The organism is Streptomyces sp. NPDC101237 (genome assembly GCF_044767465.1).
In the GTDB taxonomy this organism is placed as follows: Bacteria; Actinomycetota; Actinomycetes; order Streptomycetales; family Streptomycetaceae; genus Streptomyces; species Streptomyces gramineus.
The window spans coordinates 1-54,505 of sequence record NZ_JBIWNY010000041.1 but is presented as its reverse complement, the minus strand read 5'-3'; the positions used below and the strand labels follow the sequence as shown (position 1 = coordinate 54,505).

The window sequence follows — 54,505 nt, the reverse complement described above, 5'->3', positions numbered from 1 at the left end:
AACACCGCGTGGCTGCTGTCGTCCTTGAGCTCCTTGCTGTAGGAAAGATCGTCTCGGCCTCCGTTGTCCTGGTCCCCCGCGACCGCGGCCTGAGCGCCGGGTGCCGCGAAGGCGAGGGCGGCGGTGGCGGCCGTCGTCGCGAGGATGATGCGGGCAGAACGCATTTCGATGTCCTTCCGCCGGTGCCGGGCAGCGGATACTTCATCGGCTGGAACGACCCGGCCTCGACATGAACCACCGTCAGCCAGCGCCGCGCCCCGCACCATCCAGGCCGCCCATCCGTGGCCACGACACGCCCAACTCCATCCGGCTGGGTCAACCCCGCTCGGGGGCACAGGGCCGTTCGGGGGTTTTTGGTGCCTTCCTCGGCGTGTCGCGGCGTCAGGGACCGGCCGCGCGGCTGGTGGCCGTTGCGCGGAACGCGGCGCGGGCCGGGCCCTGCGCGGGGAGACGGGGCGACGCGGAGCGCGGAGCAGGGGTGACGGAGGACGCGCGTCGGGTGGGTGCGCGACAGGGGACGAGGAGGGGGCGAGAACGGCCGGGCGGCGGAAGGCGGTGTCGGGCACGGATCCCGTGGTGCCGCCGTGCTCGTGTCGAGCGGCGGCCGGGCGTCGAGGCCAAGCCCGAGGAGTACGGCAATTCTCATACCCCACAGGTGAGTTGTCGAGCCGTCGGGAGGTCTCCTCCCCCGTCCGGCTCGGCCGGGTCGTGCGGCCCGGCGGCCGCGGCTAGCCTCGGTCCGACAGTCCGCCTGACCAGCACCGGGACGCCGTATGACCAGCCGACTTCCCCGACGTGTGCTCACCCTCCTGCTCGGCGCCCTGACCGGCGTGAGTGCCGTAGCGGCGCCCGCCCGTGCCGCGGAAGGCGGCGACCTGACGGAGTATCCGATCACCACCACCGCCGACAGCCTCCCGGCCGGGATCACCGCCGGACCCGACGGCGCCCTGTGGTTCACCCAGTCCGGTGCCGCCCGGATCGGCCGCATCGCGGCGGACGGCACCGTCACCGACCACCGCACCCCGACCCCCGGCAGCGCGCCCTTCGCCATCACCACCGGGCCCGACGGCGCGCTCTGGTTCACCGAACAGGCCGCCGGACGGGTCGGGCGGATCACCACCTCCGGCGCCGTCACCGAGTTCGCGCTGCCCCGGGCGGCCGGCGCACCCGCCGGGATCACCGCCGGGCCCGACGGCGCCCTGTGGTTCGCCGAGCCGGGAGCCGACCGGATCGGACGGATCACGACCGCGGGGTCCGTCAGCGAGTACCGGGTGCCCACGGCCGCGGCCCTCCCGTACGGCATCGCCGCGGGCGCCGACGGCGCCCTGTGGTTCACCGAACTGGGCGGTGGCCGGATCGGACGGATCGACACCGGCGGCCGGATCACCGAGTTCCCGCTGCCGAGCCGCGCCGACTTCCCCGAGGACATCGTCGCCGGGCCCGGCGGGATGTGGTTCACCGCCGCCGGGGCGGGCTCCGTGGACCGGATCGACACCGGCGGCCGGGTCACCCGGTTCGCGCTGCCGGGGACGGACGGCGACCCCGGCGGGGTCGCGGCTGGTCCGGACGGCCGGGTGTGGTTCACCGACCGGTCCGGACAGGTCGGCCGGGTGTCGGAGGACGGCACGATCAGCGTCGTACCCGTGCCCGCCGGGCCCGACAAGTCCCCCTTCCGGCTCGCCGCCGGCCCCGACGGGACGATGTGGTTCACCGAACTGCTGGGCAACGCGATCGGCCGGATCGAGCCGTCCTGAGGGGCGCTGCCCGGTCACCGGCGCTCGGGGTCCGGGGTGGCGGCCCGCATCGCTCGGCAGCGACGAGGGACGCCCCCGGAAATACGCGTGCTTTCCGGCCGGGGAGGTGGGATTCTCCTCTACGGTCCGATGAGTACCGCAGGGGGAGGTGTCACCCCAGTGAACCGTATACGCACGTCCTTGGGCTGCCCGGCCGCCGCAGGCGTCCTCACCGCCGCCCCACCGGGCCCGGTGGACATCGTCCGTCCGAGCCGTTTGGCGGTGAGGTGAAGGTGCGGACTCACCTGCTGAACACCCGTACGTACAAGGTGAAGTTCGCTCCGCGCGGCATGGGGTGGATCCGCGCCGTCGCCCAGGGCGCCTGGGGCTCCTGAGCAGCGGCGGCCCCTACCCTGGGGGCCGTGGCGCAGCACGACGAGGATCCCGGCGCGGTGACTGCCCGGCTCACCGGGCGGCCCGTCGCCGCCGTCCGGGCGCGGTCGGGCGGCCTGATGGAGGCGACGCTCGCGGACGGGCGTGCGGTGATGGTCAAGCGCGGTGACGGTCCCGGGGCGGCGGCGGCCGAGGCGGCCGGACTGCGCTGGCTGGCCGCCGCCGGCGCGGTCGCGGTGCCCGAGGTGCTGGGGCGGGACGAGCGGTGGCTGGTGACCGAGCTGGTCGCGGTCGGGCGTCCGGGCGCCGAGGCGGCGATCCGGTTCGGCCACGGCCTCGCGGCCCTGCACGCGGCCGGGGCTCCTGCCTTCGGCGCGGCGCCGCCGGACGGCCCGCGCGACGCGTGGATCGGGAGCGCCCCGATGCGCAACGAACCGGGCGGCGACTGGCCGCGCTGGTACGCCGAGCACCGCCTGCTGCCGTACCTGCGGGCGGCGGTCGACGGCGGGACGCTGCGGCCCGGCGAGGCCGCGGTGGTCGAGCGGGTCTGCGAGCGGCTGCCGGAGCTGGCGGGGCCTCCCGAGCCGCCCGCCCGGCTGCACGGGGACCTGTGGAACGGCAACGTCCTGTGGGGCGCCGACGGCCGGGTCCGGCTGATCGATCCGGCCGCGCACGGCGGGCACCGCGAGACCGACCTCGCGATGCTCCGGCTCTTCGGCTGCCCCTACCTTGACCTGGTTCTGAAGGGGTACCAGGAAGTGGCCCCCCTGGCCGCCGGCTGGGCGGAGCGCGTGGGAGTGCATCAGCTGTTCCCGCTGCTGGTGCATACCGTGCTCTTCGGACGGGGCTACGCCGAACAGACCCTGGAGACATCCCGGACCATCGCGGGCATCTGACGCCGTCAGATGCCGTACGGGCATGTGAAATCGGCCACGGACGGGAACGATTCGCCGCTGTTTTCCGGCTGGTTCCTTAACGAGCCCTTAATTAGGACCGAGATTACGCAGAGTAAGGAAACCAACCACGCGTTCGAATCGTATAAGTGCATGGAAGAACGAAACAGGGAGAGACCATGCAACCGTTCGCGCTCAACTACGCACGCCCCGCAGTGCAGTTGGACGTCACCACTCCGTACGCGTATGACTCCGGACTGCAGTTGAACGTTCTCCTCGATGGCCGGATCGCAGCCACCGATCACGCAACGCTCAGAGCCTTGGGGACCACGACCTCCACCGCGGGCTCCAAGACGCACTTCGACGACTGAACGCGGGTCCCGACGATGACCGTGCTCATCCTGACCAGTGACGAGGACGTGACGGCGGACATGGTGGTCCTCCGGCTGCACGAGGCCGGAGTGCCCGTCGTCCGCCTCGATCCTGCCGATCTGACCAGCGGTGTGGCCCTGTCGGGCGAGTATGTGCAGGGCGCCAGTCGCGGACATCTGTCCGTGAACGGGCGCCTGGTGAGCATGCAGGGCCTTCGCTCCATCTGGGTGCGCAGGCCGGGAGTGGCCGCCGCCCGGGCCGTCCAGCCGTCCGACTGGCTGACCGAGGAGTCCGAACAGGCGCTGTACGGCATGCTGCGCGGGACCGACGCGCGCTGGATGAACCATCCGGACGCCGCGCGCCGGGCCCGCCACAAGCCGTGGCAGCTGCGGCTGGCGCAGCGCAGCGGCCTCGCCGTGCCCGCGACCCTCATCACCACGTTCCCGCAGGCCGCCAGGGAGTTCGCGAAGCGCTTCCCGGACCTGGTGGTCAAGCCGGTGTCGGGCGCGCATCCGCAGGAGCCGCCGCGGGCCGTCCCGACCAGCCGGGTGGCGCCGGACGCCGACTTCTCGGCGGTGGCCTTCGGCCCGACGCTGCTGCAGCGGCGGGTGGCCAAACGCGCCGACATCCGGCTGACGGTGGTCGGCGAGCGGCTGCTCGCCGCCCGCAAGCCGGTCAGCCCGGACGCGCGCCCCGACGACGTGGACGTACGCTTCGCCCCGTCCACCTCGCCCTGGCTGGCGGCGGAGGTGCCGCCGCGAGTCGCCGAGGCCGTTCACACGTATATGAAGGACGCCGACCTGGCCTACGGTGCCTTCGACTTCGCGGAGGACGCCGACGGCATCTGGTGGTTCCTGGAGTGCAACCAGTCGGGCCAGTTCGGTTTCGTCGAGATGGACACCGGTCAGCCGATCGCCGAGACCATCGCCGGCTGGCTGGCGCACGGCACGGAGCAGTTCCGGCCGTCCGTCGAGGGCGGGCGGAGCACGACGCCCTGACGGTCCGGGCGACGTGGCGGGACCGGGTACGGAGAGAGGAACGCGAGATGCGCATCGGACTGCTGGGGACGGGCCCCTGGGCACGGGCGGCCCACGCCCCCGCGCTGGCGGGGCACGGGTCGCTGGAGTTCACCGGGGTGTGGGGCCGCCGCCCGGCGGCGGCGGTGGAGCTGGCCGAGGAGTACGGGGTCCGGGCCTACGACGACGTGGACGCGCTGTTCGCCGACGTCGACGCGGTGGCGGTGGCGCTGCCGCCGGCCGTCCAGGCGGAGCTGGCGGTGCGGGCCGCGACGGCGGGCCGGCACCTGCTGCTGGACAAGCCCCTCGCGCTCGGCGTCGCGGAGGGGCGGGCGGTGGTGGAGGCGGCCGAGCGGGCCCAGGTCGCCTCCGTGGTGTTCTTCACCACCCGCTTCCAGAGCGAGCCGGAGGAGTGGATCGGCGAACAGGCGGGCACGGGCGGCTGGTTCACGGCCCGGGCGCAGTGGCTGGGATCGGTGTTCACCGACGAGAGCCCGTTCGCGGCGTCGCCGTGGCGTCGTGAGAAGGGCGCGCTGTGGGACGTGGGCCCGCACGCCCTGTCCGTGCTGCTGCCGGTGCTGGGGGACGTACGACGGGTCGCCGCCGCGGTGCACGGCCCCGCGGACACCGTGCACCTCGTCCTCGAACACGCCACGGGGGCGTCGAGCACGGTGACCCTGAGCCTGACGGCTCCCCCGGCGGCGGCCGGGGCCGACGTGGAGCTGCGGGGCGCGTCGGGGGTGACGCTGCTGCCGAGGAGTGCGGAGGGAGCGGTCCCCGCACTGTCCCGGGCCGCCGACGCCCTGGTGACCGCCGCCCGCACGGGCCGGCGGCACCCCTGCGACGCCGCGTTCGCCCTGCGGGTCACCGAACTCCTCACGGAGGCGGAGACCCTGCTGGGCAAGGACGTCGCCTAGCCCGGCCCGTCAGCCGCCGGCCGCCGCGCTCCCGGCGGGGTGCTCGGCGCCGGCCTCGGCCGACGCGAAGAAGTTCACCCGCTCCCGTACGACCGGGTAGCCCGCCCTGGCGAAGTGCGCGGCCATCGGGACGTTGCCCTGGTCGGTGGCGGCCCCGATGGTCTGCGCGCCCGGCGCGGGCGATCACCCGGCCGTCCCGCAGGGCGACGCGCTTCCAGTCGGCGCGGTGACGGGTGCGCCGGTGGGTCTCGGCGAGGCGCAGCGGATCGGGCAGGGTGTCGAAGAGGTGGGCGGTGCTGTCGTCGAGCGTACGGATGACCGGATCGGTCACGGATTCCTCCGGGAGGCGTGCTGCGCGGAGCGCTCCCGGGCCGGCTCCGACCTGTCACGCCCGGACGTCGGGGAGGGAGCGCGCAATGACGGGGATGGACATCGCACTCGCCTCCTTCGGTCCGGTCCTGGGCCTGCGCCCCACACAGTAGGGCCCCGTCCCGGACGCGTCCACGGGATTACCGCGGCGGCCGTCGAAGATCGGCAGGCGTGCCCGAGGTGCGGACACGGGCGTAGCTTAGGGATGTGACTTCGGTGCGCGGCTGGTTGTCGCGCGACTACGGGGACGGGCGTGGCTGGTTGCAGGGTGCACCGCCACCGCTCTGGGTCCGGGTGCTGCCCGTCCTGCTGCTCCTGGTGGTCACGGTGGCGACGCTGGTCAGCCCCGACGGGCACGACTTCGGCTTCCTGCTCGGCGCCATTCCGCCGCTGGCCGTGCTGTCCTACGGCCCGCTGGCGACCGCCGTGCTCAGCTGCCTGGTCGTGATCCTGCTGAACGTGCCCGCCACCCATCTGAACCATCCCGGCGACACCGATCTGCTCACGGTCACCTTCGTCGCGCTGCTGAGCGTGTTCGTGTCCTACGTGCGCAGTCACCGGGACGCCCAGCTGGTCACCGAGCGGGCGGTGGGCGAGGCGGTGCAGCGGGCCGTGCTGCCGCCGCTGCAGGAACGGGTCGGCTCGGTGGGGTGCACGGGGCTGTACCGGGCCGCGCAGCACGGCACGCTGGTGGGCGGGGACTTCTTCGACGTGCGGGACGGGCCGTTCGGCGTGCGGGCGGTGATGGGCGACGTGCGCGGGCACGGCCTGGCGGCGGTCTCCACCGTGGTGTCGCTGCTCGGCGCGTTCCGGGAGGCGGTCCTCGACCAGCCGGATCTGGAGTCGGTGGCGGCGCTGATGGACCGCCGGCTCACCGTGGACTCGGTCGACGTACCGAACGCGGAGCTGTTCGCGACGGCCCTGCTGCTGGAGTTCTCCGCGGATCTGCGGTCGGTCCGGGTGGTGGCCTGCGGCCATCCGGCGCCGGTGCTGCTGCGCGACGGCCTGGCCCAGGAGCTGGCCGTCGCGCCGGGAGCGCCGGTGGGGCTGGCCCTGACGGGGCTGGAGCCGCCGAAGGAGATCACGGTCGAGCTGGGGCCCGGCGACCGGCTGTTCATCGCCTCGGACGGGGTGTGGGAGGCGCGTGACCGGGCCGGGCGGTTCTATCCGCTTCCGGAGCGGCTTGCGGGGTTCGCCGACGCCGGGTCGGCCGAGCTGCCCGAGCGGGTGTGGGCCGACCTGGTCCGGCGGTGCGAGGTACGGGACGACGCGACGATGCTCGTCCTGGCGCCCGACATCACCTGAGCCGCCGGGCCGCGTCCCGGCTCAGCCCACGTCCCACAGGAAGCGGTGGGTATGGATGCCGAAGTACGGGAACGAGCGGACCTCGCGCACGCCCTCGACCGGCCGGACCACGTCGTTGACGAAGTCGAGCAGGCCCTTGGGATCCGACGTGACCACCTCCGCGAACAGGTCGAATCCGCCCGCGGTGAACACCGAATACACCACCTCCGGGTGTACGGCGAGGGCGTCGGCGACGGCTCTGGGGTCGCCGTCCACGCCGATGCCCAGCAGCGCCATCGCCTGGCCGCCCATGGCCATCGGGTCGGTGACGCCGACGACCTGGACGGCCCCGGAGTCCAGCAGGCGCTGCAGCCGCTGGCGGGCCGCGGAGGCGGACAGGCCGACCCTGGGGCCAAGGTCGGCGTAGGCGATCCGGCCGTCGGCCTGGAGTTCCCGCAGAACGGCCCGGTCGATGTCGTCCATGTGCACGGGGTTCTCCCTGGTCAGCCGACGAGTTCGAGCAGGGCGGCGCCGAACACCTCGGTGTGCGTGTCCACGTCCTGCTCGGTGGTGTCGGGGCACATCAGCGCCATGTTGTGGAACGGCGTGAGGAGGATGCCCCGGTTGGCGAGGTAGAGGTGCAGGTAGTCCTCCAGTTCGGCGTCGGCCGCGGCCGCGGACTCGGTGCCGGTGCGCGGCGCCGGATCGGCGAAGCGGTACTCGGTGCGGGCTCCGAGCCGGCTCACCGACCACGGCAGGCCGTGCGTCCCGACGGCCTTCCTGACGCCGGTCTCGAAGCGCTCGGAGAGGTCCGCCATGCGGGCGAACGCCGCGTCGGTGAGCACGTGCTCCAGGGTGGCGCGGGTGGCGGCGAGGGAGAGCGCGTTCCCGGCGAGGGTGCCGCCGACGCCTCCCATGTCGACCAGGTCCAGGTCGGCGCGGGCCAGCAGGCGGTCGGCGAGGTCGGCGGAGAGGCCGTAGGCGCCGGCCGGGATGCCGCCGCCGATGGCCTTGCCGATGGTCAGCAGGTCCGGTTCCAGGTCCCAGGCGGCGGTGCAGCCGCCGGGTCCCGCGGAGAAGGTGTGCGTCTCGTCGTTGATGAGCAGCGTGCCGTACTGCCTGGTCAGGGCGCGCACCCCGGCCAGATAGCCGGGTTCGGGCAGGACGATGCCGATGTTGGTGAGCGCGGGTTCCATCAGGACGGCGGCCACGTCGCCGTGGGCGAGTTCGCGCTCCAGCTGGGCCAGGTCGTTGAACTCGGCGACCCGGCTGGTCAGGGTGACGTCGCAGGGCGCGCCGACGTTCCCCGGGCGGGGCGCGCCCCGGCCGTCGGGGCCCACCACGATGAGGGACTCGTCGACGCTGCCGTGATAGCTGTAGCTGTTCACCAGGATCTTCGGGCGTCCGGTGACGGCCCGCGCGAGCCGGATCGCCCACCGGTTGGCGTCGGTCGCGGTGAGCGAGAAGCTCCAGCGGGCGAGCCCGAAGCGGCGCGTGAGTTCCGCGCCCACCCACTCCGCGTCCTCCGTCGGCAGCATCGCGGTGGCCCCGCCCAGCTCGGCGAACCTGCGGTGCGCGGCCTCCGTCACGACGGCCGGCGAGTGCCCGGCCATGGCGCCGGTGTCGCCGAGGCAGAAGTCGATGTACGTGTGTCCGTCGATGTCGGTGACCCGGGCGCCCCGTGCGGTGGCCAGGTAGCGCGGGAAGGCGCCGGCGGTCTTGTTCATCCAGGTCATCGGGACCCGGCCGAAGAGATGGTCGGCTCCGGCATATGCCGCCCGGGAGCGGGGGTTGCGGCGCTCGGCCTCGGCGCTCTCCCGGGCCAGCAGGGCGTGCAGTCGGGTGCGGTCCATGGAGTACCTCGGTCGGGGTCGACGACGACGGAACGAGTGGAGAGTACGACCGAAAACCGCACCAGTTCAAGATCCTGCACTCGAATCGATCGTCTGGACGATCGATTCGTGCGCGGAGCCAGTCGACGGCCACCCTCCCTCGCGACCGATATGGAAACATCCATTCCGTGTTCGAACATTCGCCCCAAAACGCCAGGGTTCGCCACCCCTTCCGCCACGTAGAAATATCTACCAGCATGCATATGCCGGGTTGGCGTGCGAGCGCACCGATGGCCCGGCGTCGGACGTTCCCTGCCCGGAGGCAGGTGCGCGGCGAACCCCGGAGCGATGCATGACGAACGCGATGTGGATGCAGGGTGTGGAATGGCTGGCGGCCGCCGCCCCGGACCCCCGGACCTGCAAGTGGGAGTGGGACCACGGGGAGGGCGTCGCGCTGCTGGAGGCGGGCCGCTACTGGGACGTCCTGAGCGTCCCGGACCGGCTCGGCCTGCTCACGCTGGACCTGCTGTGGCGGCCGTCGCTGCCGGTGCCGGGACCGACCCTGGCGGACAGCTCGGCCGGCCGCGTCGGCTTCTTCCTGCCGCCCGACCCGTCCGGCGGCTGGATCGGCTCGGGCCTGCGCTACGCGACCCGGGGCTCGTGGGTCGCCGTACCGCCGCCGTACCGGCCCGCGCGGTACCTGGAGTGGCTGGTGCCCCCGGACGGCGCCGGCGCCCTGCACGTGCCGGCCACCCTGGAACTGGCCCTGCGCGAGGCCAACGGCACGCTCGCGGTGCTGTCCCCGATGAGCGACGACCAGAGACCGTAGGCGGCGGGGCCAGGGGACGGGCCACGATGGCCCCGGGCTCCTCGGGCGCGCCGTTTCGGTACGGCCCCGCCCGCGCGGCTCCCGGTCCGGGTCCCGGGGCAGGGGTGAGGATCGGTCCATGCCGCGGAAACGGCCCGAACGCGCCGGTGGTACGCGCCGTCGGACGCGCTCACCGGGTCCGGTGAACACACCCGCCCGACCGGACCCGGCGGCCGGTCCCGCGGCCGGTCCGGCGACCGCGGCCACCCCCAACTCATCCGCGGCGCACGGCATTTCCGACAGTTGACACAGAAGCGAACACCCGTCGAGCAGATTCGAAGGGATGTGACGATTCACCGTGCGGGGCCGGTCAATGACGGTGTGTACTGTGCTGCGAGCGCCACACGGGAGGGCCCGGGGCTCCCCGTGCCCACTGCTGCCCTACTCCCCCCCTGGAAACCGATTCCATGATCGAATTGCCGGACCTGGTGGTCGGCGGTCTCGCCGCCGGAACCCTCTCCGCGTTCGTCCTCGGCGGCGGCCTGCTGCGGGCCCGGCGGCAGAAGGCGGCACTGCGGGCCGAGGTGACGGAGCTGCGCGCCCGGCTGAAGGACGCCGAGGGCGCGTTCGTCTCCGAGGTCGAGCACCTGGCCACCCGCCGGATGCCCGCCGCCGCCGCGCAGCTCGCCCATCCGCACCTCAAGGTGCCGGGGCCGGCCGGGCACCGCACGCCCGGGACCCCCACGGGGATCGCGCTGGAGTACGTGCTCACCGCGCTGCGCGAGGAGCTGACCGCACAGCGCACCCGGATCGACGCGGCGGCGCAGGCCGGTCTGCGCGGCGCCACCCGGGAGATCCAGGCCGCCCTGTACCGCCTCCAGGACGCGCTGCGCGGACTCCAGCAGCGCTATGACGAACCGGAGCTGGCGCAGACCCTGTTCGCGCTGGACCACGAGAACGAGCAGTCGCTGCGCCGGGCGCAGGTGGCCGCGGTGGTGTGCGGGGCCTGGGTGGGTCTGGCCCGCGAGGAGTCCCACGTGGTGGACGCGGTGACCGGCGGCCAGGCCCGGCTCGCCGGATACCACCGGGTGCGCGTCCACAACCACCTGGAGCCGGGCACCGCGCTGGTGTCGCACGCGGTCGAGCCGGTCGCCATCATCGTGGCCGAGCTGCTCGACAACGCGCTGCGCCACTCGGCACCGGACACCGACGTCGTGGTCAACCTGGAACACGTCCACCACGGGGTGTGCGTCACCGTCGACGACGCGGGCCTCGGCATGACGCAGGACGAACGGGCCCGCGCCCAACGGCTGGTGGCGGGCGGCGACCCGATCCTGCTGACCGACCTCGGCGATCCGCCGCGCATGGGCCTGGCCGCCGTCGGCCGGCTCACCCGCCAGTTCGACCTGGCCGTCGACCTCTCCTCCCCGTCGCCGTACGGCGGGGTACGCGCGGTGCTGCGGGTCGACACCCACCTGCTCGGCAGGATCGACCCGGATCTGCGTCCGCCGTCCGTCAGCGCGCCGCGCTCGACGCGCGAGCGCGCGGCGGTGCGGGAGACGACGGGGCCGGGTCCGGCGGCACCGGCCGAGACGGCACCCGCACCTCCGCCGGCCGCTCCCGCCCCGGCCGTCCCGGAACCCGCCGCCGAGGGGGCCGGTGGCGCCGAGCACGAACGCGCTCCCGGCCACCAGGAACCCGGCGCACCGGCCGGGCTGCCACAGCGGCGGCGCCGTGCCCGTCCCGATGCGCCGGCGGTACCACTGCGGCAGCCCGCCGCGCGGCGGCCCGAGGAGGCGGCCGCCGCGCTCGCGGCCCTGCAGTACGGCACGGCGGCGGCGCGCACCCCCAAGCGGGCCCCGGCGCCCGATCCACGACGGACCGACGACGAAGGAGAGGCGGCCCGATGACCAGCCGCGACGCGGGCGAGACGGCATGGGTGCTGGATCCCGTCCTGCAGGTACCGCACGTCCTCGCCGCCGTCCTGCTCACCCGGGACGGCCTCGCCACGGGATACACCGACTCCCTGTCCCAGGCCACCGCCGAGCGGGTGGCCGCGATCACCAGCACCGTGCAGGGCGCCTGCCGGGCCGCGGCGGCCGCGTTCGCGGACCGGGACCGGGCCGAGGTGCGTCAGGTGGTCGTCGAGTCGGACCACGGATACGTGCTGATCGTGCCGACCGACCACGGAACTTGTGTGGCGGCCTACGGGGACCCGGAGGTGCGCCTCGACCTGCTGGCGCACCGGGTGCACTCGCAGGTGGCCCGGCTGGGCGAGAAGGCGATGGCGGCGGCGCCCAGAGGCTCCGACGGCGGCGCGCCGGCATGACCGGCCGCCGTGGCGGCCGTCCCCTGGTCCCCGCGTACCTGTCCACCGGCGGAACGGCCCGTCCCAGCCGTCCGCACCTGGAACGGCTCACGGTGCTCACCCGCGACGGGGCACCCCTGCCCGCCGGCCTGCCCGCGGCCGAACAGGCCCTGCTGGAACTGCTGTCGGGCGGCGCGCTGACGCTGGTGGAGGCGGCGGCGCTGCTGCGGCTGCCGGTCTCCGCCGTCCGCGTGCTGGCCGCCGACCTCGTCGACCGGGGCCTGGTCCAGACCCGGGCGCCGATCCCGCCCGCCGAACGGTTCGACCCCGACCTGCTGAAGAGAGTGGCCGATGGCCTCCGCGCCCTCAAGCACCGGTGAGCTGCCCCGCACGGGCGGCACGCATCTCCCCGACACCGCCCGCGACCTGGTCAAGATCCTGGTCACCGGCCCGTTCGGAGTGGGCAAGACGACCCTGATCGACTCGGTGTCGGAGATCCGCCCGCTGCACACCGAGGAGCGCCTCACCGAGGTCTCCGCCCCCGTCGACGAGCTGGACGGGATCCGGGACAAGGAGACGACGACCGTCGCGATCGACTTCGGGCGGATCAGCCTGGCCGGCGGCGTCGTGCTCTACCTGTTCGGGACACCGGGACAGCAGCGGTTCCGGACCCTGTGGGACGACATCTCCTACGGGGCGCTCGGCGCCCTGGTCCTGGTGGACAGCCGCCGGATCGACGCCTCCTTCGACGTCCTCGGCCTGGTGGAGGAGGCGGGACTGCCGTACGCGGTCGCCCTCAACACCTTTCCCGACGCACCCGACCACCACACGGCGGAACAACTGCGCGCCGCCCTGGATCTCGAGTCCGGCACCCCGATGGTGACCTGTGACGCCCGGGACCCGCACTCCTCCCTCGACGCGCTGCTCGCCCTCGTACAGCATCTGATCGACGACCGTCCGGCGGAGGCCCGATGACCGCGCAGCAGTCCTTCACCGCGTCCGCGCCGGTACGCCTGTGGGACGACGGTTTCGCCCGGAACCCGCACGGCCACTACGCCGCGCTGCGCGCCCAGGGCCCGGTCGGCTGGGCGGAACTCGCCCCGGACACACCCGCGTACGTCGTCACCGAGCGGCGCGCCGCCCTGGACGTGCTGCGGGATGTGGAGACCTTCTCGCACGACCCGCGGGGCTGGGAGACGACCGTCCCGCCGGACTCCCCGCTCCTCGGCATGATGCGCTGGCGGCCCAACGCGCTGTTCTCCGACGGCGACGCGCACCTGCGCTACCGCACCAGCCTCATCGACGTGTTCGACCTGATCGAGCCGCACGACCTGCGCGCGCTGGTGCACCGGGCGGTACGGCTGCTGGTGGACCGGTTCGGGCCGCGCGGCGAGGCGGACCTCGTCACCGACTTCGCCCGGCCGCTGATGGCACTGGTCTTCAACAACCTGTTCGGGCTGCCGGACAGCCAGGGCGACCGGCTGAGCGAGGGCCTGCTGAAGATGATGGAGGGCGGCGCGCAGGCGGCCGAGGGCGAGGCGGAGTACGCGGACTACGTGCTGCGGCTGGTGGCCGCCAAGGTCGCCGAGCGCGGCGAGGACCTGCCGAGCATGCTCCTGGACCATCCGGCGGCCCTGACCACGGAGGAGGTCACCTGGCAGGTGTTCCTGACCCTCGGCGCCGGGTACGAGCCGACCACGAATCTGGTCTCCAACGCGCTGTCCAGGATTCTCGGCAACTCCCTCTACTACTCCACGCTCACCAGCGGTGCCCGCCCGGTCATGGACGCGGTGGTCGAGGTGCTGCACCACGAGACCCCGCTCGCCAACTACGGCATCTACTACGCGCGCAGGCCCGTCCCGCTGCACGGGGTACGGATCAGGCCCGCGGTCCCCGTCGTCGTCTCCTTCGGCGCCCTGGGGCTGTTCGCCGAGCGCGAGGTCACCGGCGGACGACAGGGCGGGGACGCCTCGCACCTGTCGTGGGGCGCGGGTCCGCACGCCTGCCCGGTCCGGCACCACGCGCTGCTCGTGGCGACCGAGGCGATCGAGCGGCTGACCCTGTGGCTGCCCGACCTCGACCCGGTGCTGCCGCGCGACCGGCTCGGCTGGCGGCCCGGTCCCTTCCACCGCTCGCTGACGTCCCTGCCCGTCCGGTTCACCCCCCGCTCCCCCGACCGGCCCGGAGGCTCCTCGTGACCGTCACCGACCGCATCGCGCTCGACCCGTTCGGCTCGGACATCGCGGCGGAGAGCGCGCGGCTGCGCGCCCTCGGCCCGCTGGTGCCCGTCGAACTGCCCGGCGGCATACCGGCCTGGGCCCCCACCGGCCACGACGTCCTCAGGGAACTGATCCTCGATCCCCGGGTCAGCAAGGACCCCCGCAGACACTGGCGGTTGTGGCCCCAGGTCGGTGAACACCCCGCCTGGGGCTGGGTGCTCGGCTGGATCGGCGTGGTCAACATGCTCTCCGCCTACGGCCCCGACCACACCCGGCTGCGCCGGCTGGTGGCGCCGAGCTTCACGCACCGGCGCACCGAGGCGATGCTGCCGCGGGTGACGGCCATCGCCGGCGACCTGCTCGACGCGCTGGCGGCCGCGGGCGCCGACGGCTCGGTGGTGGATCTGCGGGCCGGACTCGCGCATCCGCTGCCGATGCGCATGATCTGCGAACTCTTCGGTGTGCCGGACGAGTTGCGGGACGACACCGGTGAACTGATCGCGGCCATCATGGACACCTCCGACCCGAGCCCGGAGCACGCCGCGTTCGTGCAGGAGCGGATCGGCACGGTCCTCGGGGCCCTGATCGCGCACAAGACCGCGCACCCGGGCGACGACCTGACCACGGAGCTGATCCGGGTCCGCGACGAGGACGGCGACCGGCTCGGCGACGAGGAGTTGCTGTACACGCTGCTGCTGGTGATCGGCGCGGGCTTCGAGACCACGGTCAACCTGATCGGCAACGCCGTGGTGGCGCTGCTGACCCGTCCGGCGCAGCTGGCGGCGGTACGCGCCGGGACGGTCGGCTGGGACGCGGTGATCGACGAGACGCTGCGGGTGCATCCGTCGATCGCCGCGCTGCCGCTGCGGTTCGCGGTGACCGATCTGAAGGTGGCGGACGTGACCGTGCCGGCCGGGGACGCGATCATCACGACGTACGCGGCGGCGGGCCTGGATCCGGCGCGCTACGGGGCGGACGCGGACGTGTTCGACGCGGCGCGCGGGGCCGGCGACCATCTCTCGTTCGGGGTCGGCGTGCACCGCTGCATCGGCGCGCCGCTGGCCCGCGCGGAGGCGCGCGCCGCGCTGCCGGCCCTGTTCGGCCGTTTCCCGGGGCTGCGGCTGGCGGTCGGGGCGCGGGAGCTGCGGCAGGTGCCGTCGTTCATCGCCTTCGGCTGGCAGGAGATCCCGGTCCTGCTGGGCGGGTGAGGTCCCGGTCGGGTAACGGGAACGCGGGGGCTGCGACCGGTCCCCCGTTCCGGTCGTGCCCCCGCGGGATGTGAACTTACGTGCGGACGGGGCCGTTGGGTATCGCATCGGTGCCCGATCGGTGACGCGGAGGGCTCACCCGTGCACAGGTGAGTCCGGTTGGCCCGGATTCGCCCTGAGCAGGGCGGGGGCGGTGAGGTCTCCGAGGGCGAGGTGGGCCAGGACGACCTCGTACAGGTCGGTGCCGGAGGCGAGCAGCTGCCGTTCCAGCACGGGCTCGGCGCCGCGGACGTGTTCGCGGACGGTCTGGGCGTGCACTCCCAGGTCCTGGGCGGCGCGTTCGGCGTTGCCGCCGGCGGCGATCCAGGCTCGCAGGGTACCGCGCAGATCACGGCCGTCGCGGGTCAGCCGGTCCAGCAGGTCGTGCGCCCAGGCGTGCAGGCCGGGCCCGGCCAGCAGGTCCGCGAGCCGCGGGCCGGGTACCGCAGGCGGCGCGCCGCCGAGGTCCTCGGTGCCGGCCGCCTCGGTGTTCAGGGCGAGGTGGGCGGTGGCGCGCACGGCGAGGTCGGAGAAGTCGGCGCCGAGCAGGCCCTCGACGCGGTCCATGCGGGCGCGGACGGTGTTGCGGCTGACGCCGAGCACCTTGGCCGCGCTGACCGCGGTGAACTCCAGGCCGAGGCGGGTGGTGGCGAGGAGTTCCGCGCGGGTGTGGTGGGGCAGGGCGTCCAGCGGCCGGAGCACGGCGGCGGACCAGGCGTGCAGCGCGGCGGGGTCCATCAGCTCTTCCGGGTGGGTGCGTTCGGCGTAGACGGCGGCCTGGTCGGAGCGGAAGCGGGCGACGGCGAGGGCGCTGACGGCCTGGCCGTAGGCGGTGGCGGTGCGGGCGAGGCTCTGCCGGACGCTGCCGCCGAGGAAGGTGCCGGGACGGCCGTCGACCAGCGAGCGCAGCCACTGACCGGCCGTGGGCGCGGGGCTGACGACGATGACGTGGCCGTCGACCGCGGGACAGCGCACCACCAGGGCCTGGCCGCGGGTGATGTCGAGGCAGTCCTCGGCGAGGCCGTCGCGTTCCGCGGGGTCCCCCTCGACGACGAACACGCGGGCGCTGTCGGTGTCGAGGAGGCCGGGCCACAGGCCGGCGGCGACCCGGCGGGCGGAGACGGTGTCCTCGACCATCAGCAGTTGCAGGATGGCCAGCCTGAGGTCGGCGGTGGCCCGGCGCAGCCGGCGTCCCGCGGCTCTCGACTCGCCCTCGCGCAGCAGGAGTTCGATGACACCCGCGGCGTGGGTGACGATCTCCGCGGCGCGCCGGTCGAAGGGGATGTCGCGGGCCACCGCGAGCAGCGAGGCGGCCGCGGGACGCGGGTCCGGGGCGGGCACGGAGACCAGGCGCAGGTGCCGGTCGCCGTCCTGGACGGCGGCGGCGGAGATCCGGCCGGCGACCACCTCGGCGACGAGGCCGTCGTCGAGGGGCAGCCGCTCACCGGCGAGCACGGTGCCGGCGGCGTCCTGGAGACAGACGGTGGCCCGTGCGGCGTGGGCGAGCCAGGTGACCACCTGGCGGGGGTCGCGGGCGCCGGGGCGCAGGTGGCCGAGGAGCTGCGCGGTCCACGCGTCGTCCGGGGACGTCGGAGGGTGCGGGCCCTCGCCTGCCCGGCCAGCCATCCCGCCCTGCTCCTCGTCCGTAGCGTCGACCTCGGTCTGTGGACGTTACCCGATGAACGTGGGCGGCCCGGGCCGCCGGGTACAACTTCGCCGGCGGCCCTCGGGGGAAGGGCCGCCGGCGAAGAACGCCTCACCCGGGGCCGGGGGGATGGCCCTCGGGCGGCTGAGTGTGCGGGTTCCCCGGTTCCCGCCGTCCATGCACACCGGTTCCGTGCGACCCGGACCCCGGTTCCTCCCCGGAATCCGCCCGGCGCCTTCCCGGCGGCTCCGGCGGTCCTCGGTCCTCGTGAGAGCCCGTCGGGCCGTGCGAGCCGGGTGGGCATAAGCTCGGCGAATGGCGAAGTACTTCGACGTGCACCCCGACAACCCGCAGCCGCGCAGCATCTCCCAGATCGCCGACGCGGTGCGTTCCGGATCCCTCATCGCGTATCCGACCGACTCCTGCTACGCGCTGGGCTGCCAGCTCGGCAGCCGGGACGGCATCGACCGGATCCGCTCCATCCGGCGCCTGGACGACCGGCACCACTTCACCCTGATGTGCCGTGACTTCGCCCAGCTCGGCCAGTTCGTGCGCGTCGACAACGACGTGTTCCGGGCCGTGAAGGCGTCGACCCCCGGCAGCTACACCTTCATCCTCCCGGCGACCCGCGAGGTGCCGCGCAAGCTGCTGCACCCGAAGAAGAAGACCGTCGGCGTGCGCATCCCCGACCACGTGGTCACCCAGGCGCTGCTGGCGGAGCTGGGCGAGCCGCTGCTGTCCAGCACCCTGCTGCTGCCGGACGAGAAGGAACCGCCGACCCAGGGCTGGGAGATCAAGGACCGCCTGGACCACCAGGTGGACGTGGTGGTCGACTCCGGGGAGTGCGGCACCGAGCCGACCACGGTCGTCGACTTCTCCGACGGCGAGGCGGTCATCGTCCGCCGGGGCGCGGGAGACACCTCGCGCTTCGAGTGACGGCGGGGTCCCCGCTCGGGGGTCCGCCCACCTTCGCGTGCCACGATGATCGCGACATGCCGCGCCGGGCCTCCCCCGACCCGACGCCGACTCGACAGAGAGGCACTGCGCCATGACCGCCGTACAGGGATCCGACGTGGACATCACCACCGAGGACGGCGTCGCCGACGCCTACCTGGCTCACCCCGCCGACGGCCTGCCCCACCCCGGGGTGCTCTTCTACCAGGACGCCTACGGCATCCGCCCGCACCTGAAGTCGATGGCGGACCGGCTCGCCGGCGAGGGCTACACCGTCCTGCTGCCCAACGTCTTCTACCGCAGCGGCCGTACCCCGGTCTTCGACCTCCCCGAGTTCATCGACCCGTCGGCGGACCCGACGATCTGGCAGCGGATCATGCCGGTCATGTCGTCGCTGACGCCGGAACGCAGCGACCGCGACTCGGCCGCCTACCTGGACTGGATGGCCGGGAGCCCGCTGGTGGCCGACGGTCCGGTGGCGATCACCGGGTACTGCCTGGGCGCCCGGCTGGCGGTGCGGACCGCGGCCGCGTTCCCGGACCGGATCGCGGCCGCGGGCGGCTTCCACGGCGGCCGGCTGGTCACCGAGGACGCGGACAGCCCGCACCTGCTGGCGGACCGGATCACGGCGGAGCTGTACTTCGGCTTCGCCGACCAGGACCAGTCCATGACGGAGGAGCAGATCCGCACCTTCGAGCAGGCGCTGACCGCCGCCGGGGTCCGCAACACCTGCGAGGTCTACCCGGGGGCCGACCACGGCTACACCCAGGCCGACACGCCCGCGTACTCCGCGGAGGCCGCCGAGCGGCACTGGGACGCGCTGCTCGGTCTGCTGAAGCGCGCCTTCTGATCCGGCCGCGTCCGGAGAATCGGGGCCCGCCGGACGGCGGGCCCCGATTCCGTCCCACTCATTGACATGCACCCGCCCCAGCGGCACCCTGAGAGCGCTCTCAAGCTGGTACGGACCAATATCCGTACGACCCCGACCCCACACGGAGGTGGAGAGTGCGCACAGGATTCGCACGCCGCATGCTGCCCCTGGCGGCCGCCGCGGCGCTGATCGGCGGGGCGCTCACCCTGGGCACCCCGCAACCGGCCGCCGCCGCGGTGCCGGACACCATTCCCCTGAAGATCACCAACAACTCCGGCCGTGGCGACCAGGTGTACGTCTACGACCTCGGCACCCAGCTCTCCACCGGGCGGCAGGGCTGGGCCGACGCGAACGGCACCTTCCACGCCTGGCCGGCCGGCGGCAACCCGCCGACCCCCGCGCCCGACGCCTCGATCGCGGGCCCGGCGGCCGGACAGTCGACGACGATCCGGATCCCGAAGTTCTCCGGCCGGATCTACTTCTCCTACGGCCAGAAGCTCGACTTCAGGCTGACCACCGGCGGCCTGGTGCAGCCCGCCGTGCAGAATCCGAGCGACCCCAACCGCAACATCCTCTTCAACTGGTCCGAGTACACGCTCAACGACGCGGGCCTGTGGATCAACAGCACGCAGGTCGACATGTTCTCGGCGCCGTACGCGGTCGGCGTGCAGCGCTCCGACGGCACGGTGGCCACCACCGGCCACCTCAAGTCCGGCGGCTACAACGGGGTGTTCAACGCGCTGCGCGGACAGTCGGGCGGCTGGGCGAACCTGGTGCAGACCCGGTCGGACGGCACCGTGCTCCGTGCGCTGTCCCCGCTGTACGGCGTGGAGACCGGGGGGCTGCCCGCGAGCGTCCTGAACGACTACGTCAACCGGGTCTGGACGAAGTACGCGTCCACGACCCTGACCGTGACGCCGTTCGCCGACCAGCCGAACACCAGGTACTTCGGCCGGGTCTCGGGCAACGTCATGAACTTCACCAACTCCGCGGGGGCGGTGGTGACCAGCTTCCAGAAGCCCGACTCGGGCAGTGTCTTCGGCTGCCACAACCTCCTGGACGCGCCCAACGACCAGGTGCGCGGCCCGATCTCGCGCACCCTGTGCGCGGGCTTCAACCGGTCCACGCTGCTCACGAGCGCGAACCAGCCGGACACCAACCCGGCCGACTTCTACAAGGACGCGGTGACCAACCAGTACGCGCGCGCCGTCCACGCGCAGATGGCCGACGGCAAGGCCTACGCCTTCGCCTTCGACGACGTCGGCAACCAGGAGTCGCTGGTCAACGACGGGAACCCGCAGCAGGCGTACCTCACGCTGGATCCGCTGAGCTGACACGCACGGGTGGCCCGCGGCCGGAGACCGGCCGCGGGCCACCCGTTTCCTGGTCGGGTCAGCCGGTCGTCACGGCGGTGTCGTCGACGACGAAGCTGGTCTGCAGCGAGGAGTCCTCCACGCCGGTGAACTTCAGCGTCACGGTGCTGCCCGCGAAGGAGCCGAGGCTGAAGGACTTCTGCACGTACCCGGTGGCCTTGTTGAGGTTGGAGTACGTGGCCAGCGTGGTCGAACCGGCGGTCACCGTCAGCTTGTCGTACTGAGTGCTGGTGGTGGTCTCGGCGGTGTCGATGTGCAGGTAGAACGTGAACGTGGTGTTGGTGCAGCCGCTCGGGATCGTCACCGACTGGGACAGCGAGTCGGTGTGGGTCGAGCCGTAGCCGTCCAGCCACGCCTTGTACGAACCGCCGTGGGCCGCCTGGCCGGTGTCGTTGGTGATGACTCCGCTGGTGGCGGTCCAGGTGGTGTTGCCCGACTCGAAGCCCGCGTTGCCGAGGAGCTGCGTGGCGGTGCAACTGCCGCCGCCTCCGCTGGAACTGACGGTCCAGGAGAAGCTAGCGGTGCCGGTGGCGCCCGTGGAGTCGGTCACCGTGACGGTCGTGCTGTAGGTGCCGGCCGTCGTCGGGGTCCCGGTGACGGCACCGGTGGAGCTGTTGATCGACAGGCCGGCCGGCAGCCCGCTCGCCGCGTAGCTCAGCGAGCCGCTGTTGGTGCTGCTGGCCGAGATCTGCAGGCTCACCGCGGTGCCCACGGTGGAGGACTGGCTGCCCGGGTTGGTGACCGTGACCCCGGAGGTCGGCGGGGTGACGTGGCTGCCGACGTTGATGCCCGCGAAGGCGTTGGCCACACCCGCGTACTGGGCCGAGCTCGCCCCGTACAGCGCGGTCGCGGCGTTGAGCGCGGCGGTCCTGGCGGCCGCGTAGTTGGTGCTGGACGTCATGTACGTCGTCAGCGCCTTGTACCAGATCTGCAGGGCCGCGGCCCGTCCGATGCCGGCGACGGCGACACCGTCGGAGGTCGGGCTGTTGTAGGTGACGCCGTTGATGGTCTTGCTGCCGCTGCCCTCGGACAGCAGGTAGAACATGTGGTTCGCGGGGCCCGAGGAGTAGTGCACGTCGAGGTTGCCGACGCCGGAGTACCAGCTGTCCGCGGAGGCGCCGTCCTTGCTGGGCTTGTCCATGTAGCGCAGCGGCGAGCCGTCGCCGTTGATGTTGATCTTCTCGCCGATGAGGTAGTCGCCGACGTCCGAGGAGTTGTTGGCGTAGAACTCGACGCCGGTGCCGAAGATGTCCGAGGTGGCCTCGTTCAAACCGCCCGACTCACCGGTGTAGTTGAGGCCCGCGGTGTTGGAGGTGACGCCGTGGCTCATCTCGTGGCCGGCGACGTCCAGCGAGGTGAGGGCGTGGGTGTTGCCGGAGCCGTCTCCGTAGGTCATGCAGAAGCAGCTGTCGTCCCAGAACGCGTTGACGTAGCCGCTGCTGTAGTGGACCCGCGAGTAGGCCGCGACGCCGTTGTTCTTGATGCCGCTGCGCCCGAAGGTGTTCTTGTAGAAGTCCCAGGTCTCCTGGGCGCCGTAGGCCGCGTCGGCGCCTGCGGTCTGGGTGTTGGAGCCGGCTCCGGTGCCCCAGACGTCGTCGGCGTCGGTCATCAGGGTGCCGGTGCCCGACGTGCCGTTGTTGAGGCTGTACGTCTTGTGGCCGCCGCGCGTGGTGTCGTACAGCTGGTACGTCGAACCCGACAGGGTCGTGTTCAGCGTGACCGAGCCGCTGTACTGGGTGTTGCCGGTGCCGGACTTGACCGCCTGGTAGCGGTACAGCTCCTTGCCCGTGGTGGCGTCCGTGACGACGTGCAGCCGGCTCGGGGTGCCGTCGTCCTGGAAGCCGCCGACCACGGTCTCCCAGGCGAGCCTCGGGGTGCCGTTGCCGGCCCAGATCACCTTGCGCGCGCCGTCGGCGGCGGGCTTCTCGGCGGCCAGCGACTTGGCGGTCTTGAGCGCGGCGGCCTGGGCGGCGGACTTGGCGACGGCCGCGGTGGTGGAGGCCACCTTGACGGTGCGCCGGTTGTTGAAGGTGGTGCTGACCGTGCCGGCCGCCAGGGAGGCGGGCGGGGTGTGCACGATCAGGTCGCCACCGAGGACCGGCAGGCCCGCGTAGGTGCGCTCGTAACGCGTGTGCAGGGTGCCGTCGTTGTCCTTGACGACGTCCTTGACGACCAGCTTCTCCTTGGCACCGAGGCCGATCTGCCGGGCGGTCGCGGTGGTCTGCTGCTGGGCGCTCTTGAGCAGCGCGGTGTGCTGGGCCGGGCTGAGTTCGGCCTCCAGACCACCCGTGCGGAGGGGGCTGGGGTGGGGGGCGGCGGGCTTGGCGTTCGCGGGAACCGACTGGATGCCGACGGCGAACAGCGCCACGGTGGAGACCAGGGCGGCTCCGACCGTGGCGCGTCTGTGGGGAAGACGTCTCACTCGTACTCCTCCTGCTGCGGCCGCCGGGTCGCGGCCGGTGACAGACCGGGCAGACGGGGTGTGCTGTCCGGGACGAGCTGAGCTGTGCGGGGGCCTGGATCGGTGGGACCGGGATGCGGGGGTCCGTGATCCGTGGGCACGCCGTGGAGAAAGCGCGCGCGGAGCGAGGATTCCAGTCTTGATGCAGCCATGTCATTCAAGTCGAGAGCAATCGAGGGTTTTCCCTCTACGCCGCGGGGCGGTCGGGGCGCGGCGGGACCCACGAGGACGGCGGGCGGACCAGGAACACGTCCACGGTGTCCTCGCTCTCGACGGTGAACCCGTGCCGCTCGTACAGCCGTCGAGCGGCGCTGCCGCGCGGGACGTTCAGCCGGACGCGGAGGCCGTCCCGGTCGCACCGCTCCAGCGGGACGTGCGGCACGCCCGAACCGACTCCGCCGCCCTGGACGTCCGGCGCCGGGTGGAGGTGTTCCAGCCAGTGGGCGTCGGCGGCGGGCCGCGGCGCGACGCGGCCGGCGAAGGTGCCGCCCACCTCGATCCCCCACGTGTGGGCCGCGTCGAAGCCGCCGCGCGGGCGCTGCCGGACGCGCCACGGGCCGTACCGGCCGAGCCGCTCCGGGCCCTCCCGCAGGATTGCGGCGCGCAGCCGCCCGCCGCCTCGACGTCCGCCGGCGACGCCGGCCGCATCCCCCGGTCCCCCACGACGCGCCAGGGCGGCCCGCCGCCGCACGCCCCGCGATCCGCCCGAGCCATGGACGCCGGACCGATTTATGCTGATTGTTCCGAGTGCGGACCGGTGACACGGCCTCCCGGGCCCGGTCCCGCGCCGGGGGCTCACACCCTCACGGAAGGGGCGCGTCCATGCGGGTCTTCATCGTCGGCACGGGCAACATGGCGGGCGGTATCGCCACCCGGGCGCTGGCGGGCGGGCACACGGTCCGGCTGGTCGGCACCGATCCGGCCAAGGCCGCCGCCCTCGCCGACGCCCTCGGCGCCCGCACGGACGGCGCCGACGTGGCACCCGCGGTGCCGGACGCCGTCGGATCGGCGGACATGGTGGTGCTGGCCGTGCCGTTCGACGCGGCCCGGCAGGTGGTGGCCGAGTACGGGGACCACCTCGCCGGGAAGACGGTCGTCGACATCTCCAACCCGGTCGACTTCGCCACCTTCGACTCGCTCACCGTGCCCGCGGACAGCTCGGGCGCCCAGCAGATCGCGGCGGCGGCCGCTCCCGGCACCCGGGTGGTGAAGGCGTTCAACACCACGTTCGCGGGTCCGCTGGTGTCCGGCGAGGCGGGCGGGCTGCCGCTGGACGTGTTCATCGCCGGCGACGACCCGGCGGCCCGCGACCAGGTCGCCGAGCTGGCCTCCTCCGGCGGGCTCAACCCGGTCGTCGTCGGCGGCCTGCGGCACGCCCGCGAGCTGGAGGGCATCCAGTTGCTGCACATGGCTCTGCAGAACCGCCCCGAGGGACACGGCTGGATGAGCGCGATCAAGATCGTCGCCTCCTGATCCGCGCCGAGGGGTCCACGAGACGCCCGCGAGCCCGCACGCCGCGCCCGCGCACCCCTTCCGGCGGCCGCCGCACCGCGCTCCGCCAACCCCTGGCCCCGACCACCCGGTTGATCATTGCTACGGTGCCCGCGTGTCTGACTCCTCACGCGAGACCGCGGAAGGCGCCGGCTGGGGCGAGGCCGAACGCGGCGCCTACCGCCAGTTGATGCCGAGCCGTGTCGAGAAGCTGTTCTGGTTCAACCCGAGAACCATGTGGGCCGCCCGCAACGGCGTGCTGGCGTCCTGGTTCGGCGATCCGACCGGCCGTACCCGCGGCCGCTGGGTGGCGCAACGGGCGGCCGCGGGAGCGGCACCGGACAAGGTGATCCGGCGTGCCGACGCCGACCGCTTCTCGTTCATGGTGATCGGTGACACCGGCGAGGGCGACGACCCCCAGTACGCCGTCGTGCCCGGGTTTCTGAAGGTCGGTCAGGACACCGACTTCGCGGTGATCACGAGCGACGTGATCTATCCGGTCGGCGCCGCCGACGACTACGGCACCAAGTTCTTCCGCCCCTACCAGGACTATCCGGCGCCGATCTACGCGATACCCGGCAACCACGACTGGTACGAGGACCTCGGCGCGTTCATGCGCGTCTTCTGCGGCGACGCGCCGCCGCTGCCGCCCGAGCCGAGGCCGCGTCCGCTCACCCCCGCCTGGTGGCGGGAGCTGCTGTGGCACCGGCCGAGCCGCACCGACGAGCAACGGCTCGCGGCGGCGCGGGCGTTGCGGTCGGCTCCGGAGCAGGGCGCCGAACAGCCCGGTCCCTACTGGGCGATCGACGCGGGTCCGGTGCGGATCGTCGGCATCGACACCGGGCTGCTCGGCACGCTCGACGCCGAACAGGGCGCCTGGCTGCGGGAGGTGTCGCGGGGACCGCGCCCGAAGATCCTGGTCACCGGCTCCCCGCTGTACGTCGACGGCGAGCACCACCCGTGCCCGATCGACGGCGGCGGCAGCGTCGACGACATCGTCCGCGACCCGGCGCACGGCTACGTGGCGGCGATCGGCGGGGACATCCACAACTACCAGCGCTACCCGGTCGACGTGGACGGCAGGACCCTCCAGTACGTGGTCGCGGGCGGCGGCGGTGCCTTCATGCACGCCACCCACACCATCCCCCGGGTCTCCGTGGCCGGTGTGACCGAGGACGACTTCCGCTGCTACCCGCTGCGCGGCGACTCCCTGGCCTTCTACAGCCGGCTCTACGGCCGCCGGCTGCGCATGCCGCAGTTCTTCACGCTGACCGCGGCGGAGGCGACGGCCGTGATCGCCGAACGCCTCGGCATCAAGCCCAGCCGCCGGCCCGGTCCCGGCACCCGGGTCACCCGCCGCACCCGGCTGGTCGCGAGCCTGCTCGGCGCCGGCGGCCGCCCGGACCGCACCTCCCGGTTCCGGCTGCCGGTGAAGAAGATCTACACGCAGCTGTTCTCCCCGGGCTCGGCCACCTACAGCCCGCCCTTCTTCAAGTGCTTCCTGCGTCTGGACGTGACCCCGGAGGCGGTGCGGCTGCGCTGCTTCGCCGCGACCGGGAACCGGAGGCAGGAGGTGGACCCGCCGGTCGAGGACGAGGTGGTCATCCCGCTGACCTGACCCGGAGCGGATCACACTCCCGCAATGTTCGGGTGCCACAATCAGGGCAGAACTGACGTACGACCGCTGGAGGACCCGTGCCGTCGACCTCGCGCCCGCTGCGCAGACTCGGCTTCCTGACCATAGGCCTGTTCGACGGGGCGGATCCGGGCCAGGGGCACGAGTCCACGCTGGAGATCATCGAGCTGGGCGAGCGGCTCGGCTTCGACAGCGCCTGGGTGCGCCACCGGCACCTCCAGTACGGCATCTCGTCGCCGGTGGCCGTCCTCGCGGCGGCCTCGCAGCGCACCAGCCGCATCGAACTGGGCACCGCCGTGATCCCGCTGGGCTGGGAGAACCCGCTGCGGCTCGCCGAGGACCTGGCGACCGTCGACGTCCTGTCCGGCGGCCGCCTCAACCCGGGCGTCAGCGTGGGCCCGCCCATGCACTACGAGCAGGTCAGGGAAGCCCTCTACCCGGACACGGCGGACGCCGAGGACTTCAGCTACGAGCGCGTGCGGCGGCTGCTGGACCTGGTGCGCGGCAAGCCCGCCACCGACTTCAGCGGCGTCGAGGGCTTCGAGGTGTTCTCCGACGTCGTCCAGCCGCACTCCCCCGGCCTCGGCCGGCGGCTCTGGTACGGCGGCGGCAGCCTCGGCTCGGCCCGCTGGGCGGGCGAGCACGGCATGAACTTCCTGACCAGCAGTGTCGTACGGGCCGCGGACCAGCGGGACTCGTACGACTTCGCGGAGATCCAGCTCGCGCACATCCGCGAGTTCCGGGCCCACCACCCCGACGGCGAGGCGGCCCGCGTCTCCCAGGGCCTGGTGGTCATCCCCACCGACTCCGCCACGCCCGAGCAGCGCGCGAGGTACGAGGCGTACGCGGCCCAGCGGCTGCCCCGTACCACGAGCCCGCAGGGCCCCGCGGGGCTGCTGTTCGCGCCGGACCTGGTGGGCACCTCGGAGGAGCTGGTCGAACGGCTGCACGCGCACGCCGGGTTCCGGGAGGTCGACGAGGTGGCCTTCGCGCTGCCGTTCACCTTCGGGCACGAGGACTACGTGCAGATCCTCACGGACATGGCCACCCGCCTCGGCCCGGCGCTGGGCTGGCGGCCGGGAGCCGCCGGCTGAGTCACCAGCGGCCCGCCCGCGTTCCGGTGACCGGCTCCGACGGCTCGCCGTCCACGCCGACCGGCACCTCGCCGTGCAGCATCACCCGGTGCATGACCCGGGGGAAGCCGAGGTGGGCGTTGTCGCTCGGCGCGAGGTGGATGGTGGCCCGGTTGTCCCAGAAGGCGACGCTGCCGGGCTCCCAGCGGAAGCGGACCGTGTACTCGGGACGCACCGCCTGTTCGAGCAGCATCTCCAGCAGGGCGGCGCTCTCCGGGCGGGAGACGCCCACGATCTGCTCGACGTAGTAGCCGTTGACGTACAGCACCCGCTCGCCGGTCTCCGGGTGGACGCGCACCAGCGGGTGCACCGAGGCGACCTGGTGGTCCAGGAGATGGCGGAGGTAGGAGTCGTCGCCGGGCCGCGGCTGGTAGCCGACGCCCAGGCGGTGCTCGGCGCGCAGTCCGTCGACGAAGGCGCGCACGGGCGCGGAGAGTCCGGCGTAGGCGGCGGCGAGATTGGCCCAGGTGGTGTCGCCGCCGTACGGCGGCACGGTCTCGGCCCGCAGGATGGTCGCGGCCGGCGGGTCGACGCGGGCGCCGTGGTCGCAGTGCCAGCCGCGCAGCAGCGTGTGCCTGCGCCGCTGGAGCCACTCCTCGTGCTCCATCCCGAACCGTCCGCCCAGCTCCAGCCGGTCGGCGGTGGTCTCCACCTCGGGGAAGCCGGCGGGCGAGGCGCTGCCCCGCCGTCCGAGCACCACCGGTTCACCGAACAGCCGGGCGAAGGCGACGTGACCGGCGTGGTCCAGCCGCTGCTCGCGGAAGAAGACGACCTTCCAGCGCAGCACGGCCTCCCGGATCAGCGCGACCTCGGCCTCGTCGAGGCCGCCGGCGAGGTCGACGCCGGTGATCTCGGCCCCGATGTGCCCGGCGAGGGGTCTCACCTCGGCTCCGCCGGCGCCCCGCGTCCGTCCAGCCGTACCCCGGTCCGTCGTCATGCGTACTCCGAGTGGTCGTCGGTACCCGTCCAGGGAAGATCGTGTCAGCCCGGCACCCCCCACGGAAGGCAGCACCAGGACCGGGTTGATCATCGCCCGCCCGGTCCGCGAGGCCGGGGGTACGACACAGCCGAGGGAAGGCCCCGTCGTGATCAGCATTCCGGCGTACACGCTCAACGACGGTACGGCGCTGCCCGCCGTCGGACTGGGCACCTGGCCGGTGGACGACACGCAGGCCGAGCAGGCCGTTCACCAGGCGCTCCAGGCGGCCTACCGGCTCCTGGACACGGCCGTGAACTACCGCAACGAGTCCAGGGTCGGCCGGGGCGTCGCGCGCGGCGGCGTCCCCCGCGAGGAGGTGGTGGTGACGACCGCGAAGGGCATCGTCACCGAGAGCTGGAGCCCGCTGGGCCGGGACGGCCGACTGCAGCGCGACCGTGCCGTCGCGGCGTGGCGGAGACGCTCGGGGTGACGCCCGCGCAGGTGATCCTGCGCTGGCACGTCCAGCTCGGCGCCGCGGCCGTCCCGAAGTCGGCGGACGCCCGCCGCCGCCGCGAGAACCTGGACGTCTTCGGCTTCCAGCTGACCGCGGCCCAGATGGCGGCGGTCTCCGGACGCCCCCACGAACGTCTGGGCGGCGACCCGGACCACCACGAGGAGTTCTAGGGGGTGTCCCGGCGGACGGCGGAGATGCCGAGGACGGGCAGGCACTCCGCCACCCCGGACAGCTCGATGTCGTCCCGGCGGGTCCCTTCCCACGCCTCCCGGGTGAGCCGCCACTGCTGGATGCGCGCGGTCTCACCGCGGCGCGTGTCCCAGTCGGTGCCGTTGGGTTCGTAGCCGAGGCGGCGGGAGATGCGGTTGGACGCCTCGTTGTCCACGAAGGCGTCGCTGCCGGCCTCGCGCGCGCCGAGTCCGGCGAAGGCCAGGTGCAACATCGCCGTCCGCATCTCCGTGCCCAGCCCCCGGCCGCGGCTGCCGGGGGCCAGCCACGAGAAGCTGGACACCGTGCCGAACCGCGCGAAGCGCCGGGCGACGAGGTCCTGCATGCCGACCGGTTCGCCGTCGACGAGGACGGCGAAGTACAGGCGCCACGCGTCCGGGCTCACGCGGGCGCGACCGGCCCAGACCGCGCGCAGCCACTGCCACTCCCGTTCCGGGCTGTCGCTGTAGAAGGAGATCGGGTCGTCGAACGGCCACGGCTCGGCGTCGGCCACCCCCGCCCGCACCAGCGGCACGAGACGTTCCAACAGGTCGTCCGAGGCGCCGGCCAGGGTCAGGCGGGGCGTGCGGACTTCGACGTTCAGCGGAGGATACGTATGGGCCACGCCCGGACCGTAGCCATCCCGGAGGGCGGCCGCACCCGGTTTTCCCGGAGAATCGGCTGCTCCTAGCACATGTATGCATGAACCGGTTGAGAGTAAGATCAATTTTCTCTCATCTCTCCGCGAAATCTTCTACAACCATCCGCCCTAGGTGTCCGTCTGGTTAACGCGAGGTTCTGTTGAGGTGGATGTAGAGGAGCTCAGAACGTGACCGTGCGTTCCTTTGCCCGGCGGGTGCGACCGCGAGTCGAGCGGAAGGCCGCCGAGAAGGTGTGGGAGCTGCGCACCCTGCGCCGCCGCCGCAGGGCGGCGGTCACCGACCCGGTGCTGCGCCCGGTCTCGGTACGCGGCCAGCAGCTCTACGGACGGGTGGTGACCGGCTTCACCGCGGCCGGCGCGGCCGCGGCCAACCTGGGTCTGGTCCTCGGCGCCCTGGAGCAGGAGGGCATCCCCTACTTCCTGGTGCCTGCCTCGCGCACCCGCCACACCGTCGGGGTGAACGCCCTCGACCGGGAGCGCTTCCTCACCGCCCTGGAGGCGCGCAACGCGGGCACGGCGGTGTTCATCGGCAGGCCGCTGCCGGGCGGCAAGCTCAAGCATCCGGCCCTGTTCATGGACGGTGTCCTGCCGGCCGGGCTGCGCGGAGCCCCGGTCCTGCGCGTCGGGGAGAACCACCTGGGCCCGGCGGGCCAGCTGCTCGCCGGCCCGGAACTCGCCTGCGACGTGGAGTTCTGGGAGGACGGGGCGGCTCTCCTCGCCTCCGACTCCGGCGCCCGGCGTCTGGCCGCCGTCCAGCCGCAGGCGTCCGAGGGCGTCTTCGCGGAGTCCCTCGTCGCACCGCGGAACAACGGCATCACCGACGTCCTGCCGGTGTCCGAGCAGAAGCCGGCCCTGGTGCGGGTCGGCGAACGGGAGCTGCCGAGCTTCGCCGCGCTCACCCGGCCGACCGTGCACGACGTGACCTTCCCGGTCGACGTCGTATACACCTGGGTGGACGGCGAGGAGCCCGCGATGCGGGCGAAGCGCGCCCGCCACCAGGAGCGCGGCACCGCCGAGATCCTGGACAAGGAGACCAACGCCTCCCGCTACACCAGCCACGACGAGCTGAAGTACTCCCTGCGCTCGCTCGCCATGTACGCCGACTTCGTCCGCCACGTCTACATCGTGACCGACGGCCAGAAGCCGCACTGGCTCGACGACACCGCACCCGGGATCACGGTCGTCGACCACCGCGACATCTTCCCCGCGGACGTCCTGCCGGTCTTCAACTCGCACGCGATCGAGACCCGCCTGCACCACATCCCTGGCCTGTCGGACCACTACCTCTACTTCAACGACGACGTGTTCGTCGGCCGCCGGGTCACCGCCGAGCACTTCTTCCACGGCAGCGGCCTGATGAAGATCCCCGTCTCCCCGCTCAAGATCGGCGTCGGCAAGCCGCACGCCGAGGAGACCGCCACCAACTCCGCGAGCAAGAACGTCAGGCGGCTGCTGCTGGAGAGGTTCGGGCGGATGACCACGAACAACTTCATGCACACCCCGCTGCCGCAGCAGCGGCGGACCCTGCTGGCGCTGGAGGAGCTCTTCCCCGAGGACATCGCCCGCACCACGGCCTCCCGCTTCCGTTCCCCCCAGGACATCGCCGTGACGGCCCCGCTGCTCTACCAGTACGCGCTGATGACCGGCCACGGGGTGCCGGGCCGGTTCGGCTTCCGGTACGTCAACATCAGCCGCCCGGACGCCGAGGCCCGCCTGGCCGACCTGCGCCGCACCCGGCGCTTCGACTTCTTCTGCCTCAACGACGTCGACGTGCCGCCCGAGGAACGGGAACGGGTCGGCGTCCGGATGGGTGAGTTCCTGGAGGACTACTTCCCCTTCCCCGGTCCCTTCGAGAAGCAGGACTGACGGGGGCCGGGGGGCATGGACATCCGTCACCGTCTCGCGGCACCGGCGGGCCTGCGCGCCGTCGGGAGCCTTCTGAACCGCCTGTGGACCTCGGTGTCGGCCGGGCTATGGGCCCTGCGCGCGTTCCGGGCCCGCCGGCGGCTGCGGACCGCCGTCCCCGCTGCACGGCGCGTCGTGCTCGGGCCGTCGCGGCTGTACGGCCGTACGGTCGCCGCGTACACCGCGTCGGACGCCGTCGAAGCCGATCTCGAAGGCGTCTGCACGCTCCTGGAAGGGCTGCGCGTCCCGTACTTCCTGGTCCCCTCCGACCATGGGCGCGGTGCGCCGCGGCAGGTGGTGGGCGTCGAGGAGGCGCACCGCGGCGAGATCCTCGCCCGGGCCGCCCAGCGCTTCGCGGGCACCTGCGGCTACGTCGGCGCCGTCGGGCCGGACGGCTCGGTGACGACCGCGGTGCTGTGGGCCGACGGCCGGCTGCCACGGGCCCTGCGGCGGGCCTCGGTGCTCCGCACCGGTGTGGTGCGCCTCGGTCCCCAGGGGCAGGTGCTCAGCGGTCTCGAAGCGGGATGCGACATCGAGTTCTGGCGTCACGGCCGGGACCTCGGCGTCGCCTCCGGGGGGGCCGCGGGCGCCGATCCCGCGTGGCTGACCGTGCCCGGCGCCCGGCTGCCGGACGTCTTCGGCCCGGCGCTCGTCGCCCCGCGCCGCAATCCCGTGACGGAGGTGCTCCCGGAGGCCGCGCGGCGGCCGGCGACGGCCCGCCGCCGGAGCGTCCCGACGTTCGCGCCGTTCGCCGAGCCGGGCATCGACGAGGTGCTGTTCCCCGTGGACGCCGTCTACACCTGGGTCGACGGCGACGATCCGGCGATGGCCGCCAAGCGCCGGGCCCATCGGGACCGCTCCGACGGCGTCATCGCCGCGCGCGAGACCGGCGCCTCCCGCTACACCAGCCACGACGAACTCAGGTACGCGCTGCGCTCGCTGGAGATGTACGCCGGTTTCGTCCGGCACGTCTACCTGGTGACCGACTCCCAGGTCCCCGCCTGGCTGGACCCGGACGCGGCCGGCCTGACCGTGGTGGACCACGCGGACATCCTCCCGGCCGACGCGCTCCCCGTCTTCAACTCCCACGCCATAGAGAGCGCCCTGCACCACATCCCGGGCCTGTCGGAGCACTACCTGTACTTCAACGACGACGTCTTCATCAACCGCCCGGTCGGACCGGGGCACTTCTTCCACGGCAACGGCATCGCCCGGATCCCGCTGTCCCCGCTCAAGCTCGGCGTCGGCGCCCCGCACCCGCTGGAACCGGCGCCGAACTCCGCGGGCAAGAACGCCCGCGAGGTGATCAGGCGCTACCACGGCCGGCACGTCACCCACAAGTCGCTGCACACCCCGCATCCCCAACTGCTGCCGGTGATGCGGGAGATGGAGAGCCTGGGAATCGAGGAGCTGGAACGGACCGCCTACTCGCGGTTCCGGTCCCTGGCCGACATCGCGCCCGCTTCCACGCTCCACCACCACTGGGCGATGGCCACCGGCCGGGCCGTCCCGGCCGACTACCGCTTCCGCTACGTGCAGCTGGGCACAGCGGACATGGGCCGGCGTCTGGCCCGTCTCGCGGCGGGCGAGGACATCGACTTCTACTGCCTCAACGACGTGGACACACCGCCGGAGGCCAGACCGGCCGCCCGGGCCGCCATCCACGCCTTCCTGGACCGCAAGTACCCGTTCCCGAGCCGCTTCGAAGGAGCGGCCGCCCGGGTGTCGCCGCGAGAGGCGGCCGACGACCGGACGGACCGGGCCGACAGGCCGCGGGGCGAGCGGGGCGGGGTCCGGGCGACACGCGGGGTCAGGGGTCGCTGACCGGCAACGGACCCTGGGGCAGCGGCTGTTCGGCCCAGATGATCTTGCCGCTGCCGGTCTGGCGGCTGCCCCAGCGCTGGGTGAGCTGCGCGACCAGGAGCAGACCGCGGCCGCCCTCGTCGAAGGCGTGCGCCCGCCGCAGGTGCGGGGAGGTCGAACTGCCGTCGGACACCTCGCAGATGAGCGCCCGGTCGCGGATCAGACGCAGCTGGACGGGCGGTTCGCCGTAGCGGATGGCGTTGGTGACCAGCTCACTGACGACCAGTTCGGTGACGAACGCGGCCTCGTCCAGGCCCCAGTCGGCGAGGCGTTCGGTGGCCGCCTGCCGGAAGTACGCGACCTCGGCGGGATCGGGCGGGACGTCCCAGGTGGCGACCCGGTCGCAGCCCAGGGCGCGGGTGCGGGCCAGCAGCAGGGCGACGTCGTCGGAGGGCTGTTCCGGCAGGACGGCCTTGAGCACGTCGTCGCCGAGGTCCTCCAGCGAGTCGGCGGGCGCGCTCAGCGCCCGGCACATCTCCTCGGTGGCCCGGTCCACGTCCCGGTCCCGGTCCTCGACCAGGCCGTCCGTGTAGAGGGCGACGACCGCGCCCTCGGGCAGGTCGAGTTCGGTGGCCTCGAAGGGCAGCCCGCCGACGCCGAGCGGCGGTCCCGCGGTCATCGGGACCAGCGTGGCCCGGCCGCCGGGCAGCACGACGGCGGGCGCCGGATGGCCCGCGGCGGCGAGGGCGAGACGGCGCGAGACGGGGTCGTAGACGGCGTACAGGCAGGTGGCGCCGAGTTCGGCGACCTCCTCGCCGCTGCCGTCGGCGGCCAGGTGGGTGACCAGGTCGTCGAGGTGGGTGAGGAGTTCGTCGGGGGGCAGGTCGACGTCCGCGAGGGTGCGTACGGCGGTGCGCAGCCGGCCCATGGTGGCGGACGAGCGGATGCCGTGGCCGACGACGTCGCCGACCACCAGGGCGACCCGGCTGCCGGAGAGCGGGATCACGTCGAACCAGTCGCCGCCGATGCCGGCCACCGAGCCGCAGGGCAGGTAGCGGTGCGCCACCTCGACGGCGGCCTGGCCGGGCAGGCCGCTGGGCAGCAGGCTGTGCTGGAGGGCGAGGGCGGTGGAGCGCTCGCGGGCGAAGCGGCGGGCGTTGTCGATGCAGACGGCCGCGCGGCTGCCGAGTTCCTCGGCGAACACGGTGTCGTCGCTGGCGTAGTCGTCGGGATGGCGTATGCGCACGCCCACGGCGACGCCGAGCAGGACGCCCCGGGCCCGCAGCGGTACGGCGATCATGGAGTGGACGCCCTGCCGGTACCTGCGGCCCTCGGGCGCGCGGGCGTTGCGCTCCTGGACCCAGCGCCGGAACTCCCGCTCGCCGGCCTGGCTGACCACGGCGCGGCCCTCGCGCAGCGCCCGGGCCGGGGGTGACCACTCCAGGTGCACCTCGGTCTCCCCGATCGGTACGGCGGCCTCGGGGGTGCCTTCGTTCGCCGAGCCGTGGGCGACGCGGCGCAGCACGATGTCCCCCTGCGGGAGGCCGGGCAGTTCCTCGGCGGAGAGCACCCAGTCGAGCAGGTCGACGCTGGCGAAGTCGGCGTAGCGCGGGACGATCAGCTCGACGACCTCCTCGGCGGTGCGCACCACGTCCAGGGTGGTGCCGATGGAGGTGGCGGCCTCGTTGAGCAGGGCGAGCCGCAGCCGGGCCAGGTACTGCTCGGTGCTGTCGAAGGCGGCGAGGGCGACGGCGGTCAGCTCGCCCCCGGGGTCGCGCAGGGGCCACATCTCGATGCTCCAGGCGTGCTCGCGGCTCAGGGCCGGGGCACCGGTGAAGCTCTCGTAACGGGTGGGGCGCCCGGTCTCGACGACCTGGCGCAGGTGGCTCAGGAATCCCCGGGTGTGCGGCAGGTCCTCGACGGTGTCCAGGAAGAAGCGGCCGCGCAGGGACTCCTCCGGGAGGCCGGCGGCCCGGCAGACCGCGTCGTTGACGCGCAGGTAGCGCTGCCGGACGTCGAAGACCGACATGGACATGGAGGCCTGCTGGAAGGCCTGTTCCGCCAGGCCGGGGCCGGGCTGCCGGGGCGGGTCGGCGGTGAGGACGTAGCCGGTGGTCTCCCCGTCGGCGCCGAGGACCGGGGACGCGGTCAGGGTGATCTCCGTGCGGTGTCCGTCGGCGTGGCGCAGCGCGACGGTCCCGGCGCGGGCGGCGAGCACCGCCGCGGGGACGGCCTCGGCGAGCAGGTCGGCGGCGGGGCGGCCGACGACCTGCGCCGCCGTGCGTCCGGTGAGGGTCCGGGCGGCTTCGCTCCACCCCGTCACCCTGCCCAGGGCGTCGATGACCGCCGCGGCGACACGCTCCATACGCCCCAGGATGGGTCCTGTGCCCCAGCGCATCAAGCGCGGGGGCGGCCCGTCTCAGCCCTGGTGGGCGCGCAGGGCGGCGAGCGCCCGGTCGGCGTGCGTGTTCATCCGCAGCTCGCTGCGGACCACCTCCAGCACGGTGCGGTCCCGGCCGATGACGAAGGTGGCCCGCTTGGTGGGGGCCAGGGCGATCCCGCGCTTGACGCCGAACCGCTCACGGACCGTGCCGTCGGGGTCGGAGAGCAGGGGCATGCCGAGCGTGTGCCTGCCGGCGAACTCCTGCTGCCGTTCGACGCTGTCCCCGCTGATCCCGACCGGCCGCCCGCCTGCGGCCGCGAACTCGGCCGCGAGGTCGCGGAAGTGGCAGGCCTCGGTGGTGCAGCCGGGCGAGAGCGCGGCCGGGTAGAAGAAGAGGACCACCGGCCCGTCCGCGAGCAGTTCCGTCAGGGTCCGCGTCGTACCGGTCTCGTCCGCCAGCGCGAAGTCCTCGACCGTGCTTCCGACCTCGATGATTCCCGCCATCTAGCGGCCCTCCTGGGTGTGTGTGACCTGGCGTGCGACTCCGCGGGCCCACAGCACCAGGGGGATCTGGAGCGGCAGGCGGGCCAGCGCCGCGGTCCTCAGCGGCTCGGGCCGATGCCGCCAGTCGACGGCCATCTGCACGTTGGCGGGGAACACGCCGACGAAGAACGCGGCGGCCGCCCGGGCCGCCGTCCCGCGGGTGCGCGGCAGCGCGATGCCGGCCGCGAGTGCCAGCTCCACCGCTCCGCTGCCGTACGTCCAGGCCCGGGGCGGGCCGGGGAGTGCTGCGGGGATGGTGGCGTCGAAGGACTTCGGCACCGCGAAGTGTGCCACTCCGGCGGTGGCCAGCAGCCCAGCCAGCAGCAGGGGTGAACGTCGGGATCGGGCCACGCCGCCTCCTCGGGAAGACCTGGCGCCGCACATTACCGGGTGGTACGAACCGGCTCCGCGGCGGGGCCGGGGTGGGCGCGGTCTCCTCACGAGGTGCGGGCGGAGGGCACCGCTTCGCCGGGGTCCCGGTCCTGCTCGTCGTCGCCCGTGCCGGCCAGGAAGTCGTCGACCATGCGGAGGAACGGCGTGGCCGGCGTGCGCGGCTCCGCGGGCTGCCACCCGTCGAGGGCCCGTTGCCCCGCGCGCGACGGCCTCCCCGATCCGGTTTACGGCCTCGCGTCCGGCGCCGGTCAGCTCGATCCGCCGGGCGCGGCGGTCGGCCGGGTCGGGGCCCCGGGTGACACGGCCCGACCTCCGGAGCTGCTGGACCGTGCGCGTCACGTGGGACGCCTCGACGCCGAGCCGCCGGGCCGGCTCACCGGGACGCGGCGGTTCGGAGTCGGCGACCTGGCGCGGAGACCGGGTGTGGACCGCGCGGCAGGCGGTCGGGCGGTCACGTGATCCATGCTGGAATCCGCACACCGGACCCGCCCGCCGGAGGAACCGCATGGCATACACGGTCGTCGCCCACTACCGCTGCGCCCCCGAGAACGCGCCGAGGGTGCGCACCGCACTGCTGAAGGCGCGGGAAGCCACTCGCACGGAGCCCGCGAACCTGATGTACGAGGTCCATGCCGTGGAGGGCGAGCCCGGCGGCTTCCTGCTGTACGAGCGCTATGCCGACCGGGAGGGGTTCGAGGCGCACAAGGCCTCGGCCCACTTCGCCGAGGTGATCGTGGGCACGGTGCTCCCGCTGCTGACGGAGCGCACCATCACCTGCGGCGAGGTGATCTAGCCCGGCCGGAGCGGATCGGCACCCCCCAGGCCCCGTCTCCCGTCCCCCACCCGTTCCGCACCACCGGGCACACGCGCTGCGGATCCCGTGCGTGCATGCGTCGGGACACGCCCCGCGGACCTTCCAGGAGACGGGACGCGCGGCCGGGCGCCTCCGCGCCGACGACCGGACGGGGCGCGCCGACGTCCCCGGGAACGTCCCACGCGTCCCGGGGAACGCGGGGACGACATGACGGGTCGCGGCCACGGCAATCCTCCCCATCGTGATCACGGTTCGTGGTCACGAGCACGACAGCACGGAGGTTTCCATGTCCCGTCGGATCCTGAAGAGCGGCCTGCTGGCCACGGTCGCGGTGTTCGCGTTCCTGCCCATGGCCGGGGCCGCCACCGCGAGCGCCGCCACGATCCCCGCACCGCAGGGAATCGCCCAGAACCACTCCTCCATCGTCCTGTCCGCCCCCGCGACGCAGGGCCACCGCGCCTACCGCACCGTCGGGCGGGTGACCACGCGTCACCACCGGCTCAACGTCCGGTCCGGCCCGAGCATCCGCTACCGCGTGGTCGGCCACCGGCACAGCAACCGGCTCGTCCCGGTGGCCTGCAAGACGTACGGCGGCGCGGTGCACGGCAACCACACCTGGTACCGGCTCCCGCACCGCAAGGGCTACGTCTCGGGCCACTACGTCCGGGTCGGCCACGCCGTCCCGTGGTGCTGATGGTTCCGGCCCGCCCCACTGTCTGACCGCCGAAGGCCTGTTCGGGAACGCGGTTCCCGAACAGGCCTTCGGCACGCACCCCCTGACGCGCTCTCTTCACACCACAGCGGCGATTGCGACCCCGGTACCCAGGGGAAGCCATTCCGGCAACAGGGGCGAAACGCCCATAGCGTAATGAAGTTGAGGCATGCACCATGCGGCACTCCGAAGGAGCGACCACCACCCCATCCCACGAGTCGCCGACGGCCGACCTGCGTGAACTGAAGGAGCGTACGGGGCTGAGCCTCGCGGCACTGGCGGCCCGGACTCCGTACAGCAAATCCGCCTGGCACCGCTACCTGAGCGGCGCCAAACCGCCGCCCCGTCCGGCCGTTGAGGCCCTGGCCCGGCTCGCGGGCGTCGACCCGGCGGCCGTCCTGGCGCTGTGCGAGACCACCGGGGAACCGGCGGCCGCCCCGCCCGCGCCGCAGGCACCGCGACCGAGGCGGTGGTGGCGGCTGCCGCTGACCGCGGTCGCGCTGCTGGCCGTGGCCGGGGTCACCGCGGCGGCGTTCAGCGTGTCCGACCGGCGCGCCGGCCAGGGCGCGCAGCCGGTGTCGGGAGCGCCACGCTGCCACGGGCGGTCCTGCCAGGGAGAGTTGCCGGACACCTCGGCCTGCGCCCGCGACGCGCAGACCAAGAGCAGGGTCACCGGCACCGCGTACGACGTCCGGCTGCGCTACTCCCCCGCCTGCGGCACCGCGTGGTCGGAGGTGCGGATGCACGCCTCGCAGGCCCGTGAGGTCTCGGTGCGGGCCGGACAGGACGTGCTCTCCGCGAGCTATCCGGCCGCCGACTCCATCGGTTACACCAGCCCGATGCTGGCGGTCGCGACGCCCCGCGGAGTGGAGGCGTGCGCGGACGTCGAGGGAAAGCTGGCGTGCACCGGGCTGGAGGCCGAACCGGAGGAACCCGAGGAGTGAGCGCGGCGCCGGACCGGCGCGGGTGGCAGCCTCCTTGGCGTCGCGGGCCGCCGACCTCCCGGCCGTCTCGCGCGTCCGCTCGCGGGGGACGACCACGGCGCCGTCGTCGGCGGCGAGTGTCACGTCGCCCGGCTCGATCACCTGGCCGTCGATCGCGATCGGCACGTTGACCGAGCCGCCGGTGGCCTTGACGGTTCCCTGCGTCCAGACCGCGCGGGACCAGGCGGCGAAGCCCATGTCCCGCAGCTCCCGGATGTCGCGGATCCCGGTGTTCAGGACGGCCCCGCGCACTCCGCGCCGTGCCAGGGCGGTGGCGAACAGCTCGCCGGAGAGCCCGTCCGGGCAGGGCGAGGTGGTGGTGACCTGAGTGAGTGCCTGTCGAACGGCAATCCAGCCGGACAGAATGGTCAACGATTTCGTCCGCGTTGTCGCCGGACACCGTCCGGTGCGAGCGCTCAGCCGGTGCGGTACAGCTCGCCGAGCAGTTCGAGGACGGCCTGCCGGGCCGGATGCGGATCCTCCCGCCACCAGGCGAGCCGGACGGCGACGGGTTCGGCGTCCCGCACCGGCCGGTAGACGATGCCGGGCCGCGGGTACTGGTGGGCGGTCGACTCCGCGGTCACGCCGATCCCGCGTCCGGCGGCGATCTCGGTGAGCCAGTCGTCCACGGAGTGCGTCTCCTCGACAGCCGGACGGCACGACTCGGGCCACAGCTCGGGGGTGGTGGTGCCGGTGCGCCGGTCGGTCAGGACGGTCCGGCCGGTGAGGTCGGCGAGCCGCACGGACCTGCGGCGGGCCAGCGGGTCGTCGGCGGCCAGCGCGCACAGCCGCCGCTCCAGCCCCACGATCGCCGCCTCGAACCGCCGGTCGTCGAGCGGCCGCCGTACGACGGCCAGGTCGCAGGTCCCCTCCGCGAGCCCGGCGGAGGCCGTGTTCACCCGGACGAGGTGCAGATCGGTCCCGGGGTGTCCGGCCGTCCAGTTCCGCTGGAAGGCGACGCTGTGCCGGCCCACCGCGGACCAGGCGTAGCCGATCCGCAGCCGGGTGTGCCCCGAACCCGCCTCCTGGACCAGGCCGGCGACGTCCGCGAGCACCCGGCGGGCCCGCGCCACCACCCGCAGCCCGGTCGCCGTCGGCGTCACCTCGCGCGAGGTCCGCCTCAGGAGCCGTACGCCCAGGGCCTGTTCCAGTCCCGCCAGGGTCCGGGACACGGCCGCCTGGGACACCCCGAGGGCGATCGCCGCGTCGGTGAAGGTGCCCTCGTCGACGATGGCCACCAGACAGCGCAGCTGCCGCAGCTCGACCTGATCCATACGTCCAGCGTATAGATGCCGGGGCGCATGCATTTTGCGTATCGTCCCGCCCGGCCGACCCTGCTGTCATGCGACGAGTCCTGGACCGCCCGACCGCTTCCACCGCCTCCCCCGCAGCCGCCAACCCCGTACCGGGGCGGCTGGCCGGTGTGGCGGCCATGGCCGGCAGCGGCCTGTCCAACCAGACGGGTGCGGCGATCGGCGCCCTGGCCTTCCCGGTCCTCGGCCCGCTCGGCGTGGTGGCGGTACGGCAGTACGTGGCCGCGGTCGTCCTGGTGGCCGTCGGCCGGCCCCGGCCGTGGGCCTTCACCCGGCGGCAGTGGTGGCCGGTGCTGCTGCTGGCGGTGGTCTTCGGCACGATGAACCTGACCCTGTACTCCGCGATCGACCGGATCGGCCTCGGTCTGGCGGTGACCCTGGAGTTCCTGGGCCCGCTCACCGTCGCGCTCGCGGCGTCCCGCCGCCGGCTGGACGCGGGGTGCGCGGCGCTGGCGGCGACCGGGGTGGTGGTGCTGATGCGTCCGAGGCCTTCGACGGACTACCCGGGAATGGCCCTGGGCCTGGTCGCCGCGGCCTGCTGGGCGTCGTACATCCTGCTCAACGGTGTGGTGGGGCGGCGGATACCGGGCGTGCAGGGTCCGGCGGTGGCCGCGTCCGTGTCGGCGCTGACGTTCCTGCCGGCCGGGGTGGTGGTGGCGCTGCGGCATCCGCCGACCGCGGGAGCCGTGCTGTGCGCGGTGGCGGCCGGCGTCCTGTCGTCGGCGGTGCCGTACCTCGTCGACCTGCTGACCCTGCGCAGGGTTCCGGCCCAGGCCTTCGGCCTGTTCATGAGCGTCAATCCGGTGCTGGCGGCCTTGGTCGGCCGGGTGGTGCTGGGGCAGAGCCTGGGGGTTCCGGGGTGGGCGGGGATCGGGGCGGTGGTGGCGGCGAACGCGGCCGCCCTCGCGACACGGCCCCGCTGAGGCGCGGCCCCGGCGGCGCGGGACCGTACCGGCGGACGGCTCCGCCGCACACCGGCCGTCGAGGCGCCCGGGAGCCGTCCCGACCGGCGGAGCCTCACGAGCGGTCGGGGCAACTCCGCTCCCTGCGGGTTCCGTTCACGAAGGTCGCACGACTGTCGCCTGCCGACCGGCCCCGGACCAGGCACGGTTCTTCGGCCGGCGCCAGGGCTGAGGGTCCGTCAGCTTCGGCGCGTGGCGGTCACGGGTGCCAGCCACAGGCCGAGGAGCGCGTCGGTGAGTCCGGTGGCCGCGTCGCTCCAGGTGGCGCGAGGCGTGTCGGTGCCCTCGGCGAGCGCGCGCTCGCGCTCGGCGCAGGTGTGCAGGATCAACGTCCGCGCCATCTGGCCGCGTTCGGCACGGACGTCGGCGGGCAGTTCCGGCAGGCACCGGACGAGCCCAGCGACGGCCTCGCGCAGCGAGGGCGAGGCGAGAGACTCCTCGACCATGATCTCGTAGAGCGCCGGATCGGTCGCCACCTGGGCGCAGAAGCGGGCGTACCAGGTCGGGCTGCCCAGGCTCGCGAGGTGTTCGGTGATCGGGCGGACCAGGCAGTCGACCCGGTCGCGGACGTCGTCGGTGTCGCCGGCGGCGGCCAGCAGCCGGACCCTGATCTCCTCGATCCGCTCGAAGTGCCGGGCGGCGATCGCCCGGACCAGGTCGGCCTTGGTGCCGAAGTGATATCCGACGGCTGCGTTGTTGCCCTGGCCCGCGGCCTCGCTGACCTGACGGTTGGAGACGGCGTACACGCCCTGTTCGGCGAAGAGCCGTTCCGCCGTGTCGAGGATGGCCTCCCGTGTCGCGCTGGCCTGGTCCGCCCGCGCCGCCCTGCCCGCCATGCCCACCACCGCTCCGGGACCGCGCACTCTCCCGGTGCGGCCGGTCCCGCGAGCCGTACCGGGGCCTCGCCCGGGGCGGCGAGGTCCAGCCGGGAAAGCCTACGCGGCGGCGGCGCGACACCTCCGCCCCGGCCGGTAAAGCAAGTCAAGCGACTGACTCACCAACGGTCGTGCCGATGCGCGCCGTCCCGCGCCGCTCAGCGTCCTGCCACTGCCCCAGCTGCTCCAGCCGCCCACCCGGACCGGCTACGGCCTCGGCCGGCCGATGATGACCGTCGGCCTGGTGATGGCCCCGCAGGGTCTGGTCATGATGGCCTTCGCCCCGATGTCGGCCGCCATCACCCGGCCTCTGGGCCCGAAGACCACCCTGATGACGGGCGCGGTGATCGTGGCGGCGGGCCACGGGCTGAACATCGTCCTGATGTCCGAGGTCTGGCAGCTGGTCCTGGTCTCCTGCGTCATCGGGGCTTCCTGCCCGGCCGCCGTCCCGCGGACGCGCCGCCCGCCGTGGCCCCGGCCGAGGAGGCGGCCGAGCCGGTCCACTGGCCGGCCCGGACGGTGTCCGCACGGGGCCCGGCCCACCCGCGGACACCGTCAGCGACACCGTGCGCCCGTCACAGGGCCTCCGCTCCCCCGGCCGGTCCGACCTCCACCGGCTCCCGGCGGGCCTTCCGGAGGCCGTTCGGGGGAACCCGTGACGCGGGACGCGTGCCGCGGCCGTACGCGGTTCACATCTTGTGCAGTGACCACCGCCCTGCCCCTGATCCCGCCCATGCTCGCCACGGCCGGCAGGCTGCCGCCCGCCGCGCAGGACGACCGGTGGGCGTACGAGACCAAGCAGGACGGCCAGCGCGCGGTCGTCTACCTGCCCGGCGACGGCACCGTGCTGGTGCGTGCCCGGTCCGGCGAGGAGATCACGGCCGCGTATCCCGAACTCTCCCCGCTGGGCGCGGTGCTGGGCCGGGTCCCGGCGGTCCTGGACGGCGAGGTGCTGGCCCTCGACGAACACGGGCGCGCCGACTTCCAGTTGCTGCAGAGCCGGATGGGCCTGGCCCACGCACCGGCCCGCGCCGCCCGGATGGCGGCCCGTGTTCCGGTCCACCTGGTGCTGTTCGACGTGCCGCACCTGGCGGGCCGCCCCCTGCTGCGGGTGCCCTACGCGCAGCGGCGGACCCGGCTGGAGGAACTCGGTCTGGACGGACCGCACTGGTCGACGCCCGGCGCCCTCGTCGGGCACGGCGCCCAGGCGCTGCGGGCGACCCGGGAACACGGTCTCGAAGGCCTGGTCTGCAAACGGCTGGACTCGCCCTACGAGCCGGGGACGCGCTCCCGTGCCTGGATCAAGATCCGGAACATCCGGGCGGAGGACGTGATCGTCGGTGGCTGGCTGCCCGGCAAGGGACGGCTGACCGGGCTGCCCGGCGCCGTACTCGTCGGCCAGCGGTCCGCCGACGGGCGGCTGCGGTACGTCGGCGGGGTGGGCACCGGCTGGAGCGAGGCGGAGCGGACCGACCTGGCCGCGCTGCTGCGGGCCGCAGCCACCGACGTGTGCCCCTTCGACCCGGTCCCGGCGGTCCCGGGCGCCCACTGGGTGACACCCCGGCTGGTCGGCGAGGTCGGCTACAGCACGCGGACCCGGTCCGGGCTGCTGCGCCAGCCGTCCTGGCTGCGGCTGCGTCCCGATCTGGCGCCGGAGGACTCGGCGGCGGACCTGCCGCCCGGCCCCGACTGACCGCCGCGCCGTGTCACCCGGTTGCGTGCCCCGGCCCCCGGCCCCCGGTAGTCGGATGGGAACCAGTCCGTTGCGGCCCGGGTCCCGGGATCTGCCGGTTCGTCCTCGGCTCGATCCTGCTGCCGCGGCTGTTCACCCGGCCGGCGCTGCCCACCACGCTGCTGCCGGCCATGGCCATCGAGGTCGCCCCGCCGGTGGTCGCGGGGAACGCCTGGTTCGCGATCAACGGCGGCCGGCTCTACCTCGTCGCCGAACTGCTCGCCGGGGACGCGGTCCTGATGGTCCTCGTGCGGATCGGCCTGGCGGGCACCTACCCGCGCGTGCCCTTCGGACGGGGCCACTGGGCGTTCGCCTTCTCGTACACGGCGGCCTTCACCGACGGCGTGCACTGGCTCGCCGCCGAGCAGGTCCACGGACAGCGGCCCCTGACGTACCTGCTCCCGGCCGTCGCCACGCCGGCCTTCGTCGCGCTCGCGGCCCGTACCGTCCTCGGCCCGGTCCGGCGCGACGTCCTTCCCCGGGTCCCGGCCGAGCCCGCCCCGGCGCCGTCCGGACCCGCGTGACGCGGGGACGGCCTCCGGGCGCCACGCCGGAACACGCCGTCACCGCCACCGTCGAGTGCGCCGGGCCGCGCGCCGCCCGCCCGCGACGCCGTGTCCACCGGCCGCCGGCGGCCCGCGCCGCCGTGTCCACCGGCCGCCGGCGGCCCGCGCCGCCGGCCCTCGCCACCGACATGGTGTCGGAATCCCCGGCGGACCCGGAGGTCTATCGTGTCCCCATGTCTGTGCCAGAGTTGATCCGAATCGTCTCCCGCGACTCTCCGATGGCGCTCGCTCAGGTGGCCCGGGTCCGGGCCGAGTTGGCCGTCCTCCATCCGCGGGTGCGCACCGAGGTCGTGCCGGTGAAGACGACCGGTGACAAGTGGCTGGGCGACCTGTCCCTGGTGGAGGGCAAGGGCGCGTTCACCAAGGAGGTGGACGCGGCGCTGCTGGCGGGCGAGGCCGATCTGGCCGTGCACTGCGTGAAGGACGTGCCCGCGGACCGGCCGCTGCCCGCGGGCACGGTGTTCGCGGCGTTCCTCAAGCGCGACGACGTCCGTGACGCCCTCGTCCACCCGGGCGGCCTGACCCTGGACGAACTGCCGCCCGGCACCCGGATCGGCACCTCCGCGGTGCGCCGGATCGCCCAGCTGGCCGCCACCCATCCGCATCTGGAGTGTGTGCCGTTCCGCGGCAACGCCAACCGCCGCCTGGAGAAGCTCGCCGCCGGCGAGGCCGACGCCCTGCTGCTCGCGGTGTCGGGCCTGGAACGGATCGGCCGTACGGACGTGATCACCGAGGTCCTCGACCCGGAGACGATGATGCCGCCGATCGGCGCGGGCATCCTCGCGCTGCAGTGCCGGGAGGGCGACACCGAGCTGATCGACCTCGTGAGCGGGCTCGGCGACCGGGACACCTACCGGGAGGCCACCGCCGAGCGGATGTTCCTGCACGTCCTCCAGGGGCACTGCAACAGCCCCATCGCCGGGTTTGCGCGCGTCGACGGCGGCGGTGAACTGTCGCTGCGCGCCTGTGTGTTCACTCCGGACGGCAAGACCCGGCTGAACGCGCACGAGTGGGCGGGACGCCTCGACCCGGCCACACTCGGCACCTCGGTGGCGGTGGCCCTCCTGCGCCAGGGCGCCCGGGAGATCATCGACGGCATCCCGCACTGACACCGGCCGGGGGACGCTCCGCCGGAGCGGTCCTAGGCGGGGCTGCCCGGCTCGGTCTGGTCCCTGAGGAAGGCGCTCACCTGGTGGGCCAGACCGCCCGTCGCGGTGCTCTGGCACGCCGTGGCGGCGGTCGACTCCAGCACGCCGATGCCGCCGGCCCACAGCCGCCGGTCGGTCCAGTCCTCGTCGACGCGCAGCTGGACCTGGATGTCCACCTGGGTGAGCGCGGCCTCGGGGCCGGCGGCGTAGAGCACGGCGGTGGCGCGGCGCAGCGGGTAGACGTCGAAGCCCTCGATGAACTGGGAGCTGCGCCAGTCGATGACCGCGCCCTCCCCGTCGGGGCCCACCCGCACGTCGATCTGGCCGTCCTCCAGCTGCACGCCGAAGTGACGTGATCCGCGGTTCTCGACGGTCACCCGGACACTGAAGTACGTCAGCCCGGCGGCGGCGTCGTCGCGGCCGCGCGGCGGCTCGGCCGCCTCCAGGCGGTGGACACGGACCCGCAGACCGTCATGGTCGTCGTACTCGTGCCAGTCCCCGACCACGTTCGGCTCGTACACAGCGCCCCTCTCGACCCCCGCTGTTTATCTGTGTGCCGAGCGCACTGTCAAATGGGCGGAATGCGCTGTGGCCAGGGGATTCACCCGCTTTGATCGCTGATCAAGCGTTGCGCAGCGGATATCCCGCCCCGGGGCTGCGGGGCGGGTCCAGGGCGCGTGCCGCACATCACGTCGGCGTGCGGTCCGCGGCAAGATCAGCGGGCCAGGCGGCCCAGCAGCGAGGAGGCGGCGGTGATGCCCAGGGCGGCGGCCACCGCCAGTACGGCGAAGTCCAGGCCGAGATGCGAGGGCGTGCCGAGCAGCAGTCCGCGCAACGCGTCGACCTGGTAGCTCAGCGGGTTGATCTTGCTCACGACCTGGAGCCAGCCCGGCATGATCGCCACCGGGTAGAGCGCGTTGGAGCCGAAGAACAGCGGCATGGTGATCGCCTGTCCGATGCCCATCAGCCGGTCGCGGCTCAGGACGATGCCGGCGATGCTCATCGACAGGCAGGAGAAGAACGCGGAGGCGAGGACGACGGCGAGCCCGACCCCGAGCAGTTTCAGCGGGTTCCAGGTGAGCGAGACCCCGAGGATCGCGGCGATGACGATCACCACGACCGCCTGGATCAGGGACTTCACGCCGGCCGCGAAGGCCTTGCCGGTGATGAGGGCCGAGCGCGGGGTGGGGGTGACGAGGAGCTTGTTGAGGATGCCGGCGTCGCGCTCCCAGATGATCTGGATGCCGTAGAAGATCGCGATGAACATCGCCGACTGGGCGATGATGCCGGGCGCCAGGTAGTCGATGTAGGGGATGCCGCCGGTGGGTATCGCCTTGATCCTGGTGAAGGTCTGCCCGAAGATCAGCAGCCACAGGGCGGGCTGTATCGCCCGGGTGTAGAGCTCGGTGCGGTCGTGGCGGAGCTTTTGCAGTTCGACGGCGCACATGGCGACGACCCGGGCGGGCAGCAGCCGCCAGCCGGAGCGCGGCTGGGGCGGTGTCAGCAGCAGGGAGGCCGCGGCCGTTCGCTCAACCGACACGCTTCGCGGTGCGGCGGGTGCTTCGGACATCGCGGAAACCTCCTGACTGGTCGTCGAGGCCGCTGCCGGCCACGTCGCGGAAGACGTCTTCGAGGGTGGGCAGGGTGTCGCTGCCCTGGCGTTCGGCGAGGCCGTGCCTGAGCTGGTCGGGGGTGCCGAGGGCCCGGATCCGGCCCCGGTGCATGAGGCCGACCCGGCCGCAGTGCTGGTCGGCCTCGTCCATGTAGTGGGTGGTGACCAGCACGGTCATGCCGGTGGCCGCGCGTACGGCGTTGATCTGGTCCCAGACGCCGGTGCGGGCGATCGGGTCGAGGCCGATGGTCGGCTCGTCCAGGATCAGCAGCCTGGGGGCGCTGACCAGGGCCTGGGCCAGTTCGAGGCGGCGGACCATGCCGCCGGAGTAGGTGCTGGCGAGCCGGTCGGCGGCGTCGGATAGGTCGACGGCCTCCAGCGCCTGCGCCACCCGTTCGGCGCGCTCGCGCCGGGAGACGTCGAAGACCCGGGCGAACAGGGCGACGTTCTCACGGCCGGTGAGGCCGCTGTCGGCGGACAACTGCTGGGGGACGTAGCCGAGCAGTCTGCGCACGGCCATCCGCTCGCGGCCGGTGTCGTGGCCGAAGACGCGCACCATCCCGGCGGGGACCGGCAGCAGGGTGGTGATGCAGCGGATGGCGGTGGTCTTGCCTGCGCCGTTGGGGCCGAGCAGTCCGAAGACCTCGCCCTCCCCGACGGTCAGGTCGAGCCCGTCCACTGCCCTGGTCTCCCCGAAGGTGTAGGAGAGTCCCGTGCAGGCGACTGCGGTGGTGTCCGGGGTCATGATTCCTCGGCCTCCTCGTGCAGGGTGACGGCCAGCTTGCGCAGTGCCGGAAGCGCCGCCTCCAGCGCCGCCCGGTCGGCCTGGTCGAGCCGGGAGACGCTGCTGACGACGAGGTCCGCGCGGCGCCGCTGCCAGTCGGCGAGCCGCTTCTCGGCGGCCCCGGTCAGCAGCAGCCGGGCGGCCCGCCGGTCGGCGGGATCGGTCTCCCGGAGCAGGAACCCTTCCTTGACCAGCTGGTTGACCAGGGTCGACACCGAGTTGCCCGCCAGGTACAGCTCCTTGGCGGCCTCCGAGATGCCGATGCCGGGCCGTGACTCGACCAGGCGCAGCAGTTCCACCTCGGCGCCGCGCAGCCGGGGCCGCTCCAGCCCGCGGCGGAGCCGGCGGCGGATCAGCCGCTGGATCCCGACGAGGGCGTCGGCCAGCTCCTCGGGGAAGGTTTCCGATTTCACACCGGGAAGATTACCTCTGCTACAGAGGTAATCCCACCCAAGGAACGGTCAAGGGGGACCGGCCGGACGCCTGGTCCGCGAATGAGACCAATCTCACCTTTTTGAGTGAATTGTTTCGTATTGTTCCGTTCAGGGCATCCGGTCTTCAGTGCTTCGGACCGGAGGCACGTGCGTGGGAACCGCATGCATCCGGTGCTCCCGTGTTCTCCCGGGGTCCGAGCGCGTATCTCCCACGGTGTCCGTCCAGACAGCACCCGCCAAGGAGGTGCGCGCCATGCGTGCCACCACCACCATCACCACCACCAGGTCCCATCCGCACGACGACGCCCCCGACACGGCGGCCGACTTCGTCCGGCTGGCCCAACTGGCCGAGGGTCCCGAGCGCCGGGCCCTGCGGGACGAACTGGTCGAGCTCTGGCTGCCCATGGCCGAGCGGATCGCCGTCCGCTTCCGCGGCCGCGGCGAGGCCGTCGAGGACCTGTGCCAGGTCGCCGCGCTCGGGCTGGTCAAGGCCGTGGACCACTACGACCCCGCGCGCGGACGGGCCTTCGAGGCGTACGCCGTGCCGACGATCACCGGCGAGATCAAACGCCACTTCCGTGACCACATGTGGACGCTGCACGTGCCCCGCCGGGTCCAGGAGCTGCGCAACCGGGTCCGGTCCGCCCTCAAGGAGCTGGAACAGACCTTCCCGGGCGAGGCGCCCTCCGTCGCCGAGATCGCCGAGCGGACCCGGCTCACCGAGAGCGAGGTGCGCACCGGGATGGAGGCGCTGGACTGCTTCTCCGCACTGTCCCTGGACGCCGAGGTGGCCGGCGCCGACGGCTACGCGCTCGGCGACACCCTGGGCGGACCCGACCCCGGCTACGACCTGGTCGTCGACCGCGCCGCCGCCCTGCCCTGCCTCCAGGACCTTCCCGAGCGCGACCGGCTCATCCTCTACCTGCGGTTCTTCCGTGGCATGACACAGAGCCGGATCGCCGAGCAGCTGGGCGTCTCGCAGATGCACGTGTCCCGTCTGCTCACCGCCTGTTTCGAGCGGCTGCGCGAGGAACTGCTGGCCGAGACGGGCTGAGCCTCACTCGGACGGCGCACCGGGGATCTGCGTCGGCCCGTACCGGTCGAGGGCGTCCTCCAGTTCGGCGCGGATCCCCGCCGGCATGTCCCCCGTGCGCCCCCAGACGAGGATCAGCTCCGCGACGCTGCGGAGCTTGATGTTGGTGTGCTGGGAGACCTCCTTGAGGACCTCCCAGCCCTGGTCCGGGGTGACCCGGCCGAGCGCCACCACCATGCCGATCGCCTGGTCCACGACGGCATGGGAGGCAACCGCCTCCTTGAGCTGATCGATCTCCTCCTGGAGGTGGAGGACCGAGTCCGCCTCGCTCTCGCTCATCCCACCATCGTCACCACTCGTCTGGCGTAGTGCCACCGGGGTACTCGTCAAGCACCCCCGCCGCTTCCGGCCGGAGACTGGTGTCAGACCGGCTCCCCGCCGGCCCCGACCCCAGGACGAGTGCCATGAACAACGACACGCCTGCCCACGGACCCGCGAAGAGGCAGCGAGAGGTCATCTCGACGGACTCGGTCTTCGGCGCCCCGTGCTGGGTGAGCCTGACCAGCCGTGACCTGCGGACGACCGAGGACTTCTACAGCGCCGTGCTGGGCTGGCGGTGGCGCAGCGTCCGCCTCGGCGACCACTTCCGGATCGCCCTGGCGAACGGGGTGCCGGTCGCGGGCATCGCCGCGGTCGCCGCGATGTGGCAGATGGCGGTGGCGTGGACGCCGTACTTCGCGGTCCAGAACGCGGACGAGGCGGTGGCCCGGGCCCGTGAGCGCGGCGGCACGCCGGCCGTGGGGCCGCTGTCCTTCCCGCCCGGCCGCGCGGCGCTGCTCGCGGACCGGGACGGCGCGATCTTCGGCATCTGGGAGGGCCAGCTGGTCTCCAACTGGGAGATCTGGCGGCAGGCCGCACCCACGTACATCCGCCTGCACACCCGCGACGCCTTCGACTCGGCGATCTTCTACGGCGAGGTGCTGGGCTGGGCCTCGGATCGGCAGGGCTGCTGCGAGGTGGAGTACGTGGGCGGCGAGGTCGTGCTGCGCAGCCGCGGCGACGCCGTGGCCCGGATCGACTCCGGAGCGGTGGAGGCGGCCCCGGACCCGACGGTGCGGCCGCACTGGCAGGTGCACTTCGCGGTCGGCGACGTCGGCGAGTGCGCGCGGGCGGCCGAGAAGCACGGCGGCAGTGTCCTTCAGGAGAAGGACACCGAGGCCGTGCTGCGCGACCCGGACGGCGCGCAGTTCACCGTGACCGTACGCCCGCTGCTGCCCTGACCGCCCCGGCCCTCAGCCCTTGGCGCGGGAGGGCCGGGACAGCAGGACCAGGCTGCGGGCCTCGGCGCGCAGCCTCGTCCCCGCCTTGTGCTCGCGTTCGTCGGGGATGCCGTCGGGCTCGGCGGTGTCGATGAGAGCCGTCCAGCGCTCGCCGTAGGAGTCGTCCGGCAGCCGGAAGTCGACCGGTTCCCAGAAGCTGTTGAGGAGCAGCAGGAACGAGTCGTCGACCAGCCGCCGCCCCTGGGGGTCGCGCTCGGCGATGGCGTCGCCGTTGAGGAAGACACCGACCGAGTGCGCGTCGGGGCGCTGCCAGTCCCGGTCGGTCATCTCGCGGGCGTCGGGCAGCAGCCAGACCAGGTCGGGCAGCGGCTGTCCGCGGTGCACGGCGGTCTCACCGCGGAAGAAGCGGCGGCGGCGCAGCACCGGGTGGGCGGCGCGCAGTGCGATGACGTACCGGGTGAAGTCGTTGAGCGTGCACTGCTCCTCGGTCAGCTCCCAGTCGGTCCAGGAGACCTCGTTGTCCTGGCAGTAGGCGTTGTTGTTGCCGCCCTGGGTGCGGCCGAGTTCGTCGCCGTGGCTGAGCATCGGGATGCCCTGGGACAGCAGCAGGGTGGCCAGGAAGTTGCGCTGCTGGCGGCCCCGGAGGTCCAGGACGGCCGGGTCCTCGGTGTCGCCCTCGGCGCCGCAGTTCCAGGACCGGTTGTGGCTCTCGCCGTCCTGGTTGTCCTCGCCGTTGGCCTCGTTGTGCTTGTCGTTGTACGACACCAGGTCGCGCAGGGTGAAACCGTCGTGCGCGGTGACGAAGTTGACGCTCGCGCGCGGCCGGCGCCCCCGGTGCTGGTACAGGTCGGAGGAGCCGGTGAGCCGGGAGGCGAACTCGCCGAGCGAACCGGGCTCGGCCCGCCAGAAGTCCCGTACGGCGTCCCGGTACTTGCCGTTCCACTCCGACCACAGCGGCGGGAAGTTGCCGACCTGGTAGCCGCCCTCGCCCACGTCCCAGGGTTCGGCGATGAGCTTCACCCTGCTGATCACCGGGTCCTGCTGGATCAGGTCGAAGAACGCGGAGAGCCGGTCCACCTCGTGGAACTGCCGGGCCAGTGTGGCCGCGAGGTCGAAGCGGAAGCCGTCGACGTGCATCTCGGTCACCCAGTACCGCAGCGAGTCCATGATCAGCTGGAGCACGTAGGGATGGCGCATCAGCAGGCTGTTGCCGGTGCCGGTGGTGTCGTAGTAGTGCGACCAGTCGCCGTCGACCAGCCGGTAGTAGGAGGCGTTGTCGATGCCGCGGAAGGACAGCGTGGGGCCCATCTCGTTGCCCTCGGCGGTGTGGTTGTAGACCACGTCGAGGATCACTTCGAGGCCGGCCGCGTGCAGCGCCTTGACCATCTCCTTGAACTCGTTGACCTGCTGGCCCCGGCTGCCGAGGGCCGCGTAGGCGTTGTGCGGGGCGAAGTAGCCGATGGTGTTGTAGCCCCAGTAGTTGGACAGGCCCCGGTCCTGCAGCACGCCGTCCTGCACGAACTGGTGGACCGGCATCAGCTCGACCGCCGTGACGCCGAGCGAGGTCAGGTGCTCGACGACCGCGGGATGCGCGAGACCGGCGTAACTGCCCCGGAGCCGTTCGGGCACGTCGGGGTGGGTGCGGGTCAGGCCCGCGACATGGGCCTCGTAGATGACCGAGTCGGAGTAGGACCGCCGCGGCGGCCGGTCGTCGCCCCAGTCGAAGTAGGGGTCGGTGACCACGCCGAGCATCGAGTGGCCGGCGCTGTCGGCCGGGGAGGGCCCGCCCGGTGTGCGCTCGTACAGCGACGCGTGGTTGTCGATCTGACCGTCGACCGCCCGGGCGTAGGGGTCCAGGAGCAGCTTCGCCGGATTGCAGCGGTGTCCGACCTCCGGATCCCAGGGGCCGGTCACCCGGTACCCGTAGCGCTGCCCCGGTCCGACGCCGGGCAGGTAGGCGTGCCAGACGAAGCCGTCGACCTCGGTCAGGGGCACCGGCCGCCCCTTCCCGGCGTCGTCGACGAGGACCAGTTCGACCTTCTCCGCGACCTCGCTGAACAGAGCGAAGTTGGTGCCCTGGCCGTCGAAGGAGGCGCCCAACGGATAGGGGTGCCCGCTCCACACGGGCACCCCCTTCCGGGACTTCCGAGCCGTCACCGGGCGCCCTCCAGGACGCCCGGGGCGACTGCGGCCAACTGGGCGACGGGGACGGCGCGCGGCACCCGGAGCGTCCGGCGCAGGCTCGGCGACGGCGCGGTCTTGACCAGCGGGACGCGCTCACCGGACCGGGCGCGCTGCGAGAACCAGATGATCTTGCTGCCGGTCTCCGGGGCGCAACACCCCCAACCGTCGCTGGTGGCGGCCAGGTGCGCCAGGCACGAGCGCAGGTCCTGGTCGGGGCGCAGATCGCGGTCGTCGTCGCCGATGGCGGTGATGAGGTGCTGCCCGTTCCACCACATCTCGATGGACGTGTGTTTGTCCGTCGCGTGCTGGTCGATGGCGGTCAGCAGCAGTTCGGCACCGCGGCAGACGGGGTCCACGAGGTTGTCGAGATCCCAGTAGCGAAGATGGGCGGCCAGAATGCGGCTGACCTGTCCCACCCGTTCCGGGCTGACCTCCACGTCGAGGTGGTAGTAGCAGGGCACTGCGGTCTTCATTGTCGCTGGCTCCTCACCCGGCGCGGCTCCCGCTCCCCTCACCCGTCCGGAAATCCGTTCCGGACGCGTAGCGTGAGCACTCATCGCTTCTGAGTCACCTCCCACACTGCGGTCACTACGCCATTCGTGCAACCTGAGAGACGCATGAGGTTGTTGAAGTTCCAACAAGACGCTCCGTCGTCATCCGTGCACCATGAGTGAAAGCCTCGATTCGCCGTAACGGCTCCGTGCCCTTCCGTGCCCGGACGCTCCCCGATCGTCGGGGACACGTGCCCATTCGAGAGCGTCGGAAGGAAAGACACAGCCATGCTGCTACCCGCGAAGGCCGAGGTGGCCCGGCAGCTGCGGCGCTACCGGGCGTGGGAGCGCGTCATGCTCGCCTCGCCGCAGGACCGCGAGGTGCGGTCCACCTTCGAGGACTCGGGCTACACGCTGTGTGTGCTGATGGGCAAGCGCTGCGCCCGGGAGGCGGTGGACGCGGCCGAGCGCTATCTGCGCACCAGCCTGGTCACCTACCTGCGGGATCAGGGCGGCCGGGCACAGCTGAGCGGCACGGTCCGGCGGGCTCCTCCGTCGGACCGCAGTTCCGCGCGGCAGTGATCCGCAGGCGGACCCCCCGGCGGGAGGACGAGTCGTCCTCCCGCGCACTACGGACCGCGGAGCCGGGCCCCTGGCCCGGCTCCGAGCACGACGGAGGTGAGACCCATGAAGGCGACAGAGGTCATCGGCCGAATTCCGGTGCGTGACGTACAACCGGCCGTGGACGGCGGCGGGCGTCCGGCCAAGGCGGTCCCCGGCGAGACCTTCCAGGTCACCGCCACCGTCTTCCGTGAGGGTCATGACGCCGTCGGCGCCAACGTGGTGCTGTGCGACCCCGCGGGGCGGCCCGGTCCCTGGGCGCCGATGCGGGAGCTGGTCCCCGGCACCGACCGGTGGGGCGCCGAGGTCACGCCGGACGCGACCGGACGCTGGACGTATCACGTGGAGGCCTGGAGCGCCCCGCTCACCACCTGGCGCCGGCACGCGCGGGTGAAGATCCCGGCGGGCATCGACACCGGTCTGGTCCTGGAGGAGGGCGCCTCGCTCTACGCGCGCGCGGCGGCCCGGATGCCCGCGGGCCCCGAGCGCGAGCGGGTCGAGGCGGCGGCGCACGCCCTGGGCGACGACGGACTGCCGCTGCACGAGCGGCTGGCGAGCGCGCTGGCTCCGGAGGTCGACGAGATCCTGGCGCGGTATCCGTTGCGGGAGTTGGTGACCTGTTCGGAGCCGTTGCCGTTGCTGGTCGAGCGGGAGCGGGCGCTGTACGGGTCGTGGTAC

General features: G+C 73.2%; 52 protein-coding genes and 5 pseudogenes (1 of these 57 cut by a window edge). 33 read left to right on the top strand and 24 right to left on the bottom strand.

Annotated features, from left to right (window positions below):
• On the bottom strand, positions 1-164 hold the 5' portion of the coding sequence (locus tag ACIRQ9_RS37660; protein ID WP_404184400.1) for a hypothetical protein. It extends 346 nt beyond the left edge of the window; 164 of the gene's 510 nt are visible here — the first part of the coding sequence; it begins with the start codon at positions 162-164; its stop codon lies beyond the left edge, outside the window.
• 609 nt (positions 165-773) lie between these two features.
• On the opposite strand from ACIRQ9_RS37660, the gene ACIRQ9_RS37655 reads away from it, so the two are divergent.
• The 5 genes from ACIRQ9_RS37655 to ACIRQ9_RS37635 all read left to right on the top strand — a co-directional run bounded on the left by ACIRQ9_RS37655 (position 774) and on the right by ACIRQ9_RS37635 (position 5,324).
• Positions 774-1,754 (top strand): hypothetical protein, encoded by a 981-nt coding sequence (locus ACIRQ9_RS37655; protein ID WP_404184397.1) that lies wholly within the window; start codon positions 774-776, stop codon positions 1,752-1,754.
• A gap of 431 nt (positions 1,755-2,185) precedes the next feature.
• Positions 2,186-3,022, top strand: a complete 837-nt coding sequence (locus ACIRQ9_RS37650) for a fructosamine kinase family protein (RefSeq protein ID WP_404184418.1) — start codon at positions 2,186-2,188, stop codon at positions 3,020-3,022.
• A gap of 176 nt (positions 3,023-3,198) precedes the next feature.
• Positions 3,199-3,390, top strand: a complete 192-nt coding sequence (gene tgmA / locus ACIRQ9_RS37645; protein WP_133024031.1) for a putative ATP-grasp-modified RiPP — start codon at positions 3,199-3,201, stop codon at positions 3,388-3,390.
• 15 nt (positions 3,391-3,405) lie between these two features.
• A complete protein-coding gene (gene tgmB / locus ACIRQ9_RS37640; RefSeq protein WP_404184393.1) occupies positions 3,406-4,389 on the top strand; it encodes an ATP-grasp ribosomal peptide maturase in 984 nt (327 codons plus the stop codon).
• 47 nt (positions 4,390-4,436) lie between these two features.
• A complete protein-coding gene (locus tag ACIRQ9_RS37635; protein ID WP_404184390.1) occupies positions 4,437-5,324 on the top strand; it encodes a Gfo/Idh/MocA family protein in 888 nt (295 codons plus the stop codon).
• Positions 5,325-5,499: 175 nt separating this feature from the next.
• Here the strand turns inward: ACIRQ9_RS37635 and ACIRQ9_RS37630 are convergent.
• Positions 5,500-5,655 (bottom strand): annotated as a pseudogene (locus ACIRQ9_RS37630) (GNAT family N-acetyltransferase); the annotation flags it as partial.
• Between the two features lie 245 nt (positions 5,656-5,900).
• Here ACIRQ9_RS37630 and ACIRQ9_RS37625 point away from each other — a divergent pair.
• Entirely contained in the window at positions 5,901-6,998 is a 1,098-nt protein-coding gene (locus ACIRQ9_RS37625) for a PP2C family protein-serine/threonine phosphatase (protein WP_404184387.1), read from the top strand.
• Between the two features lie 21 nt (positions 6,999-7,019).
• Here the strand turns inward: ACIRQ9_RS37625 and ACIRQ9_RS37620 are convergent, their stop codons facing one another.
• Positions 7,020-7,460 (bottom strand): Lrp/AsnC family transcriptional regulator, encoded by a 441-nt coding sequence (locus ACIRQ9_RS37620; RefSeq protein WP_404184415.1) that lies wholly within the window; start codon positions 7,458-7,460, stop codon positions 7,020-7,022.
• Between the two features lie 20 nt (positions 7,461-7,480).
• Positions 7,481-8,830, bottom strand: coding sequence for a transaminase (locus tag ACIRQ9_RS37615; RefSeq protein WP_404184384.1), 1,350 nt, complete (start codon positions 8,828-8,830; stop codon positions 7,481-7,483).
• A gap of 331 nt (positions 8,831-9,161) precedes the next feature.
• Here ACIRQ9_RS37615 and ACIRQ9_RS37610 point away from each other — a divergent pair, with 331 nt between their 5' ends.
• The 7 genes from ACIRQ9_RS37610 (at position 9,162) to ACIRQ9_RS37580 (ending at position 15,352) form a co-directional block, all read left to right on the top strand.
• Complete coding sequence (locus ACIRQ9_RS37610; RefSeq protein WP_404184381.1) at positions 9,162-9,638, top strand: hypothetical protein; 477 nt, start codon at positions 9,162-9,164, stop codon at positions 9,636-9,638.
• Positions 9,639-10,084: 446 nt separating this feature from the next.
• Positions 10,085-11,527, top strand: coding sequence for an ATP-binding protein (locus ACIRQ9_RS37605; RefSeq protein WP_404184378.1), 1,443 nt, complete (start codon positions 10,085-10,087; stop codon positions 11,525-11,527).
• Complete coding sequence (locus ACIRQ9_RS37600) at positions 11,524-11,946, top strand: roadblock/LC7 domain-containing protein (protein ID WP_404184375.1); 423 nt, start codon at positions 11,524-11,526, stop codon at positions 11,944-11,946. Before ACIRQ9_RS37605 ends, ACIRQ9_RS37600 begins: the two co-directional genes overlap by 4 nt.
• Positions 11,943-12,305: a DUF742 domain-containing protein gene (locus tag ACIRQ9_RS37595; RefSeq protein WP_404184372.1), complete on the top strand. Its 363-nt coding sequence runs from the start codon at positions 11,943-11,945 to the stop codon at positions 12,303-12,305. Before ACIRQ9_RS37600 ends, ACIRQ9_RS37595 begins: the two co-directional genes overlap by 4 nt.
• Positions 12,277-12,900, top strand: coding sequence for a GTP-binding protein (locus ACIRQ9_RS37590; RefSeq protein WP_404184369.1), 624 nt, complete (start codon positions 12,277-12,279; stop codon positions 12,898-12,900). Before ACIRQ9_RS37595 ends, ACIRQ9_RS37590 begins: the two co-directional genes overlap by 29 nt.
• Positions 12,897-14,123, top strand: coding sequence for a cytochrome P450 (locus tag ACIRQ9_RS37585; RefSeq protein WP_404184366.1), 1,227 nt, complete (start codon positions 12,897-12,899; stop codon positions 14,121-14,123). Before ACIRQ9_RS37590 ends, ACIRQ9_RS37585 begins: the two co-directional genes overlap by 4 nt.
• On the top strand, positions 14,120-15,352 hold the full coding sequence (locus tag ACIRQ9_RS37580) for a cytochrome P450 (RefSeq protein ID WP_404184363.1): 1,233 nt from the start codon (positions 14,120-14,122) through the stop codon (positions 15,350-15,352). Before ACIRQ9_RS37585 ends, ACIRQ9_RS37580 begins: the two co-directional genes overlap by 4 nt.
• A gap of 135 nt (positions 15,353-15,487) precedes the next feature.
• Here ACIRQ9_RS37580 and ACIRQ9_RS37575 read toward each other — a convergent pair whose 3' ends face one another.
• Entirely contained in the window at positions 15,488-17,017 is a 1,530-nt protein-coding gene (locus ACIRQ9_RS37575; protein ID WP_404184360.1) for a helix-turn-helix domain-containing protein, read from the bottom strand.
• A 334-nt stretch (positions 17,018-17,351) separates the two neighbouring features.
• On the opposite strand from ACIRQ9_RS37575, the gene ACIRQ9_RS37570 reads away from it, so the two are divergent.
• The 3 genes from ACIRQ9_RS37570 to ACIRQ9_RS37560 all read left to right on the top strand — a co-directional run bounded on the left by ACIRQ9_RS37570 (position 17,352) and on the right by ACIRQ9_RS37560 (position 20,195).
• Positions 17,352-17,972, top strand: a complete 621-nt coding sequence (locus tag ACIRQ9_RS37570; protein ID WP_404184357.1) for an L-threonylcarbamoyladenylate synthase — start codon at positions 17,352-17,354, stop codon at positions 17,970-17,972.
• A gap of 112 nt (positions 17,973-18,084) precedes the next feature.
• On the top strand, positions 18,085-18,840 hold the full coding sequence (locus tag ACIRQ9_RS37565; protein ID WP_404184355.1) for a dienelactone hydrolase family protein: 756 nt from the start codon (positions 18,085-18,087) through the stop codon (positions 18,838-18,840).
• 179 nt (positions 18,841-19,019) lie between these two features.
• Complete coding sequence (locus ACIRQ9_RS37560; protein ID WP_404184412.1) at positions 19,020-20,195, top strand: glycoside hydrolase family 64 protein; 1,176 nt, start codon at positions 19,020-19,022, stop codon at positions 20,193-20,195.
• 58 nt (positions 20,196-20,253) lie between these two features.
• Here ACIRQ9_RS37560 and ACIRQ9_RS37555 read toward each other — a convergent pair whose 3' ends face one another.
• Positions 20,254-22,656, bottom strand: coding sequence for a M4 family metallopeptidase (locus ACIRQ9_RS37555; RefSeq protein WP_404184352.1), 2,403 nt, complete (start codon positions 22,654-22,656; stop codon positions 20,254-20,256).
• A gap of 226 nt (positions 22,657-22,882) precedes the next feature.
• Positions 22,883-23,343: pseudogene (locus tag ACIRQ9_RS37550) on the bottom strand (GNAT family N-acetyltransferase).
• Between the two features lie 174 nt (positions 23,344-23,517).
• Between ACIRQ9_RS37550 and ACIRQ9_RS37545 the strand changes: the two are divergent.
• The 3 genes from ACIRQ9_RS37545 (at position 23,518) to ACIRQ9_RS37535 (ending at position 26,916) form a co-directional block, all read left to right on the top strand.
• Positions 23,518-24,168 (top strand): NADPH-dependent F420 reductase, encoded by a 651-nt coding sequence (locus tag ACIRQ9_RS37545; protein ID WP_404184349.1) that lies wholly within the window; start codon positions 23,518-23,520, stop codon positions 24,166-24,168.
• Positions 24,169-24,301: 133 nt separating this feature from the next.
• Positions 24,302-25,804 carry a metallophosphoesterase family protein gene (locus tag ACIRQ9_RS37540; protein WP_404184346.1) on the top strand — a complete coding sequence of 501 codons (1,503 nt, stop codon included), beginning with the start codon at positions 24,302-24,304 and terminating at the stop codon, positions 25,802-25,804.
• 77 nt (positions 25,805-25,881) lie between these two features.
• On the top strand, positions 25,882-26,916 hold the full coding sequence (locus ACIRQ9_RS37535; protein ID WP_404184343.1) for an LLM class flavin-dependent oxidoreductase: 1,035 nt from the start codon (positions 25,882-25,884) through the stop codon (positions 26,914-26,916).
• A 1-nt stretch (position 26,917) separates the two neighbouring features.
• On the opposite strand, the gene ACIRQ9_RS37530 is transcribed toward ACIRQ9_RS37535, so the two are convergent.
• The gene (locus ACIRQ9_RS37530; protein ID WP_404184341.1) at positions 26,918-27,892 is read right to left on the bottom strand and encodes a TauD/TfdA dioxygenase family protein; all 975 of its coding nucleotides are present in this window, start codon (positions 27,890-27,892) and stop codon (positions 26,918-26,920) included.
• Between the two features lie 148 nt (positions 27,893-28,040).
• Between ACIRQ9_RS37530 and ACIRQ9_RS37525 the strand changes: the two are divergent.
• Positions 28,041-28,558, top strand: a pseudogene (locus ACIRQ9_RS37525) (aldo/keto reductase).
• Here the strand turns inward: ACIRQ9_RS37525 and ACIRQ9_RS37520 are convergent.
• Positions 28,555-29,220 (bottom strand): GNAT family N-acetyltransferase, encoded by a 666-nt coding sequence (locus ACIRQ9_RS37520; protein WP_404184338.1) that lies wholly within the window; start codon positions 29,218-29,220, stop codon positions 28,555-28,557. The pseudogene ACIRQ9_RS37525 and the gene ACIRQ9_RS37520 overlap by 4 nt on opposite strands.
• 204 nt (positions 29,221-29,424) lie before the next feature.
• Between ACIRQ9_RS37520 and ACIRQ9_RS37515 the strand changes: the two genes are divergently transcribed.
• A complete protein-coding gene (locus tag ACIRQ9_RS37515) occupies positions 29,425-31,122 on the top strand; it encodes a stealth family protein (protein WP_404184336.1) in 1,698 nt (565 codons plus the stop codon).
• A 15-nt stretch (positions 31,123-31,137) separates the two neighbouring features.
• Complete coding sequence (locus ACIRQ9_RS37510) at positions 31,138-32,985, top strand: stealth conserved region 3 domain-containing protein (protein WP_404184333.1); 1,848 nt, start codon at positions 31,138-31,140, stop codon at positions 32,983-32,985.
• On the opposite strand, the gene ACIRQ9_RS37505 is transcribed toward ACIRQ9_RS37510, so the two are convergent.
• The 4 genes and pseudogenes from ACIRQ9_RS37505 to ACIRQ9_RS37490 all read right to left on the bottom strand — a co-directional run.
• Complete coding sequence (locus ACIRQ9_RS37505) at positions 32,972-35,329, bottom strand: SpoIIE family protein phosphatase (protein WP_404184330.1); 2,358 nt, start codon at positions 35,327-35,329, stop codon at positions 32,972-32,974. The two genes, ACIRQ9_RS37510 and ACIRQ9_RS37505, sit on opposite strands and share 14 nt — an antisense overlap.
• Before the next feature lie 54 nt (positions 35,330-35,383).
• Positions 35,384-35,851, bottom strand: coding sequence for a peroxiredoxin (locus ACIRQ9_RS37500; RefSeq protein WP_404184327.1), 468 nt, complete (start codon positions 35,849-35,851; stop codon positions 35,384-35,386).
• Positions 35,852-36,241, bottom strand: coding sequence for a hypothetical protein (locus tag ACIRQ9_RS37495; protein ID WP_404184324.1), 390 nt, complete (start codon positions 36,239-36,241; stop codon positions 35,852-35,854). It abuts the gene before it with no gap.
• An 86-nt stretch (positions 36,242-36,327) separates the two neighbouring features.
• Positions 36,328-36,694: pseudogene (locus tag ACIRQ9_RS37490) on the bottom strand (MarR family transcriptional regulator); the annotation flags it as partial.
• A 94-nt stretch (positions 36,695-36,788) separates the two neighbouring features.
• Between ACIRQ9_RS37490 and ACIRQ9_RS37485 the strand changes: the two are divergent.
• From ACIRQ9_RS37485 to ACIRQ9_RS37475, 3 genes are all read left to right on the top strand, one after another.
• Positions 36,789-37,076 (top strand): putative quinol monooxygenase, encoded by a 288-nt coding sequence (locus tag ACIRQ9_RS37485; RefSeq protein WP_404184321.1) that lies wholly within the window; start codon positions 36,789-36,791, stop codon positions 37,074-37,076.
• Positions 37,077-37,383: 307 nt separating this feature from the next.
• Positions 37,384-37,791, top strand: a complete 408-nt coding sequence (locus ACIRQ9_RS37480; RefSeq protein ID WP_404184318.1) for an SH3 domain-containing protein — start codon at positions 37,384-37,386, stop codon at positions 37,789-37,791.
• A 194-nt stretch (positions 37,792-37,985) separates the two neighbouring features.
• Positions 37,986-38,753, top strand: coding sequence for a DUF2690 domain-containing protein (locus ACIRQ9_RS37475; RefSeq protein WP_404184316.1), 768 nt, complete (start codon positions 37,986-37,988; stop codon positions 38,751-38,753).
• Here the strand turns inward: ACIRQ9_RS37475 and ACIRQ9_RS37470 are convergent.
• Positions 38,685-39,116 (bottom strand): annotated as a pseudogene (locus tag ACIRQ9_RS37470) (4-carboxy-4-hydroxy-2-oxoadipate aldolase/oxaloacetate decarboxylase); the annotation flags it as partial. The gene ACIRQ9_RS37475 and the pseudogene ACIRQ9_RS37470 sit on opposite strands and share 69 nt — an antisense overlap.
• Before the next feature lie 92 nt (positions 39,117-39,208).
• On the bottom strand, positions 39,209-40,066 hold the full coding sequence (locus tag ACIRQ9_RS37465) for a LysR family transcriptional regulator (protein WP_404184313.1): 858 nt from the start codon (positions 40,064-40,066) through the stop codon (positions 39,209-39,211).
• 68 nt (positions 40,067-40,134) lie between these two features.
• On the opposite strand from ACIRQ9_RS37465, the gene ACIRQ9_RS37460 reads away from it, so the two are divergent.
• Positions 40,135-41,028: an EamA family transporter gene (locus tag ACIRQ9_RS37460; protein ID WP_404184310.1), complete on the top strand. Its 894-nt coding sequence runs from the start codon at positions 40,135-40,137 to the stop codon at positions 41,026-41,028.
• A gap of 218 nt (positions 41,029-41,246) precedes the next feature.
• Here the strand turns inward: ACIRQ9_RS37460 and ACIRQ9_RS37455 are convergent, their stop codons facing one another.
• Positions 41,247-41,903, bottom strand: a complete 657-nt coding sequence (locus tag ACIRQ9_RS37455) for a TetR family transcriptional regulator (protein WP_351937220.1) — start codon at positions 41,901-41,903, stop codon at positions 41,247-41,249.
• A 246-nt stretch (positions 41,904-42,149) separates the two neighbouring features.
• Positions 42,150-42,365: a hypothetical protein gene (locus tag ACIRQ9_RS37450; RefSeq protein WP_404184307.1), complete on the bottom strand. Its 216-nt coding sequence runs from the start codon at positions 42,363-42,365 to the stop codon at positions 42,150-42,152.
• 310 nt (positions 42,366-42,675) lie between these two features.
• Between ACIRQ9_RS37450 and ACIRQ9_RS37445 the strand changes: the two genes are divergently transcribed.
• From ACIRQ9_RS37445 to hemC, 3 genes are all read left to right on the top strand, one after another.
• On the top strand, positions 42,676-43,635 hold the full coding sequence (locus tag ACIRQ9_RS37445; RefSeq protein WP_404184409.1) for an ATP-dependent DNA ligase: 960 nt from the start codon (positions 42,676-42,678) through the stop codon (positions 43,633-43,635).
• A 170-nt stretch (positions 43,636-43,805) separates the two neighbouring features.
• A complete protein-coding gene (locus ACIRQ9_RS37440; protein WP_404184304.1) occupies positions 43,806-44,198 on the top strand; it encodes a hypothetical protein in 393 nt (130 codons plus the stop codon).
• A 215-nt stretch (positions 44,199-44,413) separates the two neighbouring features.
• The gene (gene hemC / locus ACIRQ9_RS37435) at positions 44,414-45,349 is read left to right on the top strand and encodes a hydroxymethylbilane synthase (RefSeq protein WP_404184301.1); all 936 of its coding nucleotides are present in this window, start codon (positions 44,414-44,416) and stop codon (positions 45,347-45,349) included.
• 32 nt (positions 45,350-45,381) lie between these two features.
• Here the strand turns inward: hemC and ACIRQ9_RS37430 are convergent, their stop codons facing one another.
• From ACIRQ9_RS37430 to ACIRQ9_RS37415, 4 genes are all read right to left on the bottom strand, one after another.
• A complete protein-coding gene (locus tag ACIRQ9_RS37430; protein WP_404184298.1) occupies positions 45,382-45,909 on the bottom strand; it encodes a hypothetical protein in 528 nt (175 codons plus the stop codon).
• A gap of 194 nt (positions 45,910-46,103) precedes the next feature.
• On the bottom strand, positions 46,104-46,958 hold the full coding sequence (locus ACIRQ9_RS37425; protein WP_351329112.1) for an ABC transporter permease: 855 nt from the start codon (positions 46,956-46,958) through the stop codon (positions 46,104-46,106).
• The gene (locus tag ACIRQ9_RS37420) at positions 46,918-47,745 is read right to left on the bottom strand and encodes an ABC transporter ATP-binding protein (RefSeq protein ID WP_404184295.1); all 828 of its coding nucleotides are present in this window, start codon (positions 47,743-47,745) and stop codon (positions 46,918-46,920) included. The genes ACIRQ9_RS37425 and ACIRQ9_RS37420 overlap by 41 nt, the downstream gene beginning before the upstream one ends.
• Positions 47,742-48,197: a MarR family winged helix-turn-helix transcriptional regulator gene (locus ACIRQ9_RS37415; protein ID WP_404184292.1), complete on the bottom strand. Its 456-nt coding sequence runs from the start codon at positions 48,195-48,197 to the stop codon at positions 47,742-47,744. Before ACIRQ9_RS37415 ends, ACIRQ9_RS37420 begins: the two co-directional genes overlap by 4 nt.
• Before the next feature lie 274 nt (positions 48,198-48,471).
• On the opposite strand from ACIRQ9_RS37415, the gene ACIRQ9_RS37410 reads away from it, so the two are divergent.
• Entirely contained in the window at positions 48,472-49,272 is an 801-nt protein-coding gene (locus ACIRQ9_RS37410; protein WP_404184289.1) for a SigB/SigF/SigG family RNA polymerase sigma factor, read from the top strand.
• 3 nt (positions 49,273-49,275) lie between these two features.
• Here the strand turns inward: ACIRQ9_RS37410 and ACIRQ9_RS37405 are convergent, their stop codons facing one another.
• Positions 49,276-49,590, bottom strand: a complete 315-nt coding sequence (locus ACIRQ9_RS37405) for an ANTAR domain-containing protein (protein WP_404184286.1) — start codon at positions 49,588-49,590, stop codon at positions 49,276-49,278.
• 125 nt (positions 49,591-49,715) lie between these two features.
• Between ACIRQ9_RS37405 and ACIRQ9_RS37400 the strand changes: the two genes are divergently transcribed.
• Positions 49,716-50,531 (top strand): VOC family protein, encoded by an 816-nt coding sequence (locus ACIRQ9_RS37400; RefSeq protein WP_404184283.1) that lies wholly within the window; start codon positions 49,716-49,718, stop codon positions 50,529-50,531.
• A gap of 12 nt (positions 50,532-50,543) precedes the next feature.
• Here the strand turns inward: ACIRQ9_RS37400 and glgX are convergent, their stop codons facing one another.
• Both glgX and ACIRQ9_RS37390 read right to left on the bottom strand, forming a co-directional pair.
• Entirely contained in the window at positions 50,544-52,688 is a 2,145-nt protein-coding gene (glgX, locus tag ACIRQ9_RS37395) for a glycogen debranching protein GlgX (RefSeq protein WP_404184280.1), read from the bottom strand.
• The gene (locus ACIRQ9_RS37390) at positions 52,685-53,188 is read right to left on the bottom strand and encodes a pep a2 (RefSeq protein WP_404184277.1); all 504 of its coding nucleotides are present in this window, start codon (positions 53,186-53,188) and stop codon (positions 52,685-52,687) included. The genes glgX and ACIRQ9_RS37390 overlap by 4 nt, the downstream gene beginning before the upstream one ends.
• Before the next feature lie 306 nt (positions 53,189-53,494).
• On the opposite strand from ACIRQ9_RS37390, the gene ACIRQ9_RS37385 reads away from it, so the two are divergent.
• Both ACIRQ9_RS37385 and ACIRQ9_RS37380 read left to right on the top strand, forming a co-directional pair.
• Positions 53,495-53,788 (top strand): DUF5133 domain-containing protein, encoded by a 294-nt coding sequence (locus tag ACIRQ9_RS37385; protein WP_404184274.1) that lies wholly within the window; start codon positions 53,495-53,497, stop codon positions 53,786-53,788.
• Between the two features lie 105 nt (positions 53,789-53,893).
• The coding region (locus ACIRQ9_RS37380; protein WP_404184271.1) for a maltotransferase domain-containing protein at positions 53,894-54,505 on the top strand (612 nt) is incomplete at its 3' end.

What these genes read in the sequence shown, in the direction of transcription:
- ACIRQ9_RS37655 (WP_404184397.1), top strand. Translation starts at nt 774, where the DNA reads ATGACCAGCCGACTTCCCCGACGTGTGCTCACCCTCCTGCTCGGCGCC.
- tgmA (WP_133024031.1), top strand. Translation starts at nt 3,199, where the DNA reads ATGCAACCGTTCGCGCTCAACTACGCACGCCCCGCAGTGCAGTTGGAC.
- tgmB (WP_404184393.1), top strand. Translation starts at nt 3,406, where the DNA reads ATGACCGTGCTCATCCTGACCAGTGACGAGGACGTGACGGCGGACATG.
- ACIRQ9_RS37635 (WP_404184390.1), top strand. Translation starts at nt 4,437, where the DNA reads ATGCGCATCGGACTGCTGGGGACGGGCCCCTGGGCACGGGCGGCCCAC.
- ACIRQ9_RS37620 (WP_404184415.1), bottom strand. Translation starts at nt 7,460, where the DNA reads ATGGACGACATCGACCGGGCCGTTCTGCGGGAACTCCAGGCCGACGGC.
- ACIRQ9_RS37615 (WP_404184384.1), bottom strand. Translation starts at nt 8,830, where the DNA reads ATGGACCGCACCCGACTGCACGCCCTGCTGGCCCGGGAGAGCGCCGAG.
- ACIRQ9_RS37610 (WP_404184381.1), top strand. Translation starts at nt 9,162, where the DNA reads ATGACGAACGCGATGTGGATGCAGGGTGTGGAATGGCTGGCGGCCGCC.
- ACIRQ9_RS37605 (WP_404184378.1), top strand. Translation starts at nt 10,085, where the DNA reads ATGATCGAATTGCCGGACCTGGTGGTCGGCGGTCTCGCCGCCGGAACC.
- ACIRQ9_RS37600 (WP_404184375.1), top strand. Translation starts at nt 11,524, where the DNA reads ATGACCAGCCGCGACGCGGGCGAGACGGCATGGGTGCTGGATCCCGTC.
- ACIRQ9_RS37595 (WP_404184372.1), top strand. Translation starts at nt 11,943, where the DNA reads ATGACCGGCCGCCGTGGCGGCCGTCCCCTGGTCCCCGCGTACCTGTCC.
- ACIRQ9_RS37590 (WP_404184369.1), top strand. Translation starts at nt 12,277, where the DNA reads ATGGCCTCCGCGCCCTCAAGCACCGGTGAGCTGCCCCGCACGGGCGGC.
- ACIRQ9_RS37585 (WP_404184366.1), top strand. Translation starts at nt 12,897, where the DNA reads ATGACCGCGCAGCAGTCCTTCACCGCGTCCGCGCCGGTACGCCTGTGG.
- ACIRQ9_RS37575 (WP_404184360.1), bottom strand. Translation starts at nt 17,017, where the DNA reads ATGGCTGGCCGGGCAGGCGAGGGCCCGCACCCTCCGACGTCCCCGGAC.
- ACIRQ9_RS37570 (WP_404184357.1), top strand. Translation starts at nt 17,352, where the DNA reads ATGGCGAAGTACTTCGACGTGCACCCCGACAACCCGCAGCCGCGCAGC.
- ACIRQ9_RS37565 (WP_404184355.1), top strand. Translation starts at nt 18,085, where the DNA reads ATGACCGCCGTACAGGGATCCGACGTGGACATCACCACCGAGGACGGC.
- ACIRQ9_RS37560 (WP_404184412.1), top strand. Translation starts at nt 19,020, where the DNA reads ATGCTGCCCCTGGCGGCCGCCGCGGCGCTGATCGGCGGGGCGCTCACC.
- ACIRQ9_RS37545 (WP_404184349.1), top strand. Translation starts at nt 23,518, where the DNA reads ATGCGGGTCTTCATCGTCGGCACGGGCAACATGGCGGGCGGTATCGCC.
- ACIRQ9_RS37530 (WP_404184341.1), bottom strand. Translation starts at nt 27,892, where the DNA reads ATGACGACGGACCGGGGTACGGCTGGACGGACGCGGGGCGCCGGCGGA.
- ACIRQ9_RS37510 (WP_404184333.1), top strand. Translation starts at nt 31,138, where the DNA reads ATGGACATCCGTCACCGTCTCGCGGCACCGGCGGGCCTGCGCGCCGTC.
- ACIRQ9_RS37505 (WP_404184330.1), bottom strand. Translation starts at nt 35,329, where the DNA reads ATGGAGCGTGTCGCCGCGGCGGTCATCGACGCCCTGGGCAGGGTGACG.
- ACIRQ9_RS37500 (WP_404184327.1), bottom strand. Translation starts at nt 35,851, where the DNA reads ATGGCGGGAATCATCGAGGTCGGAAGCACGGTCGAGGACTTCGCGCTG.
- ACIRQ9_RS37485 (WP_404184321.1), top strand. Translation starts at nt 36,789, where the DNA reads ATGGCATACACGGTCGTCGCCCACTACCGCTGCGCCCCCGAGAACGCG.
- ACIRQ9_RS37480 (WP_404184318.1), top strand. Translation starts at nt 37,384, where the DNA reads ATGTCCCGTCGGATCCTGAAGAGCGGCCTGCTGGCCACGGTCGCGGTG.
- ACIRQ9_RS37475 (WP_404184316.1), top strand. Translation starts at nt 37,986, where the DNA reads ATGCGGCACTCCGAAGGAGCGACCACCACCCCATCCCACGAGTCGCCG.
- ACIRQ9_RS37465 (WP_404184313.1), bottom strand. Translation starts at nt 40,066, where the DNA reads ATGGATCAGGTCGAGCTGCGGCAGCTGCGCTGTCTGGTGGCCATCGTC.
- ACIRQ9_RS37460 (WP_404184310.1), top strand. Translation starts at nt 40,135, where the DNA reads ATGCGACGAGTCCTGGACCGCCCGACCGCTTCCACCGCCTCCCCCGCA.
- ACIRQ9_RS37455 (WP_351937220.1), bottom strand. Translation starts at nt 41,903, where the DNA reads ATGGCGGGCAGGGCGGCGCGGGCGGACCAGGCCAGCGCGACACGGGAG.
- ACIRQ9_RS37450 (WP_404184307.1), bottom strand. Translation starts at nt 42,365, where the DNA reads ATGACGCAGGAGACCAGGACCAGCTGCCAGACCTCGGACATCAGGACG.
- ACIRQ9_RS37445 (WP_404184409.1), top strand. Translation starts at nt 42,676, where the DNA reads ATGCTCGCCACGGCCGGCAGGCTGCCGCCCGCCGCGCAGGACGACCGG.
- ACIRQ9_RS37440 (WP_404184304.1), top strand. Translation starts at nt 43,806, where the DNA reads ATGGCCATCGAGGTCGCCCCGCCGGTGGTCGCGGGGAACGCCTGGTTC.
- hemC (WP_404184301.1), top strand. Translation starts at nt 44,414, where the DNA reads ATGTCTGTGCCAGAGTTGATCCGAATCGTCTCCCGCGACTCTCCGATG.
- ACIRQ9_RS37425 (WP_351329112.1), bottom strand. Translation starts at nt 46,958, where the DNA reads ATGTCCGAAGCACCCGCCGCACCGCGAAGCGTGTCGGTTGAGCGAACG.
- ACIRQ9_RS37420 (WP_404184295.1), bottom strand. Translation starts at nt 47,745, where the DNA reads ATGACCCCGGACACCACCGCAGTCGCCTGCACGGGACTCTCCTACACC.
- ACIRQ9_RS37410 (WP_404184289.1), top strand. Translation starts at nt 48,472, where the DNA reads ATGCGTGCCACCACCACCATCACCACCACCAGGTCCCATCCGCACGAC.
- ACIRQ9_RS37405 (WP_404184286.1), bottom strand. Translation starts at nt 49,590, where the DNA reads ATGAGCGAGAGCGAGGCGGACTCGGTCCTCCACCTCCAGGAGGAGATC.
- ACIRQ9_RS37400 (WP_404184283.1), top strand. Translation starts at nt 49,716, where the DNA reads ATGAACAACGACACGCCTGCCCACGGACCCGCGAAGAGGCAGCGAGAG.
- ACIRQ9_RS37390 (WP_404184277.1), bottom strand. Translation starts at nt 53,188, where the DNA reads ATGAAGACCGCAGTGCCCTGCTACTACCACCTCGACGTGGAGGTCAGC.
- ACIRQ9_RS37385 (WP_404184274.1), top strand. Translation starts at nt 53,495, where the DNA reads ATGCTGCTACCCGCGAAGGCCGAGGTGGCCCGGCAGCTGCGGCGCTAC.